Raw genomic sequence first — 55698 nt, 5'->3', positions numbered from 1 at the left:
GTGTTGTTTGTTCCTGGGCAAAAGGTAATGCTCAATCCAAACGTTTTCGAGCTCAAACAGTATATTCTTAAATCAAATGCAGCTAAGTTCGTTAGCGATCCAGAGGGTTTTCTTAATGGGCTTGGCGAGTAAAAACATAACAAGCAAAGGCAGCATCGCCCTGCGGGCTGGACGCGCTAACGCGTGCCGCTGCTTTGGGCGTTATGTGTAATCCATGAAAAAGATCTCTAAGTGGTGTGTAAGGTTTGGTTGGATATTTATTGCATATTCAGGGTTGGCTTTTATGAGCAATTTCTTGCCGGTAGATTTTTGGATAACAATAAGTAATTTCTTTACCGGCGAGGATAGTCACACTTACTATAAAGTTGTAGCTACAGAGGGTGCCCAAAACTATGTATTGGCTACATTAATTTTAGGGGCTGGCTTAGTTGTTTTAGGTAAGGTTATTGCCGCTAAATCAAACACATAACAAGCAGCAGCACGAACGCCCGGCAAAAAAGGCCTGTTCAGAGAATTGTCTTGTTTTAATCTCTCGTGACTTCAGCAACCCAGAAGCAGAAGGCTACGACGACTGGGTAGAGGACTACGAATCATTAGAGCAATATTTTAAAGAGTCAAAGTGGTTAATATCATGGGCATAAATAAAATCACACATAACCAGTTGCAGCACGTTAGCCCACTGCGTGGGCTCGGACTTTCGCTGCTATGCAGCTCAAGCCCGTGTGCAAGGCGTTATGCACTGAATGTAGTATGAAATCTGATTACAGGTGGCTGGACAGCTGGTTAAAAGAGATAAAGGGAAAGTCAGTTCTAGAGCTTGGTGCAGGTACCGGTATAGATACGCAAATTCTAAGATCTATCGCGAGTAGTTTGATAGCGACTGATTTGGTGCGAAATGATCTGTTAAATATTGAAGAGCTAGATCATAGCGACCGCTTGCCATATGAGTCGAGTAGTTTTGAGGTGGTTGTAGCAAGTCTTTGCTTACATTACTTTGATTGGATTAAAACTGAAGAGATAGTATCCGAGATCTATAGGGTATTAACGCCCGGCGGCATTTTAATCGGTCGGGTAAATTCGAAAAAGGATGCCAACTACGGAGCAACTGGTTACCCTGAAATTGAATCGAACTTGTTTATTGTAAATAATCAAGCTAAGCGTTTCTTCGACAAGACTGACTTATGTAGGCTCTTCAACAAGAAATGGGATATCACGTACTTTGGGGAAAAAACGATAGACCGCTATAGTATGCCCAAAACAATTTTGGAGTTCCGTGCCACACGTGCATAGCATTGGTCGCCCCTGTTGCGGGCGTTATGAGTCCGAATGACTAGGTTTCATTGTGAATGAGAAAATAAATATATTTCTATCAAGCTTGTTTATCCTAGTCGTTGTAGTTGGGTTGTCAATTTTCGCGGGTGTTGCGTACATCTATACACTTTGCGGTCTATCGGTGTGGGCTGTGATCGGTCACTTGGTCACGCTAGATGATGATATGCCGGGAGAATGGAGCAACATGGAAGGTTCACCCGAAATTTGGCGTAGATCAAGAGTAGAGCTTTTAATAAAATCCTTAGTAATGTTTTCTCTCGTTATAACTACGTTGGCTTTTCCAAGCCTGGGAGAATACGGTGCCCACTGAAGTCGCGGAAACTCATAACTATGCCGGGCAGTTTGCTCCGGGCCTGCGGCCCTCCGGACAGCTTACCTTGTGCACGTTTTGCGCGGGTCGCTGCGCTCCCATTTTCGCGCAAAACGTGCACAAGGTAAGCTGCCCCTGCCGGTGGCGTTAGCATTCAGTAAATATGAAATTTTTATATAGAATACTGCGTTGGCTGTTTCTTGGAACTATTGGAGTTTCAGCAATCCTTATATTCTTAACTATAGGATTTGTCTGGTTGTGGGATATAAACTCTATTAACTCAATCGGCGAGGCTAAAGAACTTCTGAGCAAACATGGCAGTATCGAGCACGAGCTAATAATTAATGAGTGCTCGAAGTTAATAAAGGATGGAGAAGAGCGCACTTTAATGCATGAGGATATCCCAGAAGCGCTAAAGTCGTTGTCGCCACAATATGTCCGGGCTTCAGAGTACTCATGTGAGGTAAACCTTTACAAACAGCCAGGCAAAGGAATTGGCTACTTTGTAAAAAAAGCTCCCAGTGGCTCTTTCATCCTTAGTTGGTTTAACCACTTTGAAAGTTGGGAAAGTCATGATATTGAAGTCAAATAGTGAACATGCTAACAATCACAGGCAGTTAGCGTCGGCCCCTATAGGGGCCTCTGCGGGACGGCCTACGCTTCTCTTCAGCCGCCCCTGCTGTGGGCGTTATGCATAAAAACTGTGTCTAATCTCAAAGACCGCCGATGGCGTCGAAAAGGCCTCGATAGAAAAATCGAGACTCCTTCTTGGGGGGAGCTTGCTTTTGGGAAAAAGCTTTTCAATTTGCGGCATATGTTACTAGCACTATTTACTAGTGGCTTCATATCTTTTGCAATGCTATACCAGCTTATAACCTATGGGCATTGGGAGGCCAAAGGAGCAAAAGTAGATGGTGCCGTGGGCTATGGTATTGCCTTTTTCCTTCTAGTAATTTCCATAGCCCTACTTATTGAAACTATTAAAGACTGGCGGAGAGGCTAATGCATAACAAAAAGCAGCACGATTGCCCACAAAATATGCGAGCTGGACGTTATACCCTTGCAGGAGAAGGATACACCGGATGATATCTTTAGAGTTTTTACTTACTTCGTTAGTTGTAGTTTTAATTCCGGGGACCGGAGTGTTGTATACTGTGGCTGCCGGATTGTTTATTGGTAGAAAAGCAAGTTTATTTGCTGCCCTAGGATGCACTTTAGGCATCATTCCAGCACTCTTAACAAGCGCTTTTGGTTTGGCTGCAATTTTTCACACTAGTGTAATAGCGTTTCAAATCGTTAAATACATTGGAGCTGTCTACTTGCTTTATTTGGCATATCAAATGTGGCGTTCCTCATCTCCTTTATCAGTTTCTAACCAGCAGTCAGACAGCAAATACTCAGGCATCTTAGTAAAAGGCTTTTTGCTAAATATACTAAACCCAAAATTATCTATTTTCTTTCTAGCGTTTCTTCCTCAGCTTATTCCAGCTACAACAGAAGGTGCATTGGATAGCATGCTTACACTTGGCGTTGTGTTCATGATAATGACGTTTGGCGTTTTTATTGTGTATGGTTTTCTATCAGGTAGTTTTAGCGCATTCATTATTAAATCAGAGAAAGCAAGCATTGCAATTCAGAAGCTCTTTGCAACTAGCTTTGCAGCACTCGGCATCAGGCTGGCGTTTAGTGAGCGGGTATAACAAGCGAATTAACTTCGCGCCTGAAACCTCCTCCAGTTAAGTGGGTGGTAGTTTTTCACTCTAAGTGTCTGAAGGCGCTAATTAATCGATGTTGCATCCTTGCTTGTGGTGAAGTTCTGGAATTCTCAAAATTTATCTATGTTTTTCTATCACCTCCCTAGGTTTTATTCTGACACGCTAGGCAATCTGATTGTCTCATCTTTAATTGAAATTCATGTCGACTAAAACAACAAAGTTAAGTTGAAGAATATGCTTTCCTTCGAGTTATTTATTTATATGAAGGTGGCGCTAGGGTAGGTTTTAAATTCGCTGTTTAGAACACTTTTCTTACTCCATTCTTGTGTCTTTTTTTTGGTGTAAGTTCTTGTATTCTGGGGTATTTGGCTGTGTCTCTTCCATCGGTTAGGCTGCTTGGTAAATAGTAGGTGCGATCTAATAAGAACTTTATATGTATCGTTTGCTTAACAGCCAGCAGCTTCTAAGTACTTAATACGAGAAGAACTGTAATGGTGATTAGTCTCTTCTTGGCTTGACACTAAATATTTAGGATGCTTGCGTTGTATCACAATATTGCAGTAATGCGGGCGTTATGATCACTATAAATGGTAATGGGGGGTTAGTAGTGTCAAAATTTTGAAATAGTCTACGTGGCTTTTGCTGACGGCGGAAATGTCTTATGGGACGAAAGTTCTGTTATTAATGTTAATCAAATGAAAAGGGAAGTTTAATGCGAAGCAATATATTTTATAAGCAGGCTCTAAAAGGAGTTTTGGGTTTTCTAGTTGTTTCAGCTAGCTGGCAGGCTCAAGCCTTCACTTGCCCACAATTGGCCGATGTTACATTGCCACCAAAGTGTAGCTCTGTAGACTTAGAGAGTTGCAATGCTGCAGTACAGAATATAATTCCTGCTGCGGCCTGCGCAATTTTTGAGGTTTCGCCCGCTGCTAATGATGCAACTTTAGTGCTACGTTTTACGACACTAATTACCAACTCCTGGTTTGATGCAACAGCACCTTATCACCCTACTGCAAAAGGTGTTTATTCTGACATTGCAAGGATGCCTCAGCCATCGGATAACAGTGAATTAAATATTGCACTTTCTTACGCATCTCATAAAGTGCTAAGTGGATTATTTCCGCATTTGGTACCGGAATGGGATAACATGCTGGTTGATTTAGGTTTGGATCCCTATAACCTTTCTGAAGATACTACTACGCCGATTGGTATTGGTAACTATGCTGGCCGAAAGGTATTGGAAGGGCGCGCCAATGATGGTATGAACCAGTTGGGTAATGAGGGAGATCAGCTATATCATCGTTTACCCTATGCCGACTATACCGATTTCAAGCCAGCTAATACGGCATACAAATTACGCTTCCCTTCTAAGTGGCAACCAGCCGTTTTAATGGAGCACCCTGGCGTATTCCGGGTTCAGCAATTCGTAACCCCTCAAATTGCACTGACAACACCCTATAGCTATGAGTCTCCGGACGAATTCACTTCTCCAATACCTCTAAAGTCGAAAATTTGGAACTATCCAGGTTATGTTGCGCAAGTTAATGATGTACTGAATACGTCAGCGAGCTTGACCGATGAACAGAAGATGAAAGCCGAGTTGTTTGATATGAAGATATTCAGCTTGGGCTTTGCTGCTGTATTTGCATCTGAATCTCAAGGTCTTTCGTTGATGGACTTCATTCATTATGACTTCCTCACCAATATGGCCGCTTTTGATACCGCTATTGCAATTTGGAAAGAAAAGCGTCGCCATAATTCAGTACGGCCTTTTTCTGCCGTTCGTTATATTTATAAGGACGAGCTAGTTACTGCTTGGGGTGGCGTAGGCAAAGGAACAGTGAACGACTTGCCAGCTAGCCAATGGACAAGCTATTTACCTGTAGCAGATCATCCGGAATATCCCTCTGCATCTGCCAGTTTTTGTGCGGCTCATGCAGAAACAAGTCGCCTATTTTTACCTCAAGGAGATACGTTAGGGTATAGCGTACCTGCTCCTGCGGGAAGCTCACAGATTGAACCTGGTATAACACCACAAGCTGATATGTATTTGCATTTCCCGACTTGGACATCGTTTGAGGAAGACTGCGGAAACAGTCGTGTTTGGGCTGGTGTGCACTTTGAACCTTCAGTACCAGCGGGCCAAAAGATAGGCCATGAAATTGCGAGCCGTGCTTATCAATTTTATCTTTCAAAAGTAGCAGGTGAATAATAAGGATTTATCGGGGCGGAGAGTGTATTTGCTGATTCAATGGTATGATTAATGATTACACTCTGCGTCTTGCTCCTTATGCGCAATCTTTCGGCTTTGCCATAGCGGCGTAGCTGAACTTGGGTGAGGTGACTAGATTTTCCTGAGCTTTTCAAGTGTTTGTTATTTTGATTAGTTTTTCCTTAGTTATGGATAGAGAGAAGTAACCAAAATGAGGAAATCAGATAGGCTTTTTCAGCTTGCGAACATTTTAAGAGCTCACCAGCCTATAACTGCAAAAGAACTTGCCGAAAAATTATCTGTTTCTGAACGGACAATATATAGGTATATGGATGATCTCTCTGTATCGGGGATTCCTGTTTATGGTGAAACAGGTGTAGGGTATCGCCTTTCAAATGGGTTTGAGCTTCCCCCATTGCAATTAACACAAGAAGAATTTTAAGCGCTTATTATTGGTTTAAATTTACTGTCTTCATGGACTGGGGCTGAGTTAAAGCAATCTTCACTTTCACTGTTAAGTAAAATTGAAGCTGGTTTACCTGATCTTGGGAGTATGACCTCCATAAAACAGTTAGGGTACCAGGTAAACATTTAAGATCAGTGGACTTCAGTTTGTGGGACCAGCTTCATAAAGCGATTAGTTCAAAGCAGTGGATTTATCTTTCATATACTTCCCTGGTAGGCAGTAGGTCAAAGAGAATCGTTTATCCCTTGGGTCTCTTCTATTGGGGTGGCAAGTGGACCCTTGGTGGATGGTGTGGTTTAAAGCAAGATTATCGTGACTTTAGAATTGATCGTATTGAAAGCCTTGACCTGGAAGTGTCCCAGCGTGAACTTCCCACTAATGTAAGCTTGTCAGATTATATTGAAGTGCAGAAAAGCGCATCTTTGCAAAGCACTACTGACACAATGCTGTCAGGAGTCTAACCCGAAAATGTGACCTCCATAGAAGGAGTGAATCATGTTATATCACAATCGAACGGCTGATTTTATAGGTTTTGAATTTGCTACATTTCGTCTCCGGGAAGGTGTTTCGGAGAAAGACTTGATAGCACTCTCAAAAGAGGTGGATGATGCGTTTTTATCCAAGCAAGAAGGTTTGTTATCTCATTTCCTTCTGCGAGGTAAAAATGGCATCTACGCTGATGTCGCTTTAGCCTCAACCCAGGAAAGGGCTGAACAGATATGTCAGTTGTGGCTGGATAATGAAGTTACAAGAAAGTATTTGCAACTCCTTGACTCGGAATCTGTTGATATGACATTTTGGTCGAAAATTGCTTGATGGATAGCTAGGCACAGAACGAAAGTAATAAGGAGTATCACTTTGTGCTGCTCCTTATTTATAACAGTTTTGATCCGAACTGAGAGGATGTCTTCGAGAAGTACTCATTTTGTTCAAATGTAAGTACTTCAATTGTTCCTTTGGGTGTAGGTTTCGCCTTGCTGCAATAACTGGTAGGAAGTAATGCCCCCTTCCTCAAAAGTTCCCCTTCAAGGTTTCCTCTTGCTTTGGGACTGTGAGGTCTTCAATTGATTTACAGTGATGATTAGAGCGATGTAAGACTGTTTCGGGGGCAGTAAGAAGTTGCCCCCGAGTAATACCTTCATTGGTCGTTATTTGCGCACCAGTAACAAGCCGGTTTCGGTGTGGTCTGTGTAGGGGAATTGATCAAATAAGGCAAAGCGCTCGATGCGGTGGGTCCTGCTCAAGAATTTGAGGTTTTCCACCTGGGTCTCCGGATTACAAGAGATATACAGAATGCGAGGGAAGCGCGCAACCATTGCACAGGTATCTTCATCCAGACCGGCGCGGGGGGGATCTACCAGCACAGTGTCAAAACTGTAACTATCCAGGTCTATATGAGCGAGGCGACGAAATGGGCGAACCTTGTCGATAGCCTGGGTAAACTCCTCGCTGGATAAGCGCACGATATCCAGATTATTGATGCCGTTTACCTGAATATTCTCCTGGGCAGAGTTGACCGAAACCTTGGAGATTTCAGTGGCCAGTACTTTCTCAAAATTTTCACTGAGTGGAATGGTAAAGTTGCCATTGCCGCAATAGAGCTCAAGCAGGTCGCTGGAGTTCTGGCCGCAGGCATTCTTGGCCCACTGGATCATGGAACGGCAAATGTGCCCATTGGGTTGGGTAAAGCTGCCTTCTACTTGTTTGTACTGATAGCTCTTACCATCGATATCCAGTTTTTCGGTGACGAAATCTCGTTCTAAAACCACTTTCTGCTTGCGTGAGCGCCCAAGGATAGGGAAGCCCAGTTTTTCTTGTAAGGCCCTTGCTTCCTGTTCCCAGCTCTCTTCCAGCTTTTTGTGATAGATGAGTGTGATGAGCGCATCACCACTCAAAGTGGTAAGGAATTCGGCGGAGAACAGGCGCTTGCGCAGTATCTCGCTGCTATTAACGGCCTCCAAGACCTTGGGCATTAGCTGATTCATTAGCTCCGAGCCCACGGTAAATGTATCGATGATAAAAGGCTTTTTATACTCACCCTGGCGATACATGGCGTAATGAGCTACGCCGCCTTCATGCCAAACCTTGAACTCGGCGCGAAGCCGGTAATGAATGGGCGGAGATGGAAATAGCTCAGGCTCCAGATCGGTAAATTCACGATAGGCCTCGGCCAGGCTCTTGGCCTTTGCATGGAGCTGGTCTTGGTAGTCGTCGGTGTTAACGCGGTGCAGTGCCATATTAAAATACGGTAGTCTCAATGGTAGAGCGGGCGCGAATTATATAGGAATCCGTATGGCAATAGGTGAGATTGCAATAAGAGTGTCTGGGCAGGGGCTTCAGGAGTTTACCAGCCAAGTGGCCGATTGGGTGTCGAGGCTCAATGTGGGGGAGGGGCTCTGTACGCTATTTATACAACATACTTCGGCGAGCCTGCTGATTCAGGAGAATGCCGACCCCAGCGCGCGCAGGGATCTTGAGCAGTGGTTCAATCGGTTGGTGCCAGAGGATGATCGCCTATACACCCACACAATTGAGGGGCCGGACGATATGCCGGCTCATATCAAAGTGGCCCTAACCGCCACCAGTCTTTCCATCCCTGTTCAAAATGGGCGGCTAATGTTAGGTACATGGCAGGGTATCTATTTGTGGGAGCACCGACACCACCACGGTGAGCGCAGAGTCATTCTCCATATCTAAATGTTCGGCCTAGAGGCAGTTGGTGGGCTTGGGGAGACCGGCAATTTTGCTGGCAATCTTGGCGGGACTTGGTGGGAACAGCTGCATGAGGTAGATGCTGCGGCCTTTTTCTGAGCCCAGGTGCTGGCCGATAAACTTTACTAGCGGACGCATAGCGGGAGATAGTTCAAACTGGCGATAAAATTCCTGCAGCAGCTCTATGACCTCCCAATGGGCGTTGGTCAGCTCGATTTTCTCGGCGTGAGCTAGTTCTTCGGCCACATCGCGGCTCCAATCATTGAGGTCTCGCAGGTAACCCTCTTTATCCAGAGGGATTTCCCGGCCATTTACAGTTAGGTTACTCATTGTATTGATTACCGGAACCAACTAACGATGGGGTTATGCTCGGTACATAGCTGCACCCAGCGAGCATCGTTGATCATCTCTACTGAGGCGAGTGTTGAGCTGGCCTGTATGCCGCGGGCTTCGCTATCGGCTATCAGGCAGTAGACCTTTGTTTCTTGTAGGTCGTGCAAGGCTTGGTGCTTCAGGGCGTAGACCCCGTCTTCAAGTAAGAGTAGGGCATCGCCTTCGGTGAGACTCTGCAGGCAATCGTATAGGGCCTGGCTGCTAAAAGGCGATTTACTGACAATATGTAAGGTCATTTCAAAAACTCAACACGCACTGGTAAGCAGCGATTAGCTTCCCAGGCTTAGCAACCAGGGAGATTTCCGCTCCGGGAATCTGTATTTGGTCAGGGTGAATACCTCTTTGCTCCAGGCTGTGCTGGCACACATAGAGCTGTTCGACACCAAACATGGGGAGTGCCATAAGGTTCCGGTACAGGTTTTTTTGTTCTATGACCTCTGGAGCTTGGTTGTCCAGTAGTTGGAATATGCCATCGCCAAGGAATAACAAATCAACGTCCTGTTCCATAGCCGCTGAGGCGAGCACAGCTTCAATCCCCTCTCGGGCCAGGGCGCTACCATAGGGTGCAGCCCTGCATAGGGCCAGGGTCTGGTTACCCATTGTTAACCTCCAAAAGTGATCAGGCGCTCAGAGTTGGCAACGGCATCGGTGAGCTGGCCGAGGCCGGCCAGTTCGAAGCCTTCTGCAAGATTGGCTGCGGGCTTTTCCAGGCGGTTTGCTTCCCGCTGGCTTAAGACACCGCGTCTCTGCGCTGCGGCGATACAGACGACCAAATCCAGGTTGTGTTTCTGTTGCAGTGATTGCCACTCATTGATCAGGTCGGCTTCGTCCTGGGGGGGCGCGGCAATATTGTTGCCGTTTTGTATGCCATCACAGTAGAAAAAAATCCGGTAGATTTCATGACCCTCAGCCAGTAGTGCTTTGGCAAAGCGCAATGCGCTGGCTGCCGATTGCGAGGCGTGTGGAGCGGAGTAAATTGCCAGGGAAAACTTCATAGGGGGCCAAATAGTAAAATGCCCCGCAGAGCGGGGCATTGGGTCTAGCTCAGCAGCACTTATGCTTAGTCGTCAGAGGAAGCGAACCCAAGAATGTGCAGCAGGCTGGTGAACAGGTTGAAGATATTCAGGTACAGGGAAGCCGTTGCCATCAGGTAGTTGGTCTCACCGCCGTTGATGATACGGCTGGTGTCATACAGGATGAAACCTGACATCAGCAGGGCAACAACACCACTCAGGGCAACGCTGACCAGAGGCATATGAATGCCGAAGAAGCCTGCGATGATGACTGCCAGGAAGCAGACCAGTACAGCGATCAGGCCAACAGCCAGGAAACCACCCATAAAGCTGAAGTCTTTGCGGGTAGTCAGTACGTAAGCAGACAGGGCAAAGAAAATCAGGGCTGTGGTACCTAAAGCTTGCATTACGATCTGGCCGCCGCCAGCGAGGCCCAGGTAATGGTTGAGCAATGGGCCGATAGATGCGCCCAATAGGCCGGTGAATGCGAAAACAACACCTACGCCGGCGCTGGAATTGGCAGTGCGTGGCAGAACGAACCAAATCAGGGCCAGGGCTCCCAGAGAGCAGATCAGGCTCATGCCGCGGCCCATGCCGACGGCCATAGAGATACCGGCTGTGACAGCACTAAAAAGTACAGTCATGGCCAAGAGGGCATAGGTATTGCGCAACACCTTCGCCGATTCCGAGCGGTCCAGTGCACGGGTATTTGTATAAGCTTGCGGTTGCATTTAGCGACTCCTGCTATTTAATCGATACCGGAATCATATAGCTCGCGGTGGGGACCATCAAGTCGGGAAATCCCTTTTAGGCGCTAGCTATAAATTGAGTTGAATTCGAAAAACCGGAGTTTTTTCAGGGTTTTAGTCGAATCTTCTCCTGCTATTAATAGGGACCGCTGGGGATTTTTCAAGGGGTTTTGCTTGCTTCGGGCCTAAAAGGCACCTCGATATCGACAATCAAAGGCAGGTGATCCGAAGCTTGTCGGGTCAGCACGGTACGTGGCACTCGCACTTTTTTTATCACAATGCCGGCGCTCAAGAAAATATGATCGATTCGCACCTTGAGAAAAGTGCCTTTAGGGCTATGCCTGGGTGCTTGCTCTTGGGCATCGCGCAGGTAGCCGCAGAGGCGTTTACACTCGGCGGAAGTGGGCAGTGCATTGAAGTCACCGAGTAAAATCCGCTCCCCTTTACAGCGAGGGTTGCTCAGCCATTCTGGTCCCAGCAGGGCATCCACCTGCAGTAACCGCTCTGCGCGCGAGAGTCCGAGATGCGTATTGATCACCTGAATTTTGCTGCCATTATGCTCAACCTCTACCCAAATGGCGCCGCGAGGTTCATCTGCAGCGGGATTGAACAAGCGCCCCTTACCCTTGGGTGGCCCCGGTAAAATTCCTTTTTTGATCAGCTTTGCCGGTAGGTGAGTGAGAATGGCGTCGCCGTAGCGCTCCTCATTGAGGTTAATGGCTGGCTGAAAATGCACATCCATTGAGAGTAACCGTGCCAGCCGCTCAGCCTGATCAAGCCCCCCGGTGCGTTTGCGTTTCACATCCAGTTCCTGCAAGGCGACAATATCGGGGCGATAGCGGGCGATTACCCTGGCAATACGCTGCGGTGACAGAGTACCGTCGGTTCCTTTACAGCTATGCACATTGTAAGTCATGACTCGCAGAGTTTTTTGTGGCAGCTGGTGCTCATCCAATTTCATCGGGTGGGCGCCGCGCAGGTAGGCCCTCGCAGCAGTGCGTAGATCCTGGGGGCGCCAGTAGCCCAGCCGCGGATCTGGCGGCTGTATATCTTTAGGCATTAGGGCAAAGGCGTGGGTTTCCCTGGGACCGGCGGCACCGTGGCTGCCGTTTTCCATGGCGAAAGTCAGAGGCTGTTCCTCGCTGGAGCACCAGCCGTACATCATAAAGTCGCCGGAGTCGGGGTGACTGCACAAGCTGATCATGTCGGCAATGGATTGCTCGGGGTAGGGGTGCTCGTCCCCCATCAACTTGCGGCCGTCTTCGGGTAGCCTCACCGGGCCATGTTTCCACCATCCGTGCACCGGGGACTTTGCCGAAGTGGGGTCCACCCGATAGAGCACCAGAGGCACATGGGCCTGTTCAACTATTTTGCGAGCGACCTCTTCGCGGCTGATATTACCCAATTCCAGGTTGTAGAGCATGGCCAGAGGGCCAAGGGCGGTGAGTGCCAAAGGGGTTTTACTGGTGGTGCAATCAACAGACTCCTCCTGCTTTTCTATGTCTTTTTTATCCATCCATTCGCTGCCAAACAAGCGCGCCCGCTCCAGCTGCACGCCGTGCCTGCTTTGGCCTGGCTCAATTTCTGGCGGCTTTGCAAGATCGGACAATGTTTCTGACAGGGCGTCGCCAAGGCTGCGGCCAAAGACCTCTTCGTAGGGCTTGGTTTGTTCCTGGCCGTGATCGGAAAAAACCCACACATCGTAGTGGCGCCGATCGGAGGCATGGGCGGCACGCCAAATGCGGGCTATGGCATCGTCGATACCCTTCAATACCCAGTGTGCGAACGCCGAGCGTGGGCCGCGTCGGTGGGACTGCTCGTCATAACCGAGCAAATTGACATAAATAATGGGTAGGCCGCGGCTGATGTCCACCTTGACCCCCATGGTGCAAAATTCTCTTGAGAGAATGGTGATACCGACCCGGGTGGGGACAAACATCAACTCCTTGAGCAGGTTTTGCCCCTGCATCACGCCGCGTATGCAGTCTACAAGGGATAACAGCAACTCCACCACAATCAGTGCAGCTGTGCGTATCAGACTCCATAAGTTGGTCAGGATGAGAACGGCAATGGTCCAGGGACTGGCACTACGCAGGGCTGGGCCCCAGCCCTGATCGGCTGGGCAAAAGTGTGCCTCGCCGGTCTTGGTACCGGCGCGAAACAAGCTCAGGTAGCAACTGCCATCGCGCAGAAGGGGATCACGCTGTTTGAACATATCCCTGCTTTCCACCAGCGCGGCCACTTCCGGATCGTACATACGGCCGAGTTTTTGGGTTTCATGGATAAGAAAGCCAAAGGCAGGTACCGCCTGGCGCACTCCGTAGAACAGCTCTGCCTGTACAGCGGGGGTGGTGGAGGGAATCCCGGAAAACATGTGTTCCAGACGGTAGTGTTCTTTGCGGATTAGGCCCTTTAAGAAAGGCATCCGGCCCCCGGAAAGGGCCTTTAAGAGTTCCGGATGTGCCAAACCATCAATCTGGATCAGGATCAAACCCGGTGCATGGGGTTGACGGCCGCTGGTGGAGAGTCCTAACAGTTTGGCGATCCACTCGCTGCGGCTGAAGCGGCGGCGCCAGCGCCTAATGGAAAGTCCGACTCTGCTTAACATAATGGGCGGCTATGGCTCCGGTGCCTGGCCAAATGCCGCACCGGCGGCTCCGGTCAGCCCTTCGATAATCTCCCACTGGGCACCAATAAGATTGCGCATGCGCATCCACTGGGCGAAGAGGGAGTCATCTAGGGCCCATCCGTATTTGAGCAGAGGTTGATAGAGATCCAGCGCTCTCTGTGCACAGCTGTGCATAGAGAAATCCCTTGCGGTATTTAAGGCTTCTCGGTTGAGAGCCTGGCGTTGTTCCGGGGGTAGCTGGTAAAGCCAGCGGATTGCCTCAATAAAGCTTTCCAGGTTTATTTCCGTCACCAGTCGCCCATTTTTACCATCGCGTACCATTTCTCGGGAGCCGTTGGCATCCAGGGCAATAACCGGTACCCCTCCAGCCATGGCCTCAGAGAGCACTAGCCCCTGAGTTTCACTGGTAGAGGCGAAAACAAAAGCGTCCATGGCGTTGTACATGTCTCGGCGCGCCTCGCCGAGCACTGCACCGGGCATATGCAGACGCTGGGAAAGCCCCCGGCTGGCAAAAATTGCCTGCAGCTCATCCTCAAGAGGTCCGCTGCCGGCAAACAGGAAGTGAGTGTTGCCTTCATCCCGCATAAATCTCGTCACTGCATTGCAGAGGAAGCGCAGATTTTTTTCCTGACCAAAACGGCCCAGATGGCCCACCACAAATGCGGACTTGGGAATACCCAGGCGCCGACGCACCTTGCTGCCGTCGCCGTTGTTGTAGTCCTCCAGTTGAACGCCCGTGGGCACCTCGGCGATGGGGGTTTGAACGCCGCGCTCGCGCAATAATTTAACAATGCTGTGGCTGGGTGCCAGTACCAGGCTGGACAGGTTGGCATAGCGTGTGGCCAGCTCAATCACGAAGCGTTTCAGCACTTGAGAGTCAGCGGGTACATAGTGGGTATAGTGCTCATAGAGCGTGTGGTGGGTGAAAACCAGCGGTAGCTCCCGCTGCCGGGCTATCCGAAGGGCAGTCATGCCCAGAAGAAAAGGGTGGTGGGCGTGAACGATATCGGGCTTGAATTGATCTAGCCGATCACTCAAATCCGGTGAAAAAGGCAGTGCTACTGAGAAGTCGCTGCCATTGAAATTTTGGATGGCGTGGATGCGTACAACGTGCTTTTCCCCGGCGATTTTCTCTGGAAATTCCGGGGCCACGATCAAAACCCTGTGCCCTCGCTTGCGATATTCCTCGCTGAAAGCAGCGACCGAGTGCGCCACGCCACCGACATGGGGTAAGTAGGTGTTGGTCAGCATGACGATATTCACTGGGATTTTAACTCCACAGATTGCAGCCCCTCGCCAACCAGTGTGGGTGGAAAGCCAATGGGGTTAACAGCAATGGCCGGTGGCTTTCCGTACCAGTCTGCGGTCCAGGAGACTTTTGGGCGGACTCCGGGAGTGATCTCCAGGGAAATCACCCCAAACCGCGTCGGCGCTGGGCCGAAGCGAATGGGGACCTTGGCAGAGGTATCCTTGAGCCATTCCGGCGGTAATCCTGAGACCAGTATCAAGGCGTCCTGTTCCTCTCGCACAAAGCAATTGCGCTGCATGGCGACCCACTCTGCAGCCGCCCAGGCATGCTGCCCGTCGCCCATGCAACCGCCCAGGGAATGGGGGTGGATGGCTTCAGGCCACTGGCCGGTGGGGGAGGCCAGTTTGGCGACACTGCGCATCAACTCCAGGCATCGCCGATCCCCGGCGCGCAGTAAGACCTGGGCAATATGTAGTGTGAGGTAGGCATTGATACCCGAGTGGATCATATCTTGAAAGAAACCGCCGCTGACAAAGCAGTTGTCGATCAAAAAGTCAGCCAGGTCGATCAAGCGGGGATCATCCGGGGGGTAGAGCTGTAGTGGATAGCCTGCCACCACGGACCCGATAGCTCCGGCATCCAGGCGCCGGTTGGGAGATGCCGGCATGGCGGATCTTCCTAGCCGTTCTTGAGCACTGCTGAGGCTTTCGTCAATGGTGCGCTGAAAATCATTGGCGGCGGTGCTGAATCGGTGTGCATTGTCGTCAATGCCTTCTCTGGTGCAGATGGCGGCAGCGGCGTGTAATCCGGCTACTCCCCAAAAGTCATCCCAGTAGTAACAGTCGTTGGGACCCAGGTGCTCTGCACTGAAGCCCGCTGGTAACAGGCCCGCACAGAGGCTGCCATCCTGGGGCAGGCGCTTGTTGATAATCCATCGGGCTCCCTTGAGGATGGGCTCACACCAGAATTGCTTAAGCGGCTTATTTGCCAGCTGGCAAAATAAGTTGAATATCCAAAGAGCTTCGCCGTTGGAATCCCACTCACCATCCTGGGAGTGAAAAAAACCATCGCGTTTTTGTCGGTGGGGAAACTGATCCAAAGCCCGTTCTGCGCGATCTATCAAGCCTGCGTAAAGCAGTGACTGGATCATAAAGGCGGCATCCCGGAACCAGAATCGCTTGTAGGTGTAGGGGCCTGGGTACACATCTTTGGGGGAGTGCAGAATCAGGGTGCGAATGGCTGAGTCGTAGAGGAACTGGAAGTCCCGGTCTGGAATCTTGAGCGCGCAGTGGCCTGCCAAGCTTTCCGCCCAGCTTTTCGTCTCTGTGTCTTTAGGGGTTTCGTTGTCGAGGGGAATTGAAACTTCCAGCTTCAGAGGTTTGTGACGCTCTAATCGAAACATGGCTGCAGCGGAGGCCATGCCCACATCACATTCACCCTGCATACGCCCAGTTTCGTCTTTCAAGTGCAGGTAAATATCCCCACCGCGATAATCTGAGGCCAAGTGCTTGTCGATGGGTTGACTGAATAAAACCGCCTGCTTGTCTTCAATGAGCCACCCCCGGCCTTGGTCATTGAGGCGTACCTTGTGTACAAAACTGACCCCCTCTGGATTACATGGGCGCAGGACCACCAATAGCCAGCCGCTGTCTCGGCAACTGGCGGTAAGTTTAATGTTGCAGTGGGGGGCTCCATCAATGGCTTCTACGGCTACAGTGTTGCGCAGTTTGAGTCCGTGGCGAGCGGATTCCGTAACCACAGAGAGGTGATCATCCAGTTCCTGGTGTTGCTCACAGTAGGTGAGAGAGGCGGGAGTTAATTCCTCACCACCGTCACCAATTACCCAGGCATCAATAGACCACCCATCGTAATAAGGTGTGACCAGGCCACGGGGGTCGACCACCGGCAAAGCCTCACAGTCCGGCAACCCCACAGCGGTCCAATTGCGGTGGCTGAGGTTACAGTGGGTAATTGAAAAAGCCCGGGGGATAAACGAATTATCTCGTGGGTCAAACTGGCGTTGTATCCAATAGGGCCAGACCCAGTCCAGATTGTGCTGGATTACCTTGCTATTGATCAGTGCACGGGCGTGAAATACCGCACCCGCACGCAGTAGCTCAATGGGCTCGCTGACTTCTGAGGGTTCGGCAAAGCGCTGCAAGCGTGCCATCAATGTCAGCGGATCAAGAAAACCGTGGGCGGTGGCAAATCGGCGTACGAAGAAGCGCCACGGTAGCCATTTCATCCAGGGCATCAGAGATCCTCTTCTTTCACGATCTTCTTCAGGGCGCGTCGCGCCATGCGTGTGAGGCCGATCAAGGCTAGTACAGCAAGTACAAACCCCATGATGTAAAGCGCCCATTGCACCGTAGTGCGCTCCTCCACCTCACCCAGGGACGTTAGATCCGCGGCGATGGAGCCTACATATACATTGTTCAGGGTAAGGGGAATTACCCCCAACGCGTTGCCCAGTATGAAATCCCGCAAGCGAACCGGTGTTAGCCCAAAGAAATAGTTGGAGAGCTTGAAAGGGAACAGTGGTACCAGGCGGGTTAACATGATCATCTGCCAGCCCTCACGACGAATCACTTCGCCCACCGTAGCGGGCTTTATGTGGGACATAATCCAGCGTGATGGCCTCTCTCCGAGCAAGTAGCGGGCAATCAGAAAGGCCAAGGTTGCGCCGAGGACGGTTCCCACCAGTACCAACAAAGTGCCTTTGATTACTCCAAATACAAATCCTGCGCCCATGGTGAAAATAACACCAGGCAACAACAATACGATCGCTAGGGCAACGATTAACACGAACAGCAGGCTGGTTTGCCAGCCCTGCTCATTGAGCCACTGGAACAGTTCGATCAGTCGCTCATCCAGGTTGAAATACATCATCAGGCTGAGTGCACCGGCCACGGCGATCAGGCAAATCAGAATCACAATTACCGGTAGGAATTTCACCGCCATAGAACTGCTCGGGAGCCAACAACAAGCGGTTTTGATCGCCGCCAGTTATTAGCCTAGCCAATGGAAAAGGGCAGGTGAAACTTCATTGTGGCGCATCCGGATTTTATCGGGCGCTAGCACCTAGAAAGGATTTATTGGCGGGGCAATGGCTCAGGTAGATATAAAAAAAAGAAATATGTAGGGGGAGTACACTGGTTGGCGTGGGGATAGGCGTGCTGACTAAGCGGTGAGCATGAAGCACATATACTTACTGGAATAATTGCATATTGTGCGGGTGTGTGCTGCTGCCAGGAAGGGGTGATCGTTGTTCAAGGGCGGGTTCGCAATATGGGTCTTTATCGGCGCTGCCTGGAGCTCTGCCCCTGAGCCTGTGCTTCCGCTCAATGATGCAGTACAAACGGCCATTCGTACCAACCTGCGGGTGCAGGGCGCGGCTCTAGAAGTCGATGAGGCGGGTGATATGGTTGAAGCACTAAAGACACGCCGCTACCCGCGACTGGAACTGAATGCCGCCATTAATCACAACCTCACCACTCAGAGTTATACCTTCCCGGAGGGGAGCCTAGTTCCCGATTCTGAAATAGGACCAATCCCACCAAACAATGTGGAGATCACCACCGAACAGGGAACTACTGAGATCGTCTCCTTCAGTGCGCGCCAGCCTCTTACCCGTCTCTACACTATTGCCTTGGAAATCTGTGAGGGCTATGTCACCACGGCGATGGCGGTGCAAAAAGTGCGCTGGACGCAGCAGGATGTCGCTTTTTTGGTAAAGCTGCAGTATTTCGAGGTGGGCAGGATTATCGGTGACCTCCAGGCAATTGATGAATCTATTTTGTTCTTGAGTTCCCTGAGTGACCTGGTGCGCAATTATGTCGACCAACAGGTGGCTCTGGAATACGAGTTGCTGGATGTACGTGCCCGTTTGGCCCAGCGCCAATTGGAGCGTCAGCGCAGGATTGATGAGATGATTACGGCCAAGGAGCGACTCAATGCGCTATTGGGGCGCGATGTAGAAACGCCATTTAGCGTCGAGCACCTCCCTGTACCTCATCAAGTCGTGTATGACACCGAAGCATCCCTGCTACTGGCCTTTGATCAACGCGCCGATTTTATTGAATCACAGTTGGCCATTGAGAAGGCTGAATACAGTTACGATGTTAAGAAATCTGAATATATTCCCGATATAGACTTTCACTTCAGCTATCTCAAGCTCTTTAACGTAAGCCTTGTGCCCGATGCCGAGGCAATCGTTGCTTTAGATTTACGCTGGGAAATTTTTGACTGGGGGCGCAAGCGGGATGAGCTGGCCAGCCGCGCGAGTAAGATTGCTGGGGCTGAAGTCAAAATGGGGGAGGTTCGCAGCCAAATTGAAATAGAGGTGCGCGACAGCTTGCGCAAGTTGCGGACTGCGCAGGAATCGGTAGCCGTGGCGCGAGAACTACAAGCGGCATATCGGGAAAAGTTACGGGTAATGATCAATCGCTACCGTGAGCAAACGACGCTATTAACCAACGTACTGGAAACGGAAACCCAGCTCGATCGCGCCAACAGCGACTACAACAAAGCGGTACTTTCTGTTTGGGGGGCGCTAGCCGAATACGAAAGAGCGGTGGGGGAGGTGTAACGATGTTGCGTTTACTCCTTTTACTGGTGTTTCTGCTCTTACTGTCAGCCTGCCAAAGTGAGCCGCCGGGGAAAAGTCCGGTGCCTGTGCAAGCTACAGTGGCTCGTACAGAAAGTGGTATTGAGGGTTATCCATACTCTGCCGTGGTCCATCCCTACACCCAAGTAGATGTAGCATTTCGAACAGAGGGATATATCGATGAAATTCCAACTCGCCGGGCGCTTGGAAAAATAAGAATATTGCAGGGCGGTGACCGTGTGATTCAGGGAGAGCCCCTGGCTATCGTCAACGACGAGCAATACAGAGACAAGGTGGTTGAGGCGGCAGCGAATGTCAGTAAAGCAGAGGCTGCCCGGAGGAAAGCAGATCTGGACTACAAAAGAGCTTCGGCTCTTTTTGCCACCGCAAGTATCACGGCACCGGATTACGACGCCGCCCGGGAGGAGTATGAGATCTCACAGGCCTCTGTTGTAGGTTCTAAGGCGCGCTTGGATAACGCTAAAGAGAATCTCAATGACACGGTATTACGTTCACCCCTTACCGGAATTATTCTTCAACGCAATATAGAGGTCGGCACTCTGGTGCAAAGGGATGCCGTTGGTTTTGTGGTTGCCGATATCTCTCGTGTCAAAGTGGTTTTTAATGTGCCTGATGTGGTGTTGAGCTTTGCCAAACTGGGTAGTGTTATCTCTATGATGACAGAGTCCCAACCAGGCAAGACTTTTACTGGCCAGGTCACAGAAGTTTCCCCGAAAGCAGAGGAACGCACCAGAGTTTTTGCCATTACCGTAACCGTGCCTAACCCCAATGCAATATTAAAACCGGGCATGATTATGAGTCTTTTACTGGACAAAATGCGGCCTCAGCCAAATCGGGTTGTGGTGCCCCTTTCATGTTTGGTCCCGCAATCAAATGAGTCGGAAGGCTTTGCCGTTTTTGTATTGGAAATTGACAACAATGTTTTACAGGCAAAGCTGCGCAGAGTGGTTCCAGGGCCGGTAGTGGGTAACAACATTGTTGTTTTACACGGCCTCAAGGAGGGGGAGCGGGTTGTGTCTAATGGCGCGTCACAGTTACAGGATGGTCAGGCGGTAAGGATAGTGCCCTAGTGCCTCAAGGGAATATCAATGGTGGTTAAAGACGAAAAAACCAGAGAAGAAATCCTGGAAGCTGAAAGTGAGCACCGCTTTAATACCGCTCGTTTTTTTGTCGATAACTCCTCCATTTCATGGGCGCTATTGGTCGGGGTTATGTTTTGGGGGCTTATTTCTTATATCGCGATGCCCAAAAGTAAGGATCCAGATATTCCCGTCCGTATAGCTACAGCAACAACCAAATGGCCAGGGCAAAGTGCCATCAAAGTTGAGGAGCTGGTAACACGACGAATAGAAGATGCCATCGCCCAGAGTGAATATCTCTACCAGCCAGATGCGCGCTCCTTTGCAATAAAATCCCTGACCCTTAACGGTGTGTCCGTAGTACAAACTCAGCTTGCCCCCCACACCGATGTCACCAAGGCATTTAACGATATAAACCTGAAACTAATTGACGCTCAGAGTCAACTGCCTTCAGGGACACAGGCTACTCAATTCAATGATGAATTTGGGGATACGGCTGCCGTGCTTTTGGCCGTAGCCAGCCCAAGGGCCGGAGCTACTGAAATTAGCCTCCGGGCAGAAAACATCCGAGAAGCATTATCGGAGGTTCGCGCCAAGTATAAAAACCAGGGAGTAGAACAGAGGGTTAGTATTATGGTGGCCCTGCCGCTTTCAGTGCACGGGGTGAATAGCTTGGCTGCCTTCAAGGTCTTTTCCCGCTGGATGGAGAAACAGGGTTATGGCACTGCATTTAAAATTCTGTCGGGCCCCGGTTATATCGGCGTAGATTTTACCTCTGATAAAAGCGATGAAGAGTTGATGCGCGCAGGATATCGTTTTTTAAATGAGCGACTTAGTGCACAGAAATTTTTTCCCGACTCCTGGCAGCCTTTTCTTGTACGAGATATTGCTAAAACTCGTGAGCGTCTTGCCGAAGTGGCTGGGGCAAAATACAGCTATCGGCAGCTGGATGATTTCTCTGATCTCATCGCTGCGAATATTCGCACTCTCCCGCAGGTAAAGCGGGTACTGCGTTCCGGGGTGCTGCAACAGCAAGTCGATTTGGTTTATTCCCAGGAGCGGCTTGCTTCTTACGGCCTGCGCCCGGATATGATTGGCCCAATACTCAATGCCCGCAATACAACCATTCCTGGCGGCAATCTGACTGTTGAGGATATGGATGTCGCAATATTTCCCAGTGGGGACTTTAGCAATTATGAAGACATTGGGGATGTACCTATCGCTTTGAGTGATGATGGTACTCCGGTGTACCTACGGGGTGTACTGGATGTTTCAATGGGCTATGAGTCGCCACCAGAGCTATTGAATTACTATGTCAGCAAATCTAAACACGATGGAACATGGCAACGGCATCGCAGCGTCAACTTATCGGTACAGATGCGTGATGGTGAGCAAATCGGCGAGCTAGGCAAGGTACTCACAAAGTTACTGGAACAGGTTAGAGCCGACTTGCCGCCAGATTTAATTATTGAAAAAGTATCTGATCAGCCCAGACAGGTAAAGGAAAGTGTGGGGCTTTTTATTGAGGCGCTGGTTGAAGCCATTATCCTTGTGGTTATTGTCGCTTTTATCGGGTTTTCTGATTGGCGTTCCGCTGTCCTACTGATGATCTCAATCCCGATTACCTTGGCAATGACCTTCGGCTTTATCCAGTTTATGGGGGTGGATATTCAACAGGTCTCTATTGCAGCCTTGATTATTGCCCTGGGGCTTTTAGTGGATGATCCTGTTGTTGCCGGGGATGCCATCAAGCGACAGATGGCCGCGGGAAAACCATCGTTTATTGCTGCCTGGCTTGGTCCAACCCTACTCGCGAAAGCCATTTTCTTTGCGACGCTCACCAATGTGGTTGCGTATTTACCTTTCTTACTACTAACCGGAAATCAAGGTGATTTTTTGCACAGTTTGCCAATTGTTATGGCCTGCGCATTGATCGCCTCCCGGATAGTATCTATGACTTTTCTGCCTTTCATAGGAAATCTTCTCTTGCGTCCACCGAAGCGTACAGAGCCAACACTGGAGGAGCGGCGGAAACATGGGCTTACAGGTGTGTACTATCGAACCGCTAGCTGGGCTATAGATCACAGGAAACTTGTACTACTGGGATTTCTACTTTTTCTGATTGCGGGAGTGGTATTGAAAACGCAGTTGAAAAATGCCTTTTTTCCAGATGACATTCAATATTTGTCCTATGTGGATGTCTGGTTGCAGAATGATGCAAGCATTGATGCAACAGATAATGTTGCCAAACAAGCGGAGCAGGTGATTAGACAAACAATAGAAAAGTATCAAAAAGAAAATGGTGGGAATTCTGATGAACCAATTCTACAGGCACTGAGTACTACCGTTGGTGGAGGGGCGCCGCGTTTTTGGTATACAGTGAACCCTCGGCCACAGCAAGCTAATTATGGTCAAATTATTATCCGTATCAATGATAAAAATCTGACTCCAAAGTTGGTGCCGTTTATTCAGGAAGCACTCAGTAAGAATATCCCCGGAGCCGATCTGGATGTGCGCCAACTGCAAACTACCCCGGTAGATTATCCCTTTGAAATAAGGGTGTCAGGGCGTGTGACAACCGGTTCTGAGGAAGAGCGTAAGGATATTATTATCTTGCGAGATGTTGCCGAGAGAGTGAAAAATATTGTACAGAAATCGGCATATGCTCGCACGGTTCGCCAGAACTGGGGAGAGAGGAGTCTTGCGGTTTATATGAATGTTCTTGAAGACCGGGCAGCGATGTCTAGAGTCACTAATGCGGATATTGCCCAGGCTTCATCAACGGCAATTAATGGTAGTGAGGTATCCACATTACGGGAGGGGGACAAAGAAATACCAATCGTTATTCGCCTCCGACTGGATCAGCGTGGGCAATTGCAGGATATTAACAACCTTTATGTGTTTTCATCAGATACTGAAGTAAGAGTTCCCCTAGAGCAGGTGGCTACAACAAGAATTGACTTTAGAACTGAGCGAATTCGTCGTTTGGAAAAATTTCGCACGATTTCTGTTTTTGCATACCCTTATGCAGGATTTATTGCCTCCGATATTATGGGAGATGTAAAAGATGAATTAGATGCCTTGCAAAAGACGCTGCCCAGTGGTTACCAAATACAAGCTTCTGGAGATGCGGCTAACTCAACACATGGGTTTGCACAGCTACTCATGATACTTGGTGTTTCCTCGGGGGCCATTTTTTTGGCTCTGGTTTTCCAGTTTAGTAACTTATTGAAGCCCTTGGTGGTATTTGCCACCGTACCACTGGGTATGGTGGGTGCCCTTGCCGCGCTTTATGTTACTGGCCAGCCATTCGGGTTTATGGCTTTTCTGGGGATAGTAAGCTTGGTAGGGGTAATTGTCAGCCATATTATTGTCTTGTTTGATTTTATAGAAGTGCGTCATGCCGCAGGCGATCCTTTCAGAGAGGCATTGTTGGACGCGGGGATCCTACGACTAAGACCAATCCTGATCACAATAGCGGCTACTACCTGCGCCCTGGTGCCTCTCGCTTTCCATGGTGGTCCTCTTTGGCAGCCTTTATGTTTTGCCCAGATAGGAGGCTTGATATTGGCAACCTGCGGTACTTTGCTACTGGTGCCGGTGCTTTATACCGTGATGGTGGTGGATCTAAAGTGGATTCACTGGCACGAGAGGGGTTCAGGCGCGGAAGACGGCAGTAGAAACATGGTAGAAGCATAAGAAGTCTACTTAGCCACCAGTGTCCTTTAGCGGGATTAGTCACCTCATATCGCTTAATTGGTCTGGTATTGACTATGGTTGGAGCCTAAACCTTAATTCCCCAACAGAGGAAGCCCGATGCGCCTGTTAATGAAAATCCTGATCCCCGTTAAAAGTGGCAATAATGCTATTGCAGACAAGTCCATGCCGAGAGCCTTCAATGATTTTATCGCTTCGGCTGAGCCTGAATCCTCCTATTTCTTTTTAGAGGATGGTAAGCGCGCGGCTATTTTTATTCTTGAGGAGAAGCGGCAGGATCATCTGATGGCTTATAACGAAAAGTTTTTTTCAGCTCTGGGTGCGGAAATTTGGATTACCCCAGTGCTAAATCAAAAAGAACTACAAAAGCACCTTTAAGTATTGACGTAGGCAAGTTTGATTTCTCCGAAAGAGCGTAGTTGGGGCTTGAACTTCGCGACACTAGACTAACCTTTTAGTTTGTTTAAAGTTTAAGTCTCTCGCTTCGGACTGTCCGGGCATCTAAATTTATTAGGGTCTGCTTATGCCTACAAATGGTAATAAACGGATTGGAGAGTCACTAATTGGTTTAAACAGTCTATTGATACTTGTCATTTACACATTCTCAGCTGGCACTATGGGGTTTGATACCAGCCCTTTAAATGGTTTTAGTGCCTCTAAATGGTCAACGCCTCATAGGTTAACGACATGGCCAGCGCCCAATAGGTTAACGACTAGTTACTATCTAAAGAAGCTTCCTCTGGGTGGCACTAGCCCGATTCCAGTAATATGTTTTTCTAATAGGAAACTGTTATCTGTTTCACCCATTGATTTTCTCTCAGATCAGCCCGCGTTAACCACGTTACGCTGGGCTATCCCTTCTAGGGCCAATGCTAGGGGGAGCGCGACATCGCAAAGGATTATAGCTTCGCCTATTCGCCACTTTGATGCGGTAATAAATAAAGACTTTAAAGCAAATTTGGCCCGCAAAAGATACCATCGCATCTGTGACCGTAAGGTTCCCAGAGATCTTAACCCCTGCGCTGAGGCTCGCTGGCATTATCGGCAAGCCAAGGCTTGCTTGGCAGCCCGAGAAAAGTGGGAGATTAAATGGGGAACCGCAGAAACTACTGAACCCCATGGGCGGGCTCTAGAGAATGTCAGAGCCAGAGTGAAAAATGCTGGCAAAGCTCAGCTTCGGTTTTGCAGCCTTAGAGATTAAAACTAAAGGTCGAATAAGAGAGCATTAAAACCCCTCTTGTGAACGCTTTTGAGTTGTCTAATTATTGCTTAGAAGCTGTTTCATAACTTATTTAACGTAATTAACATGCATGCAATATAGAAAAAAGCACGATAAGTGGACAAATATCGCTCCCATCTAACAACCAAACGGCGGTAATTTCCCAACCACGCAAAAGTCCGCTCAACTTTCCAACGGCGAGTATACCTTCTGAGCTTTCTACCATCCTGCCTTGAGGCTTTTTTCCTATTTATCCTGTGTGGACAGATAAGGTCGATTCCACGACTCAACAGACTATCTCTAAGAGGATCAGAGTCCGCCGCTTTATCATAAACTAAGCGATGAATCTTTGTATTTTTATACATAACATCAAGCAATGGATGTAATAACTTTACTTCTGCTGGTGAGGCCGAAGTAATGGTGCCTCCCAGTGGAATACCTTCGCCATCGACCACCACCATCCACTTTGAACCCTTGCCCCGCTTGGTTTTCCCGACTTCGAAGCCCCCTTTTTTGCTGGTGCAAAGCTACCATCAGAAAAGACTTCCTCCCAGTTAAGCAAAGACTGTTGATCCAATAGCTCCAGGAATCTTCTCCATGCATGTAGCCAAGCTCCTTGCTCTTCCCAAAACTGAAGCCTTCTCCAACATGTACTCGGTGATGGATAGTGTGAAGGAAGATCTTTCCATCGCGCTCCAGAACGCAAAACCCACAGGATGCCTTCAAAACAAGCCCGATTATCAATGGGTTTTGGGCCTCCCTTTCCTCGTTTTAATTCAGGAAGACATGGTTCGATCAATTTCCATTGATCATTGGTTAACTCTGACTTGAATCGGCTCACTATTGCTGAACTTTTTTTCTATGTAATTGCGTGAGAATAACCGATTTCAAGTTATGAAACAGCCTCTAGCCAAGATACTTTTATCTTCAGGCTACCCGTTTAGAGGCTCTTTATCGTCAGCCCTTCCACCAGTGACTCAATGCTCTCCCATCTGTAAACTACTCGTTGATGAAATTAGTTGATATGGGCGGGGCTTGTGGAAGAGCGAGTATTGTTGACCGGTGCCAGTGGCTTTATTGGAAGTGCTCTTTTATCAGCCCTGCGATCTAAAAGGGTCAAGGTACTGCCCGTGTATCGTCAGGAGGTAGAAGGGGGGCTTTATGTACCTCGCATAGATGCGGAAACTGACTGGGGTAGCACACTGAACAACATTGATGTGGTGATCCATACTGCCGCGAGAGTTCATGTGATGCAAGAAAGTGCTGTCGACCCCTTGGCAGAATTTCGTAAAGTCAACTTGGAAGGTACCTTACAACTGGCCCGCCAAGCGGCATCTTCAGGGGTAAAAAGGTTTATTTTCTTAAGCTCTATTAAGGTGAATGGGGAATCCACTACTGGCAGAGGCCCATTTACCGCAGAGGAGCCCTCAAATCCTGTAGACCCCTATGGGATTTCAAAAAAAGAAGCTGAGGATGCCTTGCTCGCTCTGGCAGAGGAAACTGGCCTGGAAGTGGTTGTTATTCGTCCACCACTAGTCTATGGACCTGGAGTAAAAGCTAACTTTCAATCCATGATGCGTTGGCTGCAGAAAGGTATTCCACTGCCGTTAGGTTCAATTAACAATCGGCGCAGCCTGGTTTCTGTCTATAACTTGATCGACTTGATCACAGTTTGTATTGAACACCCGAACGCAAGAAATCAAGTCTTCCTTGTATCTGATGGTCTTGATATGTCTATCACGGATTTATTGAGGCGGCTTTCAAGGAGCTTAAGGTGCCGGGCTCTATTGATGCCTGTGCCAGCATCTGTTCTGATCTTTACTCTCTCCCTACTGGGGAAAAGGGCTGTTGCCGATCGCCTATGTGGTTCTTTGCAAGTGGATATTGGAAAAACTATGAACCTGCTTGATTGGCAGCCACCGGTATCGGTAGAAGAGGGGCTTGCTAAGACTGCTGAAAGCCTGCAGAAATCTTAGTTTATAGATTAAGAAGCCTGGGAATATCTGAATGATTCCGCCAGGCTTTTGGCTCTATTTTTTTGCGAGTGTTCAGACTATTCACAAACCTGTTATGAAGACTTTGCCTTCTTAAGCAAGCCAGGTGCTGAAGTCTGTATAGGTATTCCGGAGCTACTCAGAGATCCCACAATTTAAAGGTCACACAATAAGTAATTGTGATGGCCTTCCAGTTTTTAGCCCCGTCTATTGACAACACTGGAGTAAAAACCCATTAGATAAGAGCTGGGCACTTCGATAACCGAGCGATGACCTGATTTTGCATAAAGCTTCACTCTAAGGCTTTCTCGCTTCTTGAGAGCATTGATGATCTGATTTTCACTCAATGTGACTTCCAGAGTTTCTTCAAGCATGCATTTAAATGCTGATGCACAGTTGAGGACTTTTCGATCGAGTTGGGATAGCTCAACCTCGTTTCCACCACTAAATGTGGCTGTGTCATAGTTGCGCCAGTTTTCCCGGTATGTGATATCAATACGCAGTTGGTATTGGGGGCTTCCGCCATTCTTGGGGGCAAGAGCACGTAGCATATAGTAGTACAGGTTGTGATCCGAGCCATCGGTGGTTGCCTGCATTGGAGGGCCGCTATATTCAGTTGCGTTATTTTCGAAACTATTATGTATCGTTACCGCCTGACGAACTTCACTAGCACTTTTTTGTGTGATGCTTGTGGTGGCGCTACATCCAGCTAGTAAGACAGCTGCCAGGTAGGTGGTGAACTTAGTCATAGGTCTTTTCCCAGTTTTTTAGGGTTCTTTTATGGGGGGAGTATCTCATATTTGACGCTAATTGTAGGGATTGATGCATTTTTTTTGACAAATGCCAGCGATAAAGTTTTGCATAAGATTTGAAAGGCCAGGATGCTAATGAATCAGTTAAGTCTGTTAGAACATATAGTGTGAGCAAGTTTCGAGAGGCTAGGCGTAACGTTCGTTAAGGATAATTGTAAAGCTATGAATAGGATAATGGCAGTAGGATATGAGTAGTCAATATCTGTATTTGCCTACAGAGAAGAAAAGCCACTAGTAATTCGTTCTCATATTTTTCGAAAAAAAGGATTATCTAGCTCTTTTTATGTCTGTTCGGATAAGTGTCTTGGGGGTGAAATTTTATATAGGTTTAATACTTTACTTGGGGGAATTTGTTTGTGGTATGTTATTTTTGATAAGACACAAGTCTCTCCAATAGAATTTTCAGCTAGCTTATGGTGGTAGAGTCAAACTTAAGGTTTGTGCTTATACTTTGTATGTAGGGTAGAGGTACTGTAATGAAAATCAAGCATTCTGTAGTCATTTTCTTTTTGTTAGTAGTGGCTCTAGGTTTGCTGGTTTTTTCTTACAATTATGTTTTTGTTCGCGGTATCAAGTTTGATTCCCAGCCGATTACAGAGGAGTTAATAAAAAGCAATGAGGCGTTAGAGAAAAAGGAAACAATTAATATTCTGATCATTGAAGGTGGTGGCGTCAGGGGGCTTATACCTCTCTATGTGATACAGCACATTGAGAAACAATTGGGGAAGCCTGTAGAGGAAGTGTTTGATGTCTTTAGTGGAGTTTCAACAGGTGCGATTATTGCCACCAGCTTGAATATTCCACTTTCTCAATTGGGTCGGCTTGATTTTGATCATGACAACATTTCCTCAAGAAGTGAAAGGTTAATAAAAGTATATGAAAAAGAAAGCGAGTTTCTGTTTTCAGTGCCCTGGTATCATAATGCCTTGACATTAAATGGATACCTCTCGCCGCAATTTATGGGTACCCACCTTTCAGAAGTCTTGGAGCGAAATTATTCCCCAGCGATGAATTTTACCAGCTTAAATAATTATGTAATTATCCCGTCTCTGGATGTACATAATGGACGGTTGCATCTTTTTAAGAATAGAGGGATAAAAGCTTTAGATTTGCCTACTAATACGCTTTATCAGCTCGTTGCTGCTGCATCGAGTGCGGAGGCTTTTTTTACCCCTGTTGATTTTGTGGGGCCAGACAAGAAGATTACTCATCGTTACTTTGCGGATGCAGCAATCACGGCTAATGATCCGGCTAACGTCATCTTGCATGATGTAATAAAAAATTTTCCAGGCAAAAACTACTACTTGCTGATTCTTGGTTCCGGGATACATCCAGTTCATACTATGGGTTTTGATTATAGAAGTCTTAAGAGTTGGGGGAAATTACGCTGGTTCCATGATGCAATATTTAGCATGACACGATCAATGGATTATCAGCAGATATTTTCTCTGGAAATTGCTGAGTCTTTGGCCCCCTCGCGGGTGAAATATGATTATCTAAATGTTGAGCTCATTGACCCCTTTGTGGGCCCTTTTGATTACAAATCAATTGACAAGCTTAAGATTCTTTCAGATAGGCTTATTGACGAAAATGAAGAGGAGATTGATAAAATAGTGGATTATCTGAAAGGTGAAGGCAGGTGATACACTCCTCTTAAATTCTCTTTCTTCTTTTAATCATCTTATTGGTGTGGTTCAGCCCACATTCTACGGTGAATTTCCATGTGCTACTCCTTTACGGCCCCTAGTGACAAGACGCTGTTATCACTTCCTGTAGGGTTTAGAGCGGATGCGAATGCCTGGAATCAATTCCGCTTCAACCAAAAATGGGAGAACTGCTCTGCTAAAGCGGAGGTTCGCCACGCGCTAGGGTTGAAGGGGCTACCTCGTGTCAGTCAATTCCGCCTTGCAGGGCCAGGCGAAAGAGTATACCCCCGCTATTTTGCGCCGGGCATAATATGTGATGGAGGTCAGAATTGGTTGCGCCCGCTACGTTACTCGATACGCCTATCCAACTCGGCTTGGGATCTAGCGACAAAATACAGTCTATATAACGCTCGGCTAGATAGATTGCTTGAAGCAAAAACCTGGCGCTCCCTGATTGGCCACCAGCATGGGATATTACCATTCACGAGTTTCTTTGAGTGGGTCGAACATAAGGGTAAGAAAGCTCAGGTCCAGTTTACTCCAAAGGGTAAAGATTTGATGTGGGCACCAATCCTTTGGGACTACTGGGAATCATTGGGGGGAGAGGTTGGTTACTTCTCATGCACCTTGATTACCGATGACCCGGCTCCAGAAGTTGAGGCGGTTGACCATGACCGTAGTCCAGTTTTTCTAGGGGCGGATCATATGTTGACTTGGTTAAATGCTGAATCTAAATCAGCTGAGGGTTGGCAAGATTTCTTAGCTGGGCATCGTGAGCCAGTAGCTTATCGTCACTACATGATGGTATGAGCAATGGGAGCCGCTTGCTCATGGGTATATCCTTCCCGGTAGGTCTTTATTTTTACATGCTGCGTTCATGAGTAGTATGCGCTTTCCTTATGATGCTCCCCTTTTTTTCTGTGGTGGTAGTTGTGGCGCTGGACGGTCAGCTGACTTGTTAAAGTTATTGATGGGGACGCGAGTAGTTACTAGTTACTGGCAGTCAATGAAAATATCCGCCAGTTCCTATCCGGGATGGGTATGAACTGATTGCGGAAGGACTGCCACGGTGCCAATTCGATACAGCAGGGGCGGAGCGGCTTTTGCTGTGAAGATCTTACAAAAGTTAAGTGGGGGAACAAGTGAGGGAGCACAAAGGGCACAAACAAAAAAGCCCTGATAAATCAGGGCTTTCTGCATGAATAATGGCGGTGGGGCAGGGATTCGAACCCTGGGACCTGTTACAGTCAACGGTTTTCAAGACCGCCGCTTTCGACCACTCAGCCACCCCACCAAATTGTGCTGTGCATTATACATAGCTTCGTGCTACATACAAGTGCCGTTTTAAATTTTTTCAATTAGTTCAATGGGTTAGGTGATTTATTGACCAGTCAAGGGCAATTCTTCAGATGTAAAAAGCCGCCAGCAGCTGAGCTGCTAGCGGCTTTGATTGGTTGCTTAGCCTGCTTCTGCAGAATTGTGGTCAGTATTAGCCTGTGTTACTTGACGTGCCACACGCGGGTCATTGGCTGGGCGTGCAAGTGTGCGAGGGCTGTGCTGGATGGCCGCTGGTTGAGCGGTGTCTAGCGGCTGCTGGGAGCCTATGTCACGATGCTCTGTCACGATTGCCAACTCCAGCAATGGCTTGGGGTTGATGCGCGGGTCGTTGCCGGCGCGTCCCTGAGTTGCCGGCGTAGCGATTTCCTCAGAAGCTTTAGCTTCTGCAGCCATCATTTCCTCTCTGGCGATAGCGTCGCCTTGCTCTACCGATGCCTTTGCGGCTTCACTGGCTTCTTTTAGGGCAGTTTCTTCAGCATCTTCAGTTGCTGCGGTAGCCTCCACGTTAGTAGCAAGTGCTGACACTTTTGTGGCTTTTACTTCTTGAGAGGCTTTGGGGGTTACCAGGGTAGGAGAGGGTTGCTCTTCTCTGGTTGCAGTAGCCTTTTCAGGTGTTACTGGCTGCTGAGCGGGTGCCTCGTTTGTGATTGCTGGCTGTGCCTTTGGGGAGGCCTCTGCAACTGGTTTTACTTCCGCTTGGCTTTCAGAAACCTTAGGCGCAAAAGGCTTTTGCTCAGGAGCCTTCACTACAGGCTTGGACTCGGTTACCTGGGTGGGCTCGGGAGCTTTTTGCTCTTTGTGCTTGTGCTTGGGCTTCGCCGCCTCACTCACAGGAGCTTCGGTTAAGTTATTGGCTGCGGTATCCCTGGATTTCCTGGCTTCACTTTCCGCTTCGTCAATCGCTTCATTGACTTCGCGATTTAGCTCTTCCTGGCTCTGAGCTACGGCTGTGGCGGCAGTGTTTTCTGTACGGCGGCCACGACGACGAGCTTGTGGACGGCCGCGAACATTGCTGGGGCGACGTGCTGGGCGATCCTGATCGGCGCTTTCATCTACCTGTGAGATGTTTTCGTTAGTATTACCCTCGGAGGCGTTGCCGCGATTTTCATCTTTACGGCGATTGTCTCCGCTGCGGCGGCGGCGGCGACGGCGCTGTCCTTCACCGCGATCGGCTCCGCTATCACGCTCATCGAACGACTTTGTGGTCTGCCTGGCTTCGCGCAGGTCATCGCTCTTGCTATCTTCGCGGCGATCGTCTTTGCGGCGAGCCTGACGTTCATTGCGACTGCCCCGGTTGCCACCGCGCTGATTGCGATTGCGGTTGCGATTGCGCTGGTAATCTTTACCGCGGTTTTGGGACTTCTGATGCTTCTTGGGCTCTTCTTCTTTGCTGGTGAAAAGCTCAGCAATAGCGTTTATCAGGCGGCTAAACAGACCTGGCTCCGGTTTTTTCTCCGGAGTTGGTGCCGGTGCGGTGTGGGCGAGCGGTTGTACAGCAGGCTGTGCTTGTGGGCGCTTAGGCTGCTCTTCTTTCTTGGTGACAGTTTCCTCTACGCTTCCAGATATTTTATAGGAGGTTTCGAGGGTAGATGTGTCGTCATCGCGTAGGCGTTGAACTTCAAAGTGCGGCGTTTCAATTTCCGCATTTGGTACGACCACTACGCGGGTTTTATTGCGTGACTCAATTTGGGAGATCGCCTTGCGCTTCTCGTTGAGGAGATAGGTGGCAACATTTACCGGGGTAATTGCGCGAATCTCTGCGCTGCGCTCCTTTTTGGCCTCTTCTTCTACCAGGCGCAAGATAGAGAGGGCCAGAGATTTGGTGCCGCGAATAGTGCCTTGGCCGCTACAGCGGGGGCAAACGCGGAAGGTGGTTTCACCGAGAGATGGGCGCAGGCGCTGGCGTGACATTTCCAGCAAGCCGAAGCGGGAGATGCGGCCAACTTGTACACGGGCGCGGTCCATGCTGAGAGCTTTCTCCATGCGCTTTTCAACTTCGCGCTGATTGGACTTGCTTTGCATGTCGATAAAGTCGATCACGACCAGGCCGCCCATATCGCGCAGGCGCAGCTGGCGGGCAATCTCATCGGCGGCTTCCAGGTTGATGTTGCGCGCGGTCTCCTCAATGTCTCCGCCTTTGGTGGCGCGGGAGGAGTTGATATCAATGGAGACCAGTGCTTCAGTCACATCAATAACGATTGAGCCACCGGAGGGAAGTTTTACTTCGCGTTCAAAGGCGGTCTCAATCTGGCTTTCGATTTGGTATCGGTTGAAGAGCGGGATTGAGTCTTCGTAGGGTTTTACCTTATGGGCGTAATGGGGCATTACTTGGCGGGCAAATTCCGAAACAAGCTCGTACGCTTTTGGGTCGTCGACGATGACTTCGCCAATATCATCGCGCATGTAGTCGCGAATTGCGCGAATGATTACATCGCTTTCTTGGAAGAGAAATTTTGGCGCACTGTTTTTGCTGGAAGCTTCTGTTATAGAGTTCCACAGTTTTAGCAGGTAGTTGAGATCCCATTGCAGCTCTTCGCCACTGCGGCCCACACCGGCGGTGCGTACAATCATGCCCATGCCAGAGGGGACATCCACGCTGGCTAGGGCGTCACGTAGCTCAGAGCGTTCATCGCCCTCAATGCGACGGGAGATGCCGCCGGCACGGGGGTTGTTCGGCATTAGTACCAGATAGCGCCCGGCGAGACTGATAAATGTGGTGAGGGCGGCGCCTTTGTTGCCGCGCTCTTCCTTATCTACCTGGACAACAACCTCCATCCCCTCTTTGACGACATCTTTAATCTTGATGCGGCCTTCGATGTCCTTGGGTTGCTTGAGGAAGTATTCTCGGGAAATTTCTTTCAGGGGAAGGAAGCCGTGGCGCTCTTCACCGTAGTCGACGAATGCGGCTTCAAGCGAGGGTTCTACACGGGTGATTTTACCTTTGTAGATGTTGGCTTTTTTCTGTTGACGGGTGCGATTTTCAATATCCAGGTCATAGAGCCACTGGCCGTCCACCAGTGCTACACGCAACTCCTCAGGCTGGGTTGCGTTGATCAACATTCTCTTCATGCGTGTCGATTTCCTTGCGTTGCGCAAAGGTGAGACACCGCTCATTGCAGGCTTGCTTATGGGCCGCCAAGAGGAGATGACCTGGTGGCGGGGCAGGGAAGTTAGAGAGGCTGTCTGTTCCGCAAATTCAGTCTACGCGGCCTTTCGAGACGAGCGTTCGCCCAACATTCCACTGCAAAAACTCCGGATATGCGATGCTGTGCTGCTATCCGTTGGCACTTACCAGTACCTTTCTTCCTTTAGTACCTTACGTTTAGTACTGCCCTGTACCGGGGCCGTGGGTTTCCATGGCCGGGTTGGGCGCCACCCTTGGGTCAGTTTCAAGCTGGGCGGCAAGGTTTGCGTCATCGTTTCTAGCTCTGTAGCTCGGCTTTTGGCCGCTACTCTTCTTCATTTTGTTGACCAGGTTAAAGTAAGCAGTTGTCTCCTGGTTGCCAGTTCGGTCGCTGGCATTATCTACAGAGCGGGACGCAAGTTTTGAGTCGTCCTTTCAAGCGCTGCGGGTCGCGGCCCGTCTTACCTTCGCGATTGTTACCCACTTAACTGTGGGCTGTTGTGCTGGTGAGGCCCCCTTGAGATTCTCGTTTTGGGGAGTGCTCATCAGCTAAGTTTTTATCAATAACACGGGTATGCCCGCGCACTGGCCGAACAGCAGTATTTTCTCCGAAGCCATGGCTATTTCTTCATGTGGGAAGCCGCCGATGACCGAAAACCAGCCGAATTCAGGCCGGCCGAATATAGCACGGGCAGGGAGGTGCTTCAATTGTCCTTGCGGCGGCGCTATGATGCGCGTCATGCGAAGTACATCTCCCCTGAAAACGGCTGCGGCCGACACTCCCTCTGATACCTGGAATCCCTCTGGCGGCGTGCAGTTTTTGACTGTGCCTGAAGAGCTGGCTGGGCAGAGGATTGACAATTTCCTTCAGGCACGCCTAAAAGGTGTGCCCCGTTCACGCGTTTACCGAATCCTGCGCAAGGGTGAGGTAAGGGTAAATAAAGGACGGGTAAAGGCAGAATACAAGCTCGCGGCGGGCGATATGGTGCGTGTGCCGCCAATTCGTGCGGCAGAGCAGGCTCCTGCCCCCCATGCTGGAGAGCAGCTGCGCCAGTTGGTGCACGACTCCATACTTTATGATGACAAGGGCCTGCTTGTGATCAATAAGCCTGCCGGCCTTGCCGTTCATGGCGGTAGCGGCGTCCGGCTTGGTTTGATTGAAGTGCTCCGGCAGATGTATCCGCAGAGTCCGTTTATTGAGCTTGTGCATCGCCTCGACCGGGATACTAGCGGTGCGATCATGGTGGCGCGCAAGCGTAATGTTTTACAGCATGTGCAGGCGGAGCTGAGGGGTGGACGGATTGGGAAGTCTTATCTGGCGCTGGCGGTAGGTAAATGGCCACGAGGTAGGAGGGTTGTTGAAGCCCCGTTGCGTAAAAACACCCTCAAGAGTGGCGAGCGGATGGTCTCGGTGCATCAGGATGGAAAGGCTTCCGAGACGCGCTTCCAAGTGTTGGAGCGTTTTAAAGCGGCAACACTGCTGGGCGCAGAGCCGGTAACCGGGCGCACCCACCAGATTCGTGTGCACGCCCAGTTTGTTGGTTGTCCCCTGGCGGGTGATAGTAAGTACACCGATGATGAGGATAACCGTGCGTTTCGTGAGCGAGGCCTAAAGCGTCTTTTCCTGCACTCGGCTTCTGTGCGCTGCACGCTTCCAGACGGCACCGATGTACATGTTGAAGCGCCGCTACCCACTGAAATGCGGGCGCTGTTAAAGAAGTTGCGAGACGAATAAAGGGGCGCGGCGATGCTGGTTATTCTCGATTGGGATGGCACAGTTTGTAATTCCGAGACGCGGATTGTTGGCTGCATGCTGCGCGCGGCGGCGCGAGTTGGTTTGCCGGCGCTTTCTCCTGAAGCGGTGAGCAATATTATTGGATTGGGTTTGCCGGAGGCGGTGGCTACTCTTTTTCCTGAGGCTGTTGATAAAGATCGGCAAGCCTTGAAGCAATTCTACTCAGAAGAGTGGATGGCGGCGCGAGTGGAGCCCCTACCTTTATTTGATGGGGTTTTAGATACTTTGGATGCGTTGCTTTGCCAGGGGCATCAGTTGGCGGTCGCCACGGGGAAGAGTCGTCGAGGCCTCAGTCGGGAGTTTGAAGAGCATGGCATGGAGCACTTATTTATAGCGAGCCGCTGTGCAGATGAAACTGCTTCCAAGCCAGACCCATTGATGCTGAGTGAGCTGCTAGCTGAAGTTGATTGCGGTGTTGATGATGCGGTGATGGTTGGTGACACCACTTATGACTTGGCAATGGCGGCAGCGATTGGTATGCCCGCCGTGGGGGTTAGCTATGGCGCTCATTGCCCAAGTCGCCTGCGGGAGTGTAATCCCCAGGCGATTATCGATGAGTTTTCCGGATTGCTGGGTTGGCCGCCGCTTAGCTCTTAGCAGTTGATTTCAGTGGATCTATACCAAATTCGCCGAGCAGATCTACCAGGCGAATTAGGGGCAAACCTATAAGAGTGTTGATGTCGGTGCCGTCGAGCTTTTCAAATAATGCTATACCGAGGCCCTCGACTTTAAATGAGCCTGCACAATCGTAGGGCTCTTCCAACTCAATATATTTTTCAATTTGCGGAAGGCTGAGTGGCCGGAAATACACTGTAAAGGTTTCCACGGTGCTCACTTGGCGGTTGCTTGCGCTTTCCAGCAAAGACAGCCCTGTATGGAAGGTAACTTTGTTGCCGGAGCAGGCCTGTAGTTGAGCAATGGCTTTGTCGCGATTACCGGGCTTGCCCAGAATTTGTCCCCGGCATTCTGCAACCTGGTCGGAGCCGATGATCAGGGATTGGGGGTTGTCTCGCATTAAAGCGCGAGATTTTTCCTGTGCGAGCCTTAAGGCAAGGGCGTCAGCGGCCTCCCCTGGCTTGGCATCTTCATTTATATGGGGAGACGCGGTCTGAAAGGGGAGGTGGAGTTGCTTCAGTAGCGCCCTGCGGTAGGGGGAGCTGGAAGCTAGTATCAGTGTGGAGGCCATTATTTGGGCGGTTCCATGGTTGTTAGGTCAAAGTTTGTGACCGAGCGATACTGCAGTGGCTGAATTGTTTTGACAAGGGTAGGGTGAGTCCATAGAATTGCGCGCTTATGTCGATAGCCCCCTCTAAATCAGTATTGCCTAAGAGCGTTGACGCTCGGAAATTGGTGCAGCGCGAGCAGTATCTGGAAGGTATTTTGCCTCTGGAGTCACTGCAGCGACTACGTGAAGCCGTTGAGTCTGTGAAAGGGGAGGTCGAGGCTGAAATCCAATTTGGCCGCGACCTGCAAAATCACCTCACTGTTAGCGGTAAGGTGCACTGCACGGTGGATTTGTTATGCCAGCGTTGCCTGCATCCTGTGGGCGAGCAGCTCGAGGCGCAGTTTTGCTGGGGTATCGTTTGGTCTGAAGAGCAGGGCAAGGCTCTTCCCAAAGACTTGGATCCGGTGATTCAGGATGGCGATGAGCTGGACTTGCACCAGATCCTCGAAGATGAAATTTTGCTCAATCTGCCGATGGTGGCTTATCACGATGAGGAGTGTGTCTCCAAGGAGACTTTCCATATTGGTGAGAAGGCATCTGAAGCGGGTGAGCAACGGGAAAACCCCTTTAAAGTGCTGGAGCAGTTGAAGGGTTCTTCGGGAAAATCCTAGATTTTCTCTTAGAGTTTGGGCTCGCCGGTAGGCGCCCCGGTTCCAGCGAAATTTGTTTATTTTAGGAGCTAGCAATGGCTGTTCAACAAAACAAGAAGACTCGTTCCCGTCGCGGTATGCGCCGTTCACACGACGCTCTAGGCGCCGGTGCAACTCTCTCCGTAGACCCGACTACCGGTGAAAAGCACCGTCGCCACCACGTGACCAAAGATGGTTTCTACCGTGGTCGCAAGGTGATCGACATCGGCGGCGGCTCCGAAGAAGAGTAAGCTTTGTCCAGCCAATTGCGATTGGCCGTGGATGCAATGGGCGGGGACTTAGGTCCCCGCTCTGTCGTTCCGGCCTGTATTAGATTTCTTCAAAATTTCCCTGAAGCGCAGTTGAAACTTTTCGGCCCGCGCGCGCAATTAGAAGCTCTGCTCCTCGAGCAGCGCCACGCCCAAATTCCCGATCGCCTTGAAATCATCCCTTGTGAGCAGGTTGTTACCCAAGAGTGCAACCCTTTGCAGGCGGTTCGCCATAAGCGCAACTCCACCATGGCTCAAGCTCTAAAAGCTGTGGCGGAAGGTAGTGCCCAGGCAATGGTTACCTCTGGAAATACCGGCGCCCTTTTGGCCTTAAGTCGCAGTGTTCTGGGTAATATTGAGGGCGTTCGCAAGCCGGCACTGGGCAAGTCTGTACCCTCAGGGCACGGTTCCTGCTACCTTTTGGATCTCGGTGCAAATGTGGGGTGCAGCGCGGAAGATCTACTGCAGTTTGCGCGTATGGGTATTGAGGCTCAGCATCTACACACTGGCGTTCCGCGTGCGGACATTGAGGTTGCACTGCTGAATATTGGTGCCGAGGCGCACAAAGGTACTGCTGAAATACGCAGGGCGGCCGAGCTCCTCGAGGGGGATCCACAGGTTAACTATGTGGGTTTTGTGGAGGGGCACGACATCTTTACCGGGGCTGTCGATGTAGTTGTGTGCGATGGTTTGATGGGAAATGTTGCCATGAAATCCGCCGAAGGTGTGATTAGACTGATGGGTCAAAAAGCGTTCACCATTGAGAAAAAGGGGTGTTTCAAACGTTTTTTTGGCCAATTAGCCATAAAGTTGTTGCGAAAATGGCGCACACAGGTGGAACCCGCTCGCTATAATGGCGCCAGCTTTGTAGGGGTGAAGGGCAACGTGATTAAAAGTCACGGGGGTGCCAGCAGCGAAGCTTTTTACCGGGCTATGGTGACGGCAAAAGAATGTGCCGATGCCGATTTGGCTGCCAGAGTTGGCGCCGCCTTGGTACAAGCTGGCGAGCGAAACTCAAAGGAAATGGGGTAGATACCACACCTCCCTCCTACTGAAATTTGCCAAACAGGTTTAAGGATATCTTATGACCAATGCCGCGCTTGCATTCGTCTTTCCGGGGCAGGGATCTCAAAAGATCGGCATGCTCTCCGAAATTGCTCAGGAGGCCCCTGAAATCCAATCCACCTTTGCTGAAGCCTCAGAAGTCCTGGGATATGACCTCTGGGATCTCTGTCAAAATGGTGAGCAGGAAGCAATCAATCTTACCCAGCGTACACAACCTCTTCTTTTAGCCTCCAGTGTTGCTCTCTATCGCCATTGGCGCGCTCGTGGTGGTGCGGTGCCTGCTCGCATGGCAGGGCATAGTCTTGGGGAGTGGTCGGCATTGGTGTGTTCCGGTGTCCTGGCTTTTAAAGATGCTGTCCATCTGGTTCGTGAACGTGGCCGTCTGATGCAGGAAGCTGTACCCGTGGGTACAGGAGCTATGGCCGCAGTGATTGGGCTTGATGATGATGTGGTGGGAGAGCTCTGTGCTAAAGCCGCTCAAGGTGAAGTGGTGGCTGCGGTGAACTACAACTCTCCGGGCCAGATCGTAATTGCAGGCAATAGTGCTGCTGTGGAAAGGGCGATAGATGCCTGTAAGGCGGCCGGTGCAAAGCGTGCCATGCCTTTGCCGGTGAGTGCGCCATTTCATACTGGGTTAATGCGTCCGGCAGCGGAGAAGCTCGCCCCTCAGATCGAGGCGGCGGAATTTAGTGCCCCGCAAATCCCTGTTGTACACAACGTGCATGCCGAAACTGAATCTGATCCTGCGAAGATCAAGGCTTTGATGATTGAGCAGATATATAGTCCGGTTCGCTGGACTGCCTGTGCGCAAAAGCTGATAAACGATGGTGCTTCCCAGCTGGTCGAGTGTGGTCCGGGTAAGGTGCTGGCTGGTCTCATCAAGCGTATTGATCGCAGTGCCGTTTGTCACGGTATAGACACTCCCAGCAGCTTTAATGAAGCGCTGAGATCTACAGCCGCCTGAGTTGCTCAGGCACGATGGCAATGGTCAAATAAGGATAAAGCAAGTATGAGTCTGAAGACCTCCCTTGAGGGCAAAGTTGCCCTGGTCACTGGTGCCAGTCGCGGCATAGGTGCAGCAATTGCGGATATGTTGGGCAGCCAAGGCGCAGTGGTCATCGGTACTGCCACTAGTGCTGGTGGTGCCGAAAAAATTAGTGCGCGTTTCGCCGAGCAGGGCTTCAATGGCGCAGGTATGGTACTTGATGTCACCAGTGCGGAAAGTATCGCTGGGCTGCTAGACGAAGTGAAAAATGATTTTGCGGCGCCGACCATTTTGGTTAATAACGCGGGAATCACAAAAGACAATTTGCTCATGCGCATGAAAGATGATGAGTGGGACTCGGTGATCGAGACAAACCTATCCGCTGTCTACCGTATGACAAAAGCCTGCCTCAGAGATATGACTCGGGCACGCTGGGGGCGTATCATCAATATCAGCTCCGTGGTGGGTAGCATGGGCAACGCGGGTCAGAGCAATTACGCGGCCACCAAGGCTGGAGTAGCGGGTTTTGCTCGGTCCCTGGCTGCAGAGATCGGCTCTCGCGGCATTACTGTGAATACGGTCGCCCCGGGTTTTATTGATACCGATATGACCAAAGTGCTGCCTGAGGCGCAACGCGAGGCGCTTCTTGGTAAGATCCCTCTGGGTCGTTTGGGGCAGCCCGAAGAGATTGCCTCTGTTGTGGCCTTCCTGGCGAGTGATGCCGGAGCTTATGTCACGGGGGAGACGATACATGTTAATGGCGGCATGTATATGGCCTGAGGCACGTTGAAAATATTTCAATAACCTATTGATTTTTAAAAGTTTTTTGTATTTGCTGATGGTGCCGCAGAGCCGTGCATTACAACCCTAAAAACTTGGGGTACAATGGCCTCTGAATTATCCAAAAGCTGTGTGAGCCGGTCGTTATCGCTGTTAATTGGATTGGCGAAATAACAATAGCGACTAAAACAGATTTTTACCCACTAGGAGTTAAATTGAATCATGAGCAGCATTGAAGAGCGCGTTAAAAAGATCGTTGCTGAACAACTGGGCGTGAAGGAAGAAGACGTTAAGCCTGAAGCCTCTTTTGTTGAAGATCTGGGCGCGGACTCACTCGACACAGTTGAGTTGGTAATGGCTTTGGAAGAGGAATTCGAAACCGAAATCCCCGATGAAGAAGCTGAGAAAATCACAACTGTTCAGCTGGCAATTGATTACATCAAGGACAACCTTGGTTAATTCCTGCTGGGTGGTTTAGGCGCGAACAGTTTTATTACTGTGCGTAGCCAAGCGTTTCTGAGAGCCGTTCTATGTTACATAGCGCGGCTCTCTTTATATTTGCACTATGGAATTGTGACTGCTGTTCTAGTGTTGATTCCTTCGTATGTAGATTGAAGGGAGAGCAGTGGCAGTAAGAGTTTCGGGGGGACCGCAGTGTCGCACAGAAGAGTTGTTGTAACCGGAATGGGCGCAGTGAGCCCGCTGGGTAACACCGTAGAGGAGACTTGGTCTGGCATCCTAAAGGGCGTCAGTGGAGCTGCTCCAATAGAGTCATTTGATGTTTCGGCGTTCTCAACCCGCTTCGCCGCTATGGTGAAAGATTTTGATCCGACTCCTTATGTAGCCGTAAAAGATGCGCGCAAGATGGACACTTTCTTGCAATATGGCCTGGTTGCGGGTAACCAGGCAATGGAAGATAGCGGTCTGGAAATTAATGAAGAGAATGCGTCGCGTATGGGGACCTGTATCGGTTCCGGTATGGGAGGCATTTTGGCTATTGAAGATAATGCCCTGTTAATTGCCGACAAGGGCCCCCGACGAGTGTCACCATTTTTTGTGCCGGGTGCCATCATCAATATGGTCGCTGGCAATTTGTCGATAAAATTTGGTCTTCGAGGTCCAAATCTCGCTGTCACAACAGCCTGTACTACTGGCACTCATGCTCTGGGATTGGGTATGCGGACCATTCAGTATGGCGATGCGGATGTTATGGTGTGTGGCGGGGCCGAAATGGTCACTACGCCTGTTGGGCTCGGTGGTTTCTGTGCGGCCAGGGCGCTCTCTACGCGCAATGATGACCCCAAGACGGCCAGTCGCCCGTGGGATAAAAGTCGAGATGGTTTTGTGTTGGGAGAAGGGGCTGCGGTACTTGTCCTGGAGGAGTACGAGCACGCGAAAGCCCGCGGCGCAAAGATTTACGCAGAGCTTGCAGGCTTTGGTATGAGTGGCGATGCCCATCATATGACTTCGCCTCCTGAAGATGGTGCTGGAGCTGCGCTCTCCATGCAGAATGCGCTTAATGACGCCGGTATGAATGCTGCTGATATCCAGTATATCAATGCACATGGCACCTCTACGCCATTGGGAGATACGGCTGAAATTCAGGCTGTTCGTGAGATTTTTGCAGATTCTTTAGAAGAGCTGGCGGTAAGTTCTACAAAGTCTATGACTGGCCACCTTCTCGGTGCTGCAGGGGCTCTTGAAGCAGTTTTCTCTGTCCTTGCTCTGCGCGATCAAATGGCACCGCCAACAATCAATTTGTATGACCCAGACGAGGCTTGTGAAAATATCAACCTAGTGCCTCAGGAGGCCCAGCCTAGAGTAATTAATTCGGTACTATCTAACTCTTTTGGGTTTGGTGGCACCAATGGTTCATTAATCTTCAAGCGAACCTGATCTGTCTGCCCGCCTTTGGGCGGGCACTCCCATCCTGATATGTGCAAATTGCCACAATTTTTTCTCAGAAGCCGACCTGTGCAGAGCTTGCCTGCTGATGAGAGTTACGAAGATGGAATCCTCGAAACCATGCGCTGTCACAACGGAAGGTTGCCGCTGTGGCCGCTACACCAAGAGCGCCTGGCCCGGAATACTTGTTTGGATGAGGAGCTCCTTAAAGAGATTGATCGGTGCATACCCCGGTTGGTTAAGCAGCTTAACCAGAAAATGGCGATCGCCCGATTGCGGCTGGGTTCGGTTGGTGGTGAGTGGTGCTGGGATCTGTCCTTATTGCCGCTAAAGTTGACTGCCGAGACTGAACTTGGAGTTCGGCTTTACCCCTGTAAGACCTATCTACCGCTTTCAAAAAGTAGGAACTTAGGCAGCAAACTTTTATGTCGCAATCGATATAATAAGGCGAAATCTGAGCTCCCTGACGGGGAGCGTATCGATGGCCTGATGTTAGATAGTGAGGGCAGGGTTATCGAGAGCTTGCGCTGTAATTTACTGGCTCGCTTTGGTAATACCTGGATAACGCCTGATTTGCATCGCTGTGGTGTCCGGGGCGTCATGCGGGACTGGTTATCCAGTGAGATTCAGTGGCAGGAGCGAGATTTAGAAATTCGGGATCTGAGCGGGGCTGATGAAGTAGCATTGTGTAACAGCGTGCGCGGGGTATTGCCGGTTGTCGAGATTATCGGTCATCAACGTTGGTCGATCGGGGCTGGTGTTCGAGGGTTGCAGCATTTGATCATGGAAACATTGTGGTAAAGAAAAAGCGGACAAGCTCTCCTTTCAAGTTTTGGAAAATCCTGTTTAGTGGTTTTCTCCTCGTTGCCTTATTGGGCGGAGCCTCTCTGTGGATGTTACAGATGGCCCTAGCGTCTCCACTGGCTGTGGGAGAAAAGGGCCTGCAGTTCCAAGTGCAAAAAGGCAGCAGCTTATCTGGAACCTTGCGGAAACTGAATAGTGACGGGGTGATTAGCTGGCCGCGATTGATTCTTGCCTATGCCTATTGGGAAGGCAAAACCGATATCCACTCTGGTGAGTATCTGATACCCAGCGGAAGTACGGCAGTGGATTTAATTACCCGGTTAAACCGGGGTGACGTCACCATTTATCGACTCACTTTAGTCGAGGGATGGACTTTCCGGCAGGCGCTGCAAAAGGTTCGCTCGGGGCAGAGGATTGTTAGATCTGAGGCTGGCAGTAGTGTCAGTGCCGCGGCCAGGGCTCTTGGCCTGAAAGAGGGGGCTGAGGAAGGTTGGATTTTTCCAGATACCTATGTATATCGCTCTGGGACTACAGATATTGAGCTTTTGCGCGAAGCGTATGAACGTATGCAGCGTGTGCTGGATGAAGAGTGGCAGGCAAAAGAGGATGGCCTCCCTTACGCAACGCCCTATGAGGCCTTGATTATGGCTTCGTTGATTGAGAAGGAAACTGGTCAGCCTTCCGAGCGAAGTCAAATTGCTGGAGTTTTTGTGCGGCGCCTAAATATGGGCATGCGCTTGCAAACCGATCCCACCGTAATTTATGGGCTGGGGGAAGACTATGATGGCAACCTCACCCGAGCACACCTTCGCCAACCAACCCCGTATAATACTTATGTAATCAATGGGCTCCCCCCTACGCCAATTGCACTGCCGGGACGTGCGGCTATCCGCGCCGCACTGAACCCAAAGCCCGGCAAAAGCCTGTATTTTGTAGGTAAGGGGGATGGTTCCCATCATTTCTCAGCCACTCTGACAGAGCACAACCGTGCGGTGCGGGAGTATCAGCTGAAAAGACGAGCGGATTACCGCTCCAGTCCGGCAAAAGGAAATTAGAAATAGTGTCGCGCGGAAAATTTATAACCCTGGAAGGCGGGGAGGGGGTTGGCAAGTCTACCAACCTGCAGTTTATCACCCAGTGGCTAGCTGATCGTAATATTCCATTTATTCAAACCCGCGAGCCAGGTGGCACTCCCCTGGCTGAGCAGCTGCGGGAATTGCTACTGGCTAAGCGTGACGAGGCTGTTGATCCCACGGCAGAGCTGCTTATGGTTTTTGCAGCCCGAGCACAACATCTGGCGAAAGTGATTATCCCGGCCTTGGAACGGGGTGACTGGGTGATTTGTGACCGCTTTACTGATGCCACTTATGCCTACCAAGGTGGGGGGCGAACGCTTGACAGGGCTCTAATCGAGCGCTTAGAAAATGATGTGCAGGGAGATTTGCGGCCTGATAAGGTACTTCTTTTAGATTTGGACCCGCAAATAGGTTTACAGCGTGCTGCCAGTACTGGAGCTGCCGATCGGTTTGAAAGTGAGCAGCTGGCTTTCTTCCACCGGGTGCGTGAAGCTTATCGTGAACGTGCTCAGGCAGCCCCTTCGCGCTATGCCGTTGTCGATGCTAGTCAACCTTTGGTGCAGGTCCAGCAACAGCTGGGGCAGGAGTTACAGCGCCTTCTTTGATGCACGCTTTAAAATATGGTCACCACGAGTGTGGTGAAGTTTCCAGTTACAAATTTGGCAATTGGCAGTGTCTGAAGTACCTGAACATACCCCTATCCCTTCTTTACTACCCTGGCAAACGGAACAGTGGCAACGGCTTGGTACCCAGTGGCGTGCTGGTCGATGCCCTCATGCCCTATTACTGAGTGGCCAGCCTGGTCTTGGCAAACGCGCTTTTGCTGAGGCTTTTTCTGCGCTGGTATTGTGCGAGCAGCCCAGAGAAGGGCAGGCCTGTGGAAGTTGCAAGGATTGCCACCTTTGGCAGGCGGGGTCGCACCCGGATTTTCTTCGGGTAGAGCCTGAAAAGGTAGGCGGTCCGCTTAAGGTTGAACAGATTCGCCAGCTGGGGGATTTTGTCTCCCGCACCAGTGGGCGCGGGGGGGCGCGCTTGGTATGGCTGGCGCCAGCGGAAGCTATGAACATCAATGCGGCCAATGCGCTATTAAAAAACCTGGAGGAGCCTGCGGCATCAGTGATTTTCCTTCTGGTCAGTGACTCTCCCGCAGGTTTACTGCCAACAATTCGCAGTCGTTGCCAAGTTGTTGCTTTTCCATCCCCTTCTGCAGAAATGGCATTGCAGTGGCTGCATGGATATGGATTGAAGGAAGGTGCGGCAACCAAGGCCCTGGCGTTGGCCGGTGGGGCGCCATTATTGGCTACGCAATTGGCCGAGCCAAAATGCGAGGAAGTTCGGGAGCGCTTTCTGGGGGAGCTAATTGCCCTAGCTCAGGGTAGTGCAAGGGCTGTGGCAGCTGCAGGTCGCTGGGAGACTCCGCCCGAGCCTGCAGATCTGGCCCAGCTTATTCAATTTTGGCAGCAGTGGGTTGCCCAAATGGCTAGGGTGCGCAGTTGTGATTCCACTGGCGATACTCAGGTTATGACCCTTCTTCAGAGGTTCCCAGGAATAGGGCAAGGCAGTTTGCGCCCACTGTTTGGTTTTTACGATCACCTCGTTCAGGCGCGTAAGGGGCTTGCGAGTGGAGCGAATCCCAATCGTCGCTTGTTGCTGGAGGAGTTGATGATACGGTGGTCTAGGCTTTTTGCTTAATGAGAAATGTAAAGCCGTAACCACACGCGGGGGCATTAAGCTTCTTTCTACCGGGAACGTGTAGTGTTCTGGACAGAAACAGTACGCTCAGATAAGTTAGCGCAACATTTAAAACATTGAGGTTGAGCATGAAAGCCATGGGAGGCGGTGCCCGAAACGGCATCCTATCGCTGAAAATCCAGGATAAGTCGGTTCTCTATGCCGCTTATATGCCCTTTGTAAAAAATGGTGGCTTGTTTATCAGCACGGATAAATCCTACAGCCTCGGCGATGAAGTATTCCTGTTGTTAAGCTTGATGGATGAGCCGGAAAAAATTCCGGTGGCAGGCAAGGTTATCTGGATAACCCCTAATGGAGCCCAGGGAAACCGTACGCCGGGTATTGGCGTTCAGTTTGGTGACAAGGACAACATTGCACAAAACAAGATAGAAACTTACCTGGCTGGCACCCTTGAATCCAGTCGACCTACTCACACGTTGTAATTTTCACATGCTCGTAGATTCTCATTGTCACCTGGATAGACTGAAACTCGATAAATTTGATGGCGATCTGGATGCAGTCTTGGAGTTCGCACGCAGCCGAGGAGTTGGGAAATTCCTATGTGTTGGTATCAGTCTGGAAAATGCAGATGCCGTCGTAGAAATCGCCTCAAAATATGAGGATGTTGTTTGCTCTGTTGGAATACATCCGCTGGATGTTGAATCCGGTCTCGCTGGGGTGGACGAACTGATCGCGATGGCTGAGCGTCCCAAGGTAGTGGCACTTGGGGAGACTGGTCTTGATTATTATTACAGTACGGACACCAAAGAGACCCAGCAGCAGAGCTTTATAGCTCACTTGCAGGCCGCAGGTCAGGTGGGGCTGCCGGTTATTGTGCACACACGCGATGCTCGTGAAGATACAATTCAGTTGATTCGAGAGTACGGAAACCCACAAACAGCCGGTGTATTGCATTGCTTCACTGAGAGCTGGGAGATGGCCAAGGCCGCATTAGATCTTGACTATTACATTTCCCTCTCCGGTATTGTGACATTTAAAAATGCCGAGGATCTGCGCGATGTTGCGCGCAAACTGCCCCTCGATCGCCTGTTGGTGGAAACAGATTCTCCCTACCTTGCACCGATTCCTTATCGTGGCAAGCCCAATATCCCGGCTTATGTGCGGGAAGTAGCCGAATTTATTGCTGAGTTGCGCGGAATTTCATACGAGCAGCTGGCTGAAATCACTACAGAAAACTTTCTCCGATTATTTCCTCGGGCTGCCTAAGCCCGGCTAGTTAGAAGTTCCCTATATGATGAAGCAACAATTGCAGGCCATGCTGACCCTGCAGGACGAAATTAATACCGTTGTTAACAAAAACTGGCGTGCGCAAAATTTTGCCTGGTATCGCGCGATCTGGGTAGAGAGCGCGGAACTCTTGGATCATTACGGCTGGAAATGGTGGAAAAAGCAGCAACCGGATATCGATCAAGTAAAGTTGGAGCTAGTGGATATCTGGCATTTTGGCCTGAGTCTCGAACTGCAACAGGGCTCTCCGGCCCAAGTTGCTGAAAAGATGCTTAAGGAATTAGAGGCTGGCCAGCGAGAGCCCGGTGATTTTCGTGAAGATCTGGAGGCCTTTACTTTGAGCACCTTGGCAAGTAAACAATTCGATCTGCCAGGGTTTGCGCAGCTTCTTGCCGACACAGAGATGCCTTTTACTGAACTGTATCAACGTTATGTAGGAAAGAACGTACTCAATCGATTCCGCCAGGATAACGGGTACAAAGAAGGAACTTATGTGAAGAACTGGGGCGGACGTGAAGACAATGAGCACTTAGCGGAAATTGCCGCTGAGCTTGATGCCTCGGCAGTAGATTACAGCGAGCAGGTTTATCGCATTTTGCAGCAGCGTTACCGGGAAACTGCCTCGGCTTGAGCCTTTTTTTGGCGTCTCTTATAAAAAATTAAAGTTTTGTTAGGCAAATTGAGTTGGGAATCGCTCCGCTTGAGGTGAAATTTGCTCAAGAGGCCCTATAATGCGGCCGCTTACAAACGAGGAGAACTATCGTGAAAGCACCTGTTCGTGTTGCTGTTACCGGCGCTGCCGGTCAGATCAGCTATTCGCTGCTGTTCCGCATCGCTTCCGGCGAGATGCTGGGTAAAGATCAACCAGTTATTTTGCAGCTGCTGGAAATTACCCCGGCACTAGAAGCGCTGAAAGGCGTTGCTATGGAGCTTGAAGACTGCGCCTTCCCGCTGCTCGCGGGTATCGTTCAGTCCGATGACGCTACTATTGCGTTCAAAGACGCAGATTACGCTTTGCTGGTAGGCGCGCGTCCCCGTGGACCGGGTATGGAGCGCAAAGACCTGCTGGAAGCTAACGCTGCTATCTTCTCTGCACAGGGTAAAGCCCTGAACGACGTTGCTTCTCGTAACGTAAAAGTACTGGTTGTTGGCAACCCGGCTAACACCAATGCCCTGATTGCTCAGCGCAATGCGCCAGACCTGGACCCGCGTAACTTCACCGCGATGACCCGTCTGGATCACAATCGCGCTCTGTCCCAGCTGGCGAATAAAACTGATTCCAGCGTTAACGACATTACCCATATGACAATTTGGGGCAACCACTCTTCCACTCAGTACCCAGACCTGCACCAAGTGAAGGTTGCCGGTGCTGCGGCGATGGATAAAGTGGAGCAGGAGTGGTATGAAAACGACTTCATCCCGACTGTTCAACAGCGTGGTGCAGCCATTATCAAGGCGCGCGGTGCTTCCTCTGCGGCTTCCGCTGCCAACGCTGCCATCGACCATATGCGCGATTGGGCTCTGGGCACCGCTGAAGGTGACTGGACCAGCATGGCTGTATTCAGCGATGGTTCCTACGGTATTCAGGAAGGCCTGATTTACTCTTTCCCTTGCACCTGCAAAGGTGGGGATTGGGAAATCGTACAGGGTGTTGAGATCAATGAGTTCTCCCGCGAGAAGATGACTGCAACCGAGCAGGAGTTGGCGGAAGAGCGTGATGCAGTCGCTCACCTGCTGCCCTAACCCTGTCGATTGATCGGCCTTGATGGCCGGTTCGTCTAAAAAGCCCGCACCGGTGTGCGGGCTTTTTTATTTGGCTCTTCGGCGCTGATTTATTGACTTCGCTGTAGCTATAAAATCGCCAGCTAGTCCAGATAAAAAAGTTTGCGTATTTCAAGTAAGAAGTAAGCGATACCAAGTGAGGGCATTTCCTCTTATTTTTTCAATCCCGCCAACAGTGGCTTATTCAGAAAGGCTAGATTAGGGTTCCTTTAGCCGCAGCTTAATAAAGTGACTTTTGCTAATGGTATTTAAAATAGAATGGGGAGGCCTGAATACTGGCGGGTCGTTATACGAATGTGGACTGGTGGCGGCGGCACTACACTGATTAGGTAAGTATTGCCTGGAAGTATTTGCCATGGTCACAGAAGTCGGCCGCCAAGCCCCTCGCTGCGCCTGTATTCTTCTTCAGCCTAATCAATCCCTGTCGGCAACGGGAAATCTTTGGGTGTTCTTTTCCCTGGTTGGTGTTTCCCTTGGTATTAGTTTGGCTTTTGCCTTTGCTGGGGCTTGGATGATCCTGCCATTTGCAGGGTTGGAAATTTTACTACTCGCAGTTTTATTCACCTATGTCTACCTAGAAGGGACCCGTCGCGAAGTAATCCGCATTAGCGATGAGCGGGTTGTGTTCGATTGTTGTAAAGGGTTCCGTCAGCAATCTGTCTATCATCGGGAGTTCTCTCGGGGAAATCTTGCCTTGCTGGTGCGGATGGGTAACAGTCCGGCTGAGCCTGCCTCGGTGACCTTTAGTGGTCCAGAAGGATGCCTGGAGGTGGGTGAGTTTTTGACCGATGCAGAGAAGGCAGAGTTAGTGCAAAAGCTGAGGAAAATAGGCATTTTTGCACGCAGGGAGAAGGAGTTTCGCCTGCACCAGTTTTGAATGATGGAGTTCTTGGCATTTCAGTTAGTACTTTTCGTTATAATCCCCCCAAAACTTAAACCAACACTTCAGGGGATTTCTTATGTCTTTTCCCAAAATTGGCAATTTGGCACCGGCATTCACACTGACAAACCAAAGCGGAGAGAAGGTTTCATTGAAAGATTTCCGCGAAAAAAGCAATGTTGTGCTTTATTTCTACCCAAAGGCACTGACCCCAGGTTGTACAACACAGGCTTGTGGTATCCGGGATAGTGCCGATGCGTTTAAGGAGCTAGACACTGTTGTTCTCGGTGTGAGCCCAGACCCAGAAGCTAAGTTGCAGCGATTTATTGATAAACATGAGCTGAACTTCGACCTCCTGTCCGATGAGGATCACAAGATTGCGGACAAGTACGGTTGCTGGGGGCTGAAGAAGTTTATGGGCAAAGAGTATATGGGGCTAATCCGGACAACTTTTATCATCGACAAAAGTGGACGCTTACGCCATGTTATCGACAAAGTGAAAACCAAGACCCACAGTGATGATGTGCTTGGCTGGGTGGCTGAAAATCTGGATTGATTATCTGTTACACAGCTTCTGCAAACTCTTTCTAAGGGGGTAGGGTAGCCTCTGGCCCCCGAATTTCCTTGAGTTTTCATTGAAATTGCGTACCGGGACCATTCAATTTTGTCTTCTGCGGCACAATAAGATGAAAAAAACCACTGTCGTCCCTTGCATTCTCAATTCTTGGTCTATACTGGCAGATGTAAAGGAAAGGTGCGCCGGCGAGAGAGTGTTTCTCTTTGGGTATTGCCGGAGCGGTTAGTTTAAAAATTGTACATCTCTGTGAAGGATTCGATGTCTGTTTTTGGTGCATCCCGCATCGAGTAGTAGTCCGCCGAAGTTGTAGGTGTGTTGGTGTGGGCAGGGGCAACCGGGATTCGCTGGATGCGGACATAGAAAAATAACTGCGGCTCACGGAACTCAAAAGGAGCAGCTCGATGAACCATACTCAGCCCGACCAGACTTCGCTCTCTGAAGATAAATCCCTGCAGCAGGCCAGAATATCCGGCGACCCGAATATTCTCGACCAGCTGCTGGCCCCACCGGAAGCTACCAGCTTTGGCATTGCTGCCAGAGTCATCGATGTGCTCGAACAGCGCATTGGTAAGGCTTCTCTCGCTATTCGCCCCGTTGCTTCCGACTTAAGCATGTCCACCCGGACTTTGCAGCGTCGTTTGCAGGAGCATAACTTGAGCTTTGCCTCACTGCGTGACCACGTGCGCTTCCGCCACGCGGTGCACTTCCTCAAAGATACCGCCCTGAGTGTTGACGGAATTTCAAGGATTTTGGATTTTTCTGATCGGACCAGCTTTACCAGTGCCTTCAAGCGCTGGACCGGTATGTCGCCAACTGGTTATCGCCGTCAGGTGCGTCAACGCTTTTAAGTGAGTGCGAATTGGTTAGGCCGGTCTCCTGTTGATCGGCCCAATCCGTTGCCTCAACAGGGGAAACCCGTTAGAGTTGGCGGCAATTTTATAGGCTGACTCTTTGAGGTTTTGCATGAGCTTTTTTATCCCCTCCGCCATGGCACAGCAAGCGGCACCGGCGCCACAGGGTAACCCCATGATCACCCTGTTGATGTTTGCGGGCCTGTTCGCTTTCATGTGGTTTTTTATCATCCGTCCTCAGCGCAAGCGCCAGAAGGAGCATCAAGAGTTGGTTGGTGCACTGAAAAAGGGTGACGAAGTCGTGATGAGCAGCGGTATGCTGGGTCGTGTAGACAAGGTGGACGAAGATTACATCGTGCTGGAAGTTGCAGACAATATGTCTTTGAAGTTCCAGAAAGTAGCAGTTCATGCTGTTTTGCCCAAGGGCACGATAAAGAAGATCTGATAGCTTTTTACTAGATTTTTTAGTGATTCAGATTGGAAAGCCCGGCATATGCCGGGCTTTCTCGTTTTTCGGCAAGTGAGATTTTCTCGGGCAATACTTCTGGTTAATTGATTTAGAAATTTTCAGGAGGCCCCATATGCAAAGCGATAGCCAAAATGCTTTGAAAGCAGCCATTGTTAGAAAAGTTACGGCACTTCCTAAGTTATCCAAAATTCAAGTGGATACACCAGTTAAAGAGCGGGGAAGTTTTCACTTTCAAGTTAACCTATCGGCTAAAGCAGCTTTGGAAGAGGGATACCTGAAGACTGCCACTGTACAAGCGAACGTACCGGGATGTAGTGCTTTTGAATTACTCTGCGATGAAGGCACCATTATTGGAGGTGCGGATAGCGCACCGGCACCACTTGATTACCTATCAGCAGGTATTGCTTTTTGTTTTCTCAGTCATATCAGCATCTACATTAATCAGAACAAACTGAATATTGAAAGTGTCAAGATTGAGCAACAGATGCGTTTTAAGGCTGAGGTGTACAAAATGCAGGAATGTACTGATATTCCACCTAAGGGGGTTTGTGAAGGAGTAGAAACCGTTGTTTTTGTTAAATCTGCAGAGTCGAGGAAAGCGATTGAGAGAATGGTGGGAGTTTGCCGAGCTGCCTGTATGGGATTACAGACTGTAGTAAATGCTGTTCCTGCCAGGATTACATTGGTTTTTAACGAGCCCTAGAGTTGATGCCTTTACGATAGATTTAGCATAGACAAGGCTTTATGCCTTTACCGATAAGCCTTTTTGGTATTTGCAATGGAGCTTGCTATGCCTGGCAGTTTGCCGATTTCTTTACCTAGGCGGATACGTTTAGCCCATCTTCCCACGCCAATACAGCCGCTGGATAGGATTAGTAAACAATATTCCTTTCCTTTTGGCGGCCCTAGAATTTGGATAAAAAGGGATGACCTGACTGAATCTGGGATGTCAGGTAATAAATTGCGAAAACTTGAATTTGTTGTTGCTGAGGCCATAAAGCAGGGCAGCGATACCTTGATCACCGCCGGGGGTATTCAGTCCAATCATTGCCGCACCACTGCGCTTGTCGGTGCTCGCTTAGGACTCAAAGTGCACCTGTTATTGCGTGGTGAGCCCATAGCCCAAGCAGATGGAAACCTACTGTTGGATCAGTTGGCGGGGGCAGAAGTGAGCATCCATTCGCCTGAAGAGTTTGCCAAAGATCTCAAGAGGCTGTTCAATTTTTGGTCTGATCAATATTCGAAGCGTGGGCACATTCCCTTCCGTATCCCTATTGGTGCCAGCGATGGACTGGGCTTGTGGGGATACCTCTCGGCTTCGCAAGAACTTATTACAGATTGTCGAATGAGAGGATTCCGGCCGGATCATATTGTGTGTGCCACTGGTAGCGGAGGTACCCAGGCGGGTTTAACGATGGGGTGCTATCTGATGGGGCTTGGTGTTCAGGTCACAGGTTATGCTGTCTGCGATAATGCCACTTATTTTCAAACCAAAGTGAGAGAGGATATCCGCCATTGGAGCAGGCTATCGGGAAACCCTGTGGATCTGCAATCTCTGCAAGTGCATGTGAATGCCGACTATATTGGGCCGGGGTATGCCAAGGCTGAACCTCCAATCTACGAAATGATTGAAGAGATTGCTGCTCTAGAGGGAATCTTGTTGGACCCTATATATACCGGTAAAGCTTTTTATGGGCTGATGCAAGAATTGAGAAAAGGCCATTATAAAGGATCTAGTAACCTGGTATTTCTACATTCGGGGGGGCAGTTTGCCTTGTTCCCCTATCGTCATAACTTCTCTTTTAATAGGGTTTAGGCCCCTTTACTGTTCTAGTGCTTCGGAAGCTGCTAACCTGCGCAACAAATTACAGCTGTGGCTGTATATAAAACAATCAGAATTGGTTCAGAGAAGTGGGGGGTTAGTTTGGATTCCTTTAATCAGCTGCTACTGTCGTTGGACGGTATGCTCGGATCGGCACCTTGGTTCCCGTGGGTGCTGCTCGGGGTAGGTTTCTTTTTTACTATCTATCTTGGGTTTCCGCAATTTCGTTACTTTGGACATGCGATTAAGATTGTCCAGGGGAAATATGATAAACCCGGTGACCCAGGAGATACCTCTCACTTCCAAGCACTGGCTACCGCTCTTTCAGGAACTGTAGGTACCGGTAATATCGGTGGTGTTGGCTTGGCTATTTTCCTGGGCGGCCCGGCCGCTTTGTTTTGGATGTGGATGACTGCCTTCCTGGGGATGACAACCAAGTTTGTCGAAGTCACACTGTCACATAAATATCGTATTAAAGCGGCAGATGGCTACTACGCAGGTGGTCCTATGTTCTATATGGAGCGCCGTCTCAATATGAAGTGGCTGGCAGTGTTATTTGCCATCGCCACAGTAATTTGTTCCTTCGGTACCGGAAGCTTGCCCCAGGTGAATAATATTGCCCAGGCGATGCACGATTCTTTCGGTATTGAGAAAGCGCTCACTGGTGGTGTGCTTGCCATCCTGCTGGGGATGGTGATCATCGGTGGCATTACCCGAATTGCCAAGGTTACCTCCACTATCGTTCCGGCAATGGCACTGATCTATGTAATTGGTGCGTTGGGTGTGATTTTCTACAATATAGAAAATATCGTCCCTTCATTTGTGGCCGTTTTCCGTGATGCCTTCACTGGAAGTGCTGCTGTAGGTGGTTTCCTCGGAGCCAGTTTTGCCTATGCCTTTAACCGTGGTGTGAATCGTGGCCTATTCTCCAACGAGGCGGGGCAGGGCTCTGCACCGATTGCTCACGCCGCCGCACGTGCCGATGAGCCTGTTTCCGAAGGCATGGTTTCACTACTGGAACCGTTTATCGACACCATCATTATCTGTACTCTGACTGGCTTGGTAATCTTATCTTCCGGTGTATGGACTGAAAAACACGAAAACCTGTTTGAGGGGGCTGACACATATGTTGTCGAAGGTCGCTACGAAGAGAGTGACCCCAAGCAGGTTAAACAGCTGTTTAATTACTTAAGTGGTCAACCTAGTGATGTGAAGCCCTATAACGGATCAGTGGTTGTCACTGATGGGCAGCCTCTAAACCTGCAGGATTTCACCCTGATTCATGCACGCTCAATTGCAGAAGATCTGGATTTCCGTGTTGGTGAAGATCAGTTTAGCGGTGTGCTTAATGTTGTTGATGGTAAGTTTGCTAATGAGGATGTGGATATTTGGGGTAAATCCCTGGTTCATTCCGTTGCATTGACCAGTAAAGCTTTCCAGCGCGGTTTCTTCGGAGAATACGGTGGCTT

The 55698-nt window shown here is 49.8% G+C and carries 59 protein-coding genes, 1 tRNA gene and 1 pseudogene (2 of these 61 only partly in view); 43 read left to right on the top strand and 18 right to left on the bottom strand.

The window, feature by feature from the left end:
* The 10 genes from ACJJIJ_RS09050 to ACJJIJ_RS09005 all read left to right on the top strand — a co-directional run.
* Positions 1-132: the final stretch of a hypothetical protein gene (locus ACJJIJ_RS09050; RefSeq protein ID WP_444939350.1), read on the top strand. Its footprint begins 342 nt before the window's first position; 132 of the gene's 474 nt are visible here — the last part of the coding sequence; the start codon falls outside the window, past its left edge; its stop codon occupies positions 130-132.
* 82 nt (positions 133-214) lie between these two features.
* The gene (locus tag ACJJIJ_RS09045; protein WP_444939349.1) at positions 215-469 is read left to right on the top strand and encodes a hypothetical protein; all 255 of its coding nucleotides are present in this window, start codon (positions 215-217) and stop codon (positions 467-469) included.
* Positions 470-750: 281 nt separating this feature from the next.
* On the top strand, positions 751-1290 hold the full coding sequence (locus tag ACJJIJ_RS09040; RefSeq protein WP_444939348.1) for a class I SAM-dependent methyltransferase: 540 nt from the start codon (positions 751-753) through the stop codon (positions 1288-1290).
* A gap of 515 nt (positions 1291-1805) precedes the next feature.
* Positions 1806-2234: a hypothetical protein gene (locus ACJJIJ_RS09035; RefSeq protein WP_444939347.1), complete on the top strand. Its 429-nt coding sequence runs from the start codon at positions 1806-1808 to the stop codon at positions 2232-2234.
* Positions 2235-2345: 111 nt separating this feature from the next.
* A complete protein-coding gene (locus tag ACJJIJ_RS09030) occupies positions 2346-2645 on the top strand; it encodes a hypothetical protein (protein WP_252081932.1) in 300 nt (99 codons plus the stop codon).
* Positions 2646-2724: 79 nt separating this feature from the next.
* Positions 2725-3342, top strand: a complete 618-nt coding sequence (locus tag ACJJIJ_RS09025; RefSeq protein ID WP_444939346.1) for a LysE family translocator — start codon at positions 2725-2727, stop codon at positions 3340-3342.
* A 727-nt stretch (positions 3343-4069) separates the two neighbouring features.
* A complete protein-coding gene (locus tag ACJJIJ_RS09020) occupies positions 4070-5569 on the top strand; it encodes a vanadium-dependent haloperoxidase (protein ID WP_444939345.1) in 1500 nt (499 codons plus the stop codon).
* Between the two features lie 211 nt (positions 5570-5780).
* Complete coding sequence (locus ACJJIJ_RS09015) at positions 5781-6011, top strand: helix-turn-helix transcriptional regulator (RefSeq protein ID WP_444939344.1); 231 nt, start codon at positions 5781-5783, stop codon at positions 6009-6011.
* A 158-nt stretch (positions 6012-6169) separates the two neighbouring features.
* Complete coding sequence (locus tag ACJJIJ_RS09010; protein ID WP_444939343.1) at positions 6170-6496, top strand: helix-turn-helix transcriptional regulator; 327 nt, start codon at positions 6170-6172, stop codon at positions 6494-6496.
* A 34-nt stretch (positions 6497-6530) separates the two neighbouring features.
* Positions 6531-6851, top strand: a complete 321-nt coding sequence (locus tag ACJJIJ_RS09005) for a hypothetical protein (RefSeq protein WP_444939342.1) — start codon at positions 6531-6533, stop codon at positions 6849-6851.
* A gap of 332 nt (positions 6852-7183) precedes the next feature.
* Here the strand turns inward: ACJJIJ_RS09005 and trmA are convergent, their stop codons facing one another.
* Positions 7184-8272: a tRNA (uridine(54)-C5)-methyltransferase TrmA gene (gene trmA / locus ACJJIJ_RS09000; protein WP_444939341.1), complete on the bottom strand. Its 1089-nt coding sequence runs from the start codon at positions 8270-8272 to the stop codon at positions 7184-7186.
* A gap of 55 nt (positions 8273-8327) precedes the next feature.
* Here trmA and ACJJIJ_RS08995 point away from each other — a divergent pair, with 55 nt between their 5' ends.
* Positions 8328-8732 (top strand): secondary thiamine-phosphate synthase enzyme YjbQ, encoded by a 405-nt coding sequence (locus tag ACJJIJ_RS08995; RefSeq protein WP_444939340.1) that lies wholly within the window; start codon positions 8328-8330, stop codon positions 8730-8732.
* A 9-nt stretch (positions 8733-8741) separates the two neighbouring features.
* On the opposite strand, the gene ACJJIJ_RS08990 is transcribed toward ACJJIJ_RS08995, so the two are convergent.
* The 9 genes from ACJJIJ_RS08990 to ACJJIJ_RS08950 all read right to left on the bottom strand — a co-directional run bounded on the left by ACJJIJ_RS08990 (position 8742) and on the right by ACJJIJ_RS08950 (position 17741).
* Complete coding sequence (locus ACJJIJ_RS08990; RefSeq protein WP_444900574.1) at positions 8742-9077, bottom strand: TusE/DsrC/DsvC family sulfur relay protein; 336 nt, start codon at positions 9075-9077, stop codon at positions 8742-8744.
* An 8-nt stretch (positions 9078-9085) separates the two neighbouring features.
* Complete coding sequence (gene tusB, locus ACJJIJ_RS08985; RefSeq protein ID WP_444909450.1) at positions 9086-9376, bottom strand: sulfurtransferase complex subunit TusB; 291 nt, start codon at positions 9374-9376, stop codon at positions 9086-9088.
* A gap of 1 nt (position 9377) precedes the next feature.
* On the bottom strand, positions 9378-9740 hold the full coding sequence (gene tusC / locus ACJJIJ_RS08980; protein ID WP_444939339.1) for a sulfurtransferase complex subunit TusC: 363 nt from the start codon (positions 9738-9740) through the stop codon (positions 9378-9380).
* Positions 9741-9742: 2 nt separating this feature from the next.
* Positions 9743-10135 (bottom strand): sulfurtransferase complex subunit TusD, encoded by a 393-nt coding sequence (gene tusD, locus ACJJIJ_RS08975; RefSeq protein WP_444890139.1) that lies wholly within the window; start codon positions 10133-10135, stop codon positions 9743-9745.
* A 65-nt stretch (positions 10136-10200) separates the two neighbouring features.
* Positions 10201-10884 (bottom strand): Bax inhibitor-1/YccA family protein, encoded by a 684-nt coding sequence (locus ACJJIJ_RS08970; RefSeq protein ID WP_152453311.1) that lies wholly within the window; start codon positions 10882-10884, stop codon positions 10201-10203.
* Positions 10885-11062: 178 nt separating this feature from the next.
* Entirely contained in the window at positions 11063-13510 is a 2448-nt protein-coding gene (locus ACJJIJ_RS08965; RefSeq protein ID WP_444939338.1) for an endonuclease/exonuclease/phosphatase family protein, read from the bottom strand.
* 9 nt (positions 13511-13519) lie between these two features.
* The gene (locus ACJJIJ_RS08960) at positions 13520-14794 is read right to left on the bottom strand and encodes a glycosyltransferase (RefSeq protein WP_444939337.1); all 1275 of its coding nucleotides are present in this window, start codon (positions 14792-14794) and stop codon (positions 13520-13522) included.
* Positions 14791-17034, bottom strand: a complete 2244-nt coding sequence (locus ACJJIJ_RS08955) for a hypothetical protein (RefSeq protein WP_444939336.1) — start codon at positions 17032-17034, stop codon at positions 14791-14793. Before ACJJIJ_RS08955 ends, ACJJIJ_RS08960 begins: the two co-directional genes overlap by 4 nt.
* Positions 17034-17741 carry a TVP38/TMEM64 family protein gene (locus ACJJIJ_RS08950; protein WP_444886380.1) on the bottom strand — a complete coding sequence of 236 codons (708 nt, stop codon included), beginning with the start codon at positions 17739-17741 and terminating at the stop codon, positions 17034-17036. The genes ACJJIJ_RS08955 and ACJJIJ_RS08950 overlap by 1 nt, the downstream gene beginning before the upstream one ends.
* Positions 17742-18045: 304 nt before the next feature.
* Between ACJJIJ_RS08950 and ACJJIJ_RS08945 the strand changes: the two genes are divergently transcribed.
* From ACJJIJ_RS08945 to ACJJIJ_RS08930, 4 genes are all read left to right on the top strand, one after another.
* Complete coding sequence (locus ACJJIJ_RS08945) at positions 18046-19368, top strand: TolC family protein (protein ID WP_444939335.1); 1323 nt, start codon at positions 18046-18048, stop codon at positions 19366-19368.
* A 2-nt stretch (positions 19369-19370) separates the two neighbouring features.
* Positions 19371-20477 (top strand): efflux RND transporter periplasmic adaptor subunit, encoded by a 1107-nt coding sequence (locus ACJJIJ_RS08940; protein WP_444939334.1) that lies wholly within the window; start codon positions 19371-19373, stop codon positions 20475-20477.
* A gap of 18 nt (positions 20478-20495) precedes the next feature.
* A complete protein-coding gene (locus ACJJIJ_RS08935; protein WP_444939333.1) occupies positions 20496-24185 on the top strand; it encodes an efflux RND transporter permease subunit in 3690 nt (1229 codons plus the stop codon).
* Positions 24186-24302: 117 nt separating this feature from the next.
* Positions 24303-24581 (top strand): hypothetical protein, encoded by a 279-nt coding sequence (locus ACJJIJ_RS08930; RefSeq protein ID WP_252081914.1) that lies wholly within the window; start codon positions 24303-24305, stop codon positions 24579-24581.
* A gap of 903 nt (positions 24582-25484) precedes the next feature.
* On the opposite strand, the pseudogene ACJJIJ_RS08925 reads toward ACJJIJ_RS08930, so the two are convergent.
* Positions 25485-25913 (bottom strand): annotated as a pseudogene (locus ACJJIJ_RS08925) (IS5 family transposase); the annotation flags it as partial.
* Positions 25814-26263, bottom strand: a complete 450-nt coding sequence (locus tag ACJJIJ_RS08920; RefSeq protein ID WP_353505425.1) for a transposase — start codon at positions 26261-26263, stop codon at positions 25814-25816. The pseudogene ACJJIJ_RS08925 and the gene ACJJIJ_RS08920, both read right to left, overlap by 100 nt.
* Positions 26264-26459: 196 nt before the next feature.
* Here ACJJIJ_RS08920 and ACJJIJ_RS08915 point away from each other — a divergent pair, with 196 nt between their 5' ends.
* The gene (locus ACJJIJ_RS08915; protein ID WP_444939332.1) at positions 26460-27398 is read left to right on the top strand and encodes a UDP-glucose 4-epimerase family protein; all 939 of its coding nucleotides are present in this window, start codon (positions 26460-26462) and stop codon (positions 27396-27398) included.
* A gap of 215 nt (positions 27399-27613) precedes the next feature.
* Here the strand turns inward: ACJJIJ_RS08915 and ACJJIJ_RS08910 are convergent, their stop codons facing one another.
* Entirely contained in the window at positions 27614-28165 is a 552-nt protein-coding gene (locus ACJJIJ_RS08910) for a hypothetical protein (protein WP_444939331.1), read from the bottom strand.
* A 539-nt stretch (positions 28166-28704) separates the two neighbouring features.
* On the opposite strand from ACJJIJ_RS08910, the gene ACJJIJ_RS08905 reads away from it, so the two are divergent.
* Together ACJJIJ_RS08905 and ACJJIJ_RS08900 are read left to right on the top strand one after the other, a co-directional pair.
* Positions 28705-29871, top strand: coding sequence for a patatin-like phospholipase family protein (locus tag ACJJIJ_RS08905; RefSeq protein ID WP_444939330.1), 1167 nt, complete (start codon positions 28705-28707; stop codon positions 29869-29871).
* 78 nt (positions 29872-29949) lie between these two features.
* Positions 29950-30684 (top strand): SOS response-associated peptidase family protein, encoded by a 735-nt coding sequence (locus ACJJIJ_RS08900; RefSeq protein ID WP_444939329.1) that lies wholly within the window; start codon positions 29950-29952, stop codon positions 30682-30684.
* Between the two features lie 396 nt (positions 30685-31080).
* Here ACJJIJ_RS08900 and ACJJIJ_RS08895 read toward each other — a convergent pair.
* Positions 31081-31168 (bottom strand) — tRNA-Ser (locus ACJJIJ_RS08895).
* Between the two features lie 164 nt (positions 31169-31332).
* Entirely contained in the window at positions 31333-34281 is a 2949-nt protein-coding gene (locus ACJJIJ_RS08890) for an Rne/Rng family ribonuclease (RefSeq protein ID WP_444939328.1), read from the bottom strand.
* Between ACJJIJ_RS08890 and ACJJIJ_RS08885 the strand changes: the two genes are divergently transcribed.
* Positions 34280-34762: a hypothetical protein gene (locus ACJJIJ_RS08885; protein ID WP_444939327.1), complete on the top strand. Its 483-nt coding sequence runs from the start codon at positions 34280-34282 to the stop codon at positions 34760-34762. The genes ACJJIJ_RS08890 and ACJJIJ_RS08885 overlap by 2 nt on opposite strands.
* Positions 34763-34885: 123 nt before the next feature.
* Here ACJJIJ_RS08885 and ACJJIJ_RS08880 read toward each other — a convergent pair whose 3' ends face one another.
* Positions 34886-35077, bottom strand: coding sequence for a hypothetical protein (locus tag ACJJIJ_RS08880; RefSeq protein WP_252081843.1), 192 nt, complete (start codon positions 35075-35077; stop codon positions 34886-34888).
* Between ACJJIJ_RS08880 and rluC the strand changes: the two genes are divergently transcribed.
* Both rluC and ACJJIJ_RS08870 read left to right on the top strand, forming a co-directional pair.
* The gene (rluC, locus tag ACJJIJ_RS08875; RefSeq protein WP_444939326.1) at positions 35076-36071 is read left to right on the top strand and encodes a 23S rRNA pseudouridine(955/2504/2580) synthase RluC; all 996 of its coding nucleotides are present in this window, start codon (positions 35076-35078) and stop codon (positions 36069-36071) included. The two genes, ACJJIJ_RS08880 and rluC, sit on opposite strands and share 2 nt — an antisense overlap.
* A gap of 12 nt (positions 36072-36083) precedes the next feature.
* The gene (locus tag ACJJIJ_RS08870) at positions 36084-36728 is read left to right on the top strand and encodes an HAD-IA family hydrolase (RefSeq protein WP_444939325.1); all 645 of its coding nucleotides are present in this window, start codon (positions 36084-36086) and stop codon (positions 36726-36728) included.
* On the opposite strand, the gene ACJJIJ_RS08865 is transcribed toward ACJJIJ_RS08870, so the two are convergent.
* A complete protein-coding gene (locus tag ACJJIJ_RS08865) occupies positions 36718-37317 on the bottom strand; it encodes a Maf family protein (RefSeq protein WP_444939324.1) in 600 nt (199 codons plus the stop codon). The genes ACJJIJ_RS08870 and ACJJIJ_RS08865 overlap by 11 nt on opposite strands.
* A 107-nt stretch (positions 37318-37424) precedes the next feature.
* On the opposite strand from ACJJIJ_RS08865, the gene ACJJIJ_RS08860 reads away from it, so the two are divergent.
* The 17 genes from ACJJIJ_RS08860 (at position 37425) to bcp (ending at position 51066) form a co-directional block, all read left to right on the top strand.
* On the top strand, positions 37425-37967 hold the full coding sequence (locus tag ACJJIJ_RS08860; RefSeq protein WP_252081839.1) for a YceD family protein: 543 nt from the start codon (positions 37425-37427) through the stop codon (positions 37965-37967).
* Positions 37968-38041: 74 nt separating this feature from the next.
* Positions 38042-38236, top strand: coding sequence for a 50S ribosomal protein L32 (gene rpmF / locus ACJJIJ_RS08855; protein ID WP_252081838.1), 195 nt, complete (start codon positions 38042-38044; stop codon positions 38234-38236).
* A 3-nt stretch (positions 38237-38239) separates the two neighbouring features.
* Positions 38240-39286: a phosphate acyltransferase PlsX gene (plsX, locus tag ACJJIJ_RS08850; RefSeq protein ID WP_444884690.1), complete on the top strand. Its 1047-nt coding sequence runs from the start codon at positions 38240-38242 to the stop codon at positions 39284-39286.
* A 52-nt stretch (positions 39287-39338) separates the two neighbouring features.
* Positions 39339-40283: an ACP S-malonyltransferase gene (gene fabD / locus ACJJIJ_RS08845; protein ID WP_444939323.1), complete on the top strand. Its 945-nt coding sequence runs from the start codon at positions 39339-39341 to the stop codon at positions 40281-40283.
* A 45-nt stretch (positions 40284-40328) separates the two neighbouring features.
* Positions 40329-41084: a 3-oxoacyl-ACP reductase FabG gene (gene fabG / locus ACJJIJ_RS08840; RefSeq protein WP_444939322.1), complete on the top strand. Its 756-nt coding sequence runs from the start codon at positions 40329-40331 to the stop codon at positions 41082-41084.
* 222 nt (positions 41085-41306) lie between these two features.
* Entirely contained in the window at positions 41307-41543 is a 237-nt protein-coding gene (acpP, locus tag ACJJIJ_RS08835) for an acyl carrier protein (protein ID WP_152453358.1), read from the top strand.
* 195 nt (positions 41544-41738) lie between these two features.
* A complete protein-coding gene (gene fabF / locus ACJJIJ_RS08830) occupies positions 41739-42980 on the top strand; it encodes a beta-ketoacyl-ACP synthase II (RefSeq protein ID WP_444939321.1) in 1242 nt (413 codons plus the stop codon).
* Between the two features lie 78 nt (positions 42981-43058).
* Complete coding sequence (locus ACJJIJ_RS08825) at positions 43059-43790, top strand: aminotransferase class IV (protein WP_444939320.1); 732 nt, start codon at positions 43059-43061, stop codon at positions 43788-43790.
* On the top strand, positions 43784-44848 hold the full coding sequence (gene mltG, locus ACJJIJ_RS08820) for an endolytic transglycosylase MltG (protein ID WP_444939319.1): 1065 nt from the start codon (positions 43784-43786) through the stop codon (positions 44846-44848). The genes ACJJIJ_RS08825 and mltG overlap by 7 nt, the downstream gene beginning before the upstream one ends.
* A 5-nt stretch (positions 44849-44853) precedes the next feature.
* Complete coding sequence (gene tmk / locus ACJJIJ_RS08815) at positions 44854-45474, top strand: dTMP kinase (RefSeq protein WP_444939318.1); 621 nt, start codon at positions 44854-44856, stop codon at positions 45472-45474.
* A gap of 67 nt (positions 45475-45541) precedes the next feature.
* Entirely contained in the window at positions 45542-46561 is a 1020-nt protein-coding gene (locus ACJJIJ_RS08810; RefSeq protein WP_444939317.1) for a DNA polymerase III subunit delta', read from the top strand.
* A gap of 128 nt (positions 46562-46689) precedes the next feature.
* A complete protein-coding gene (locus ACJJIJ_RS08805) occupies positions 46690-47043 on the top strand; it encodes a PilZ domain-containing protein (protein WP_020415211.1) in 354 nt (117 codons plus the stop codon).
* Between the two features lie 7 nt (positions 47044-47050).
* Positions 47051-47827 (top strand): TatD family hydrolase, encoded by a 777-nt coding sequence (locus ACJJIJ_RS08800; RefSeq protein WP_444939316.1) that lies wholly within the window; start codon positions 47051-47053, stop codon positions 47825-47827.
* A 28-nt stretch (positions 47828-47855) separates the two neighbouring features.
* Complete coding sequence (locus ACJJIJ_RS08795) at positions 47856-48479, top strand: dUTP diphosphatase (RefSeq protein WP_444939576.1); 624 nt, start codon at positions 47856-47858, stop codon at positions 48477-48479.
* Between the two features lie 131 nt (positions 48480-48610).
* Positions 48611-49591, top strand: coding sequence for a malate dehydrogenase (locus tag ACJJIJ_RS08790; protein WP_444890161.1), 981 nt, complete (start codon positions 48611-48613; stop codon positions 49589-49591).
* 394 nt (positions 49592-49985) lie between these two features.
* Complete coding sequence (locus ACJJIJ_RS08785; RefSeq protein WP_444886357.1) at positions 49986-50507, top strand: DUF2244 domain-containing protein; 522 nt, start codon at positions 49986-49988, stop codon at positions 50505-50507.
* Positions 50508-50589: 82 nt separating this feature from the next.
* A complete protein-coding gene (bcp, locus tag ACJJIJ_RS08780) occupies positions 50590-51066 on the top strand; it encodes a thioredoxin-dependent thiol peroxidase (protein ID WP_252081827.1) in 477 nt (158 codons plus the stop codon).
* Between the two features lie 248 nt (positions 51067-51314).
* Here bcp and ACJJIJ_RS08775 read toward each other — a convergent pair whose 3' ends face one another.
* On the bottom strand, positions 51315-51497 hold the full coding sequence (locus ACJJIJ_RS08775; protein ID WP_252081826.1) for a hypothetical protein: 183 nt from the start codon (positions 51495-51497) through the stop codon (positions 51315-51317).
* On the opposite strand from ACJJIJ_RS08775, the gene ACJJIJ_RS08770 reads away from it, so the two are divergent.
* The 5 genes from ACJJIJ_RS08770 to ACJJIJ_RS08750 form a co-directional block, all read left to right on the top strand.
* Positions 51489-51935 (top strand): helix-turn-helix domain-containing protein, encoded by a 447-nt coding sequence (locus tag ACJJIJ_RS08770; protein ID WP_020415217.1) that lies wholly within the window; start codon positions 51489-51491, stop codon positions 51933-51935. The two genes, ACJJIJ_RS08775 and ACJJIJ_RS08770, sit on opposite strands and share 9 nt — an antisense overlap.
* A gap of 115 nt (positions 51936-52050) precedes the next feature.
* On the top strand, positions 52051-52383 hold the full coding sequence (gene yajC / locus ACJJIJ_RS08765; protein ID WP_020415218.1) for a preprotein translocase subunit YajC: 333 nt from the start codon (positions 52051-52053) through the stop codon (positions 52381-52383).
* A 136-nt stretch (positions 52384-52519) separates the two neighbouring features.
* Entirely contained in the window at positions 52520-53110 is a 591-nt protein-coding gene (locus ACJJIJ_RS08760) for an OsmC-related (seleno)protein (protein ID WP_444939315.1), read from the top strand.
* 75 nt (positions 53111-53185) lie between these two features.
* A complete protein-coding gene (locus ACJJIJ_RS08755) occupies positions 53186-54223 on the top strand; it encodes a D-cysteine desulfhydrase family protein (RefSeq protein WP_507011602.1) in 1038 nt (345 codons plus the stop codon).
* A gap of 108 nt (positions 54224-54331) precedes the next feature.
* Positions 54332-55698, top strand: the 5' portion of a protein-coding gene (locus ACJJIJ_RS08750; RefSeq protein ID WP_252081822.1) for an alanine/glycine:cation symporter family protein. Its footprint extends 292 nt past the window's final position; the window shows 1367 of its 1659 coding nt (coding positions 1-1367); the start codon lies at positions 54332-54334; its stop codon lies beyond the right edge, outside the window.

The organism is Microbulbifer mixtoriginis (SeqCode) (assembly GCF_052467945.1).
Note: the sequence above shows the minus strand (reverse complement) of the source record. Positions and strands in the feature narration are given on the sequence as shown.

What these genes read in the sequence shown, in the direction of transcription:
- ACJJIJ_RS09045 (WP_444939349.1), top strand. Translation starts at nt 215, where the DNA reads ATGAAAAAGATCTCTAAGTGGTGTGTAAGGTTTGGTTGGATATTTATT.
- ACJJIJ_RS09040 (WP_444939348.1), top strand. Translation starts at nt 751, where the DNA reads ATGAAATCTGATTACAGGTGGCTGGACAGCTGGTTAAAAGAGATAAAG.
- ACJJIJ_RS09035 (WP_444939347.1), top strand. Translation starts at nt 1,806, where the DNA reads ATGAAATTTTTATATAGAATACTGCGTTGGCTGTTTCTTGGAACTATT.
- ACJJIJ_RS09025 (WP_444939346.1), top strand. Translation starts at nt 2,725, where the DNA reads ATGATATCTTTAGAGTTTTTACTTACTTCGTTAGTTGTAGTTTTAATT.
- ACJJIJ_RS09020 (WP_444939345.1), top strand. Translation starts at nt 4,070, where the DNA reads ATGCGAAGCAATATATTTTATAAGCAGGCTCTAAAAGGAGTTTTGGGT.
- ACJJIJ_RS09015 (WP_444939344.1), top strand. Translation starts at nt 5,781, where the DNA reads ATGAGGAAATCAGATAGGCTTTTTCAGCTTGCGAACATTTTAAGAGCT.
- ACJJIJ_RS09005 (WP_444939342.1), top strand. Translation starts at nt 6,531, where the DNA reads ATGTTATATCACAATCGAACGGCTGATTTTATAGGTTTTGAATTTGCT.
- trmA (WP_444939341.1), bottom strand. Translation starts at nt 8,272, where the DNA reads ATGGCACTGCACCGCGTTAACACCGACGACTACCAAGACCAGCTCCAT.
- ACJJIJ_RS08995 (WP_444939340.1), top strand. Translation starts at nt 8,328, where the DNA reads ATGGCAATAGGTGAGATTGCAATAAGAGTGTCTGGGCAGGGGCTTCAG.
- ACJJIJ_RS08990 (WP_444900574.1), bottom strand. Translation starts at nt 9,077, where the DNA reads ATGAGTAACCTAACTGTAAATGGCCGGGAAATCCCTCTGGATAAAGAG.
- tusB (WP_444909450.1), bottom strand. Translation starts at nt 9,376, where the DNA reads ATGACCTTACATATTGTCAGTAAATCGCCTTTTAGCAGCCAGGCCCTA.
- tusC (WP_444939339.1), bottom strand. Translation starts at nt 9,740, where the DNA reads ATGGGTAACCAGACCCTGGCCCTATGCAGGGCTGCACCCTATGGTAGC.
- tusD (WP_444890139.1), bottom strand. Translation starts at nt 10,135, where the DNA reads ATGAAGTTTTCCCTGGCAATTTACTCCGCTCCACACGCCTCGCAATCG.
- ACJJIJ_RS08970 (WP_152453311.1), bottom strand. Translation starts at nt 10,884, where the DNA reads ATGCAACCGCAAGCTTATACAAATACCCGTGCACTGGACCGCTCGGAA.
- ACJJIJ_RS08965 (WP_444939338.1), bottom strand. Translation starts at nt 13,510, where the DNA reads ATGTTAAGCAGAGTCGGACTTTCCATTAGGCGCTGGCGCCGCCGCTTC.
- ACJJIJ_RS08955 (WP_444939336.1), bottom strand. Translation starts at nt 17,034, where the DNA reads ATGCCCTGGATGAAATGGCTACCGTGGCGCTTCTTCGTACGCCGATTT.
- ACJJIJ_RS08950 (WP_444886380.1), bottom strand. Translation starts at nt 17,741, where the DNA reads ATGGCGGTGAAATTCCTACCGGTAATTGTGATTCTGATTTGCCTGATC.
- ACJJIJ_RS08940 (WP_444939334.1), top strand. Translation starts at nt 19,371, where the DNA reads ATGTTGCGTTTACTCCTTTTACTGGTGTTTCTGCTCTTACTGTCAGCC.
- ACJJIJ_RS08935 (WP_444939333.1), top strand. Translation starts at nt 20,496, where the DNA reads ATGGTGGTTAAAGACGAAAAAACCAGAGAAGAAATCCTGGAAGCTGAA.
- ACJJIJ_RS08930 (WP_252081914.1), top strand. Translation starts at nt 24,303, where the DNA reads ATGCGCCTGTTAATGAAAATCCTGATCCCCGTTAAAAGTGGCAATAAT.
- ACJJIJ_RS08910 (WP_444939331.1), bottom strand. Translation starts at nt 28,165, where the DNA reads ATGACTAAGTTCACCACCTACCTGGCAGCTGTCTTACTAGCTGGATGT.
- ACJJIJ_RS08905 (WP_444939330.1), top strand. Translation starts at nt 28,705, where the DNA reads ATGAAAATCAAGCATTCTGTAGTCATTTTCTTTTTGTTAGTAGTGGCT.
- ACJJIJ_RS08900 (WP_444939329.1), top strand. Translation starts at nt 29,950, where the DNA reads ATGTGCTACTCCTTTACGGCCCCTAGTGACAAGACGCTGTTATCACTT.
- ACJJIJ_RS08885 (WP_444939327.1), top strand. Translation starts at nt 34,280, where the DNA reads ATGCGTGTCGATTTCCTTGCGTTGCGCAAAGGTGAGACACCGCTCATT.
- ACJJIJ_RS08890 (WP_444939328.1), bottom strand. Translation starts at nt 34,281, where the DNA reads ATGAAGAGAATGTTGATCAACGCAACCCAGCCTGAGGAGTTGCGTGTA.
- rluC (WP_444939326.1), top strand. Translation starts at nt 35,076, where the DNA reads ATGCGAAGTACATCTCCCCTGAAAACGGCTGCGGCCGACACTCCCTCT.
- ACJJIJ_RS08880 (WP_252081843.1), bottom strand. Translation starts at nt 35,077, where the DNA reads ATGACGCGCATCATAGCGCCGCCGCAAGGACAATTGAAGCACCTCCCT.
- ACJJIJ_RS08870 (WP_444939325.1), top strand. Translation starts at nt 36,084, where the DNA reads ATGCTGGTTATTCTCGATTGGGATGGCACAGTTTGTAATTCCGAGACG.
- ACJJIJ_RS08865 (WP_444939324.1), bottom strand. Translation starts at nt 37,317, where the DNA reads ATGGCCTCCACACTGATACTAGCTTCCAGCTCCCCCTACCGCAGGGCG.
- ACJJIJ_RS08860 (WP_252081839.1), top strand. Translation starts at nt 37,425, where the DNA reads ATGTCGATAGCCCCCTCTAAATCAGTATTGCCTAAGAGCGTTGACGCT.
- rpmF (WP_252081838.1), top strand. Translation starts at nt 38,042, where the DNA reads ATGGCTGTTCAACAAAACAAGAAGACTCGTTCCCGTCGCGGTATGCGC.
- fabD (WP_444939323.1), top strand. Translation starts at nt 39,339, where the DNA reads ATGACCAATGCCGCGCTTGCATTCGTCTTTCCGGGGCAGGGATCTCAA.
- fabG (WP_444939322.1), top strand. Translation starts at nt 40,329, where the DNA reads ATGAGTCTGAAGACCTCCCTTGAGGGCAAAGTTGCCCTGGTCACTGGT.
- acpP (WP_152453358.1), top strand. Translation starts at nt 41,307, where the DNA reads ATGAGCAGCATTGAAGAGCGCGTTAAAAAGATCGTTGCTGAACAACTG.
- ACJJIJ_RS08805 (WP_020415211.1), top strand. Translation starts at nt 46,690, where the DNA reads ATGAAAGCCATGGGAGGCGGTGCCCGAAACGGCATCCTATCGCTGAAA.
- ACJJIJ_RS08800 (WP_444939316.1), top strand. Translation starts at nt 47,051, where the DNA reads ATGCTCGTAGATTCTCATTGTCACCTGGATAGACTGAAACTCGATAAA.
- ACJJIJ_RS08795 (WP_444939576.1), top strand. Translation starts at nt 47,856, where the DNA reads ATGAAGCAACAATTGCAGGCCATGCTGACCCTGCAGGACGAAATTAAT.
- ACJJIJ_RS08785 (WP_444886357.1), top strand. Translation starts at nt 49,986, where the DNA reads ATGGTCACAGAAGTCGGCCGCCAAGCCCCTCGCTGCGCCTGTATTCTT.
- bcp (WP_252081827.1), top strand. Translation starts at nt 50,590, where the DNA reads ATGTCTTTTCCCAAAATTGGCAATTTGGCACCGGCATTCACACTGACA.
- ACJJIJ_RS08770 (WP_020415217.1), top strand. Translation starts at nt 51,489, where the DNA reads ATGAACCATACTCAGCCCGACCAGACTTCGCTCTCTGAAGATAAATCC.
- ACJJIJ_RS08775 (WP_252081826.1), bottom strand. Translation starts at nt 51,497, where the DNA reads ATGGTTCATCGAGCTGCTCCTTTTGAGTTCCGTGAGCCGCAGTTATTT.
- yajC (WP_020415218.1), top strand. Translation starts at nt 52,051, where the DNA reads ATGAGCTTTTTTATCCCCTCCGCCATGGCACAGCAAGCGGCACCGGCG.
- ACJJIJ_RS08760 (WP_444939315.1), top strand. Translation starts at nt 52,520, where the DNA reads ATGCAAAGCGATAGCCAAAATGCTTTGAAAGCAGCCATTGTTAGAAAA.
- ACJJIJ_RS08755 (WP_507011602.1), top strand. Translation starts at nt 53,186, where the DNA reads ATGGAGCTTGCTATGCCTGGCAGTTTGCCGATTTCTTTACCTAGGCGG.